Origin of the sequence: Paenibacillus sp. cl123, assembly GCF_900101595.1 — a bacterium.
Classification (GTDB): Bacteria; Bacillota; Bacilli; order Paenibacillales; family NBRC-103111; genus Paenibacillus_G.
This window is the reverse complement of record NZ_FMYY01000011.1, coordinates 10173-67843: the sequence shown is the minus strand read 5'-3', so window position 1 is coordinate 67843 and position 57671 is coordinate 10173. Positions and strand designations below refer to the sequence as shown.

The window sequence follows — 57671 nt, the reverse complement described above, 5'->3', positions numbered from 1 at the left end:
CTGCAGTATGAGAAGGACGGCTATATGACCGTGCAGCGGAAGAAGCAGGCGACGCCGGGGGATTACGAGCATCTGGAGGATGTGGTGCTGACGGCGTACGACAGCAAGGTGACGCAGGTGCAGCTGGAGAACAGCACGGAGATCCAGGTCGCGCAGGGAACGCCGGTGACGGACGAGGACGGAAGCCGCCAGTCGACGGTGCTGTTCCCGGCAGGGACGACGGCGACGATGAAGCTGCCGGACGGGACGGAGCAGCCGCTGCCGAGCATCAGCTTCCGCTCGACGGAATATACGGCAGGGCCGGAAGGACCGAAGGCGATGCCGGGCGAGCTGCCGCCGTATGTGGCGTACACGTATGCGGTGGAGCTGTCGGCGGACGAAGCGGTGCAGGCGGGGGCGACAGAGGTGACGTTCGACCGGGAGGTGTACCATTACCTGGATAACTTCATCGGCTTCCCGGCCGGGGAAACGGTGCCGAATGCGTACTACGACCGGGAGAAGGGACGCTGGATCGCGTCGCCGAACGGCAAGGTAATCGGGATCGTCTCGGAGACGAACGGTCTGGCCGCGATCGATGCGAACGGAGACGGAGCGGCGGACAGCGCGGAGCAGCTGGCGGAGCTGGGCGTTACGGAGGAAGAGCAGCGGAAGCTGGCGGAGCTGTATGAGCCTGGGAAGACGCTGTGGCGGGTGCCGATCACGCACTTCACGCCGTATGATCACAACTGGCCGTACGGTCCTCCCGGAGACGCCGAATCGCCGCCGGACCGGGAGCCTAGGGAGAAACGGAAGAAGGAAGACGATCCGTGCAAGAAGAAGGGCTCGATCATCGGCTGCCAGAATCAGACGCTAGGACAACAGATCCCGATCGCGGGAACGCCGTATATGCTGAACTACATGACCGAGCGGGAGGAAGGCTACAAAGCGAAGTCGACGCTGGAGATTCCGGTGAGCGACGACAAGCCGCTGCCGGCTTCGCTGCTAAGGATGAACGTGAGCATCCAGATCGGAGGCAAGCTGCACCGGGCGAGCTTCGCCCCGGCTTCGAACAAGACGTATACGTTCGAGTGGGACGGAAAGGACGCCTACGGCCGCGAGCTGATAGGCTCCCATCCGTATACGGTCAACGTGGACTACGTATACAAAGCGCAGTATTATCCGGCGTCCGCTGACTTCGAGAACAGCTTCGGCCGCATCTCGGCTGCCCCGTCCGTCGTGATCTCGGGTCTGCGGAGCACTTCCGAGATCCGTGTAGGCCAAAGCTGGAACGGCGTGCTGGAAAGTCCGCGCAACCCGTACGCGGCTGCCGGCGTTGCAGGCTGGAGCCTTGATCCGCATCATATCTACGATGACGGCACAAGAAGACTGCTGCTGGGAGACGGCACGACGCAAACCAAAAATATGTCACTGCGGGACGAAGTGGACTTCACCGGCAAGACGGGCGGGGGCAGCTTCTCGCTCGAAGAGTATACCATCGACTACCATACGATGACGACCGGCATGAATGGGTGGATCTATTATTCTGCAGTCAACTTCTTTAAGCAGAGCAGAGTGATTGCAGGACTCGACCCGAAAGGAAAAGTAGTCAAAGTGGCGGATGTTCCGCTGTCCAACGGGAACGTCATCGCGGTTGACGCCCAGGGAACGATCTATAGCTACGATTCGGGCAAATACCAGCTGCTTCGCAAAACGAAGGGGCAGACCAGCTGGGAGGTTATTGCAGGCACGGGGAGAGGGGGGCCGACGACCCCGCTGCCGGATGGAGCGGAGGCCAAGAGTGTAGCGCTGGCAGGTATCGACGAGCTGGCGGCAAGTCCAGACGGCTCTGTTTACTTCACGTCTACCCCTATCCGTCCGGGCGACCGTAATCTGGTTCCCAATCGGACCACCCTCTACAAAATTGGCCCGGACGGCATCCTTCAACAGCTTGGCGATCATATGGCTAAAGGCAAGGATAGCGGTCCCGGCGACAAAGCGGGCATCGGCGCGGTCGAGCAGATCCGGATGGGAAGCGACGGCTCTCTGTATATGTCCGATACGACGGCCGGCACACTTTGGTACGATTACCGCACTTACACGAGAGTGCGCAAGCTAAGCCCAGACGGCACCTTGTCCCGGGTGGCGGGCGTGCTGCTCGATGAGCCTGGAAGCAAGCCGGCCGCTCACGGTATGAAAGCAACGGAAGCTGAGTTCTACTTCGTTTCCAATACGGTGTTCAGCGGATTTAGCAGGTTTTTCCTGGACGCGCGGGACCGCGTCTATTTCAGGACCGGCGACCGGAGTGTTTACCGTGTAGCGCAAGACGGCCTTCTTGAGAAGCTGGAGAATCCGTCATGGGTCTCGGAACAGGCAACGTATAAGTTTGATCTGATTGCCGTTACCGCTGACGGCGGACATATTGTTGTAACAATGAATAATGAACATCATATCCACTATTTCTTGGTGAGCGAATCTCAAAGCTTGGTTGCGACTCCTGACGAAGGCGGCCAGGTGGTCTACGAGTTCAAGCCCGAAGATAGAGCACATGTCCAGACGACGGATGCTCTAACAGAGACTGTATTGACCAAGCTGAATTATGACGAAGAAGGCCGTCTGGTGCGGATTACCGACCGGAGTGCCAACAGCGTAAAGATTGAGCGGGATGACGCCGGCAAGCCGATGGCGATTGTCGGAGCAGGTGGCCAGCGAACGGTGCTGACGACGGATGAGCAGGGCCGTCTGATTGCGGTCACAAGTCCGGCCGGCGAGACATACCGGATGACATACGATGCCGGGGGACTGATGAAAACCTTCGTCAACCCGCTGAATCAGACCAGCCGTTACGATTACGACGAAGACGGCTTGCTGATCCGTGCCGAGAATGGGGCCGGAGGCCTGCAGACGCTGAGCCGCACAGATACGGCCGATGGGACGACGGTCACCTTTACCGATGCGGAAGGCCGTTCGACCGTGTACGAAACGAAACGGATCGAAGGTGGTGTGCAGCGCACGACGACCGACCCGGACGGCGCGCGTCTGGTGGCCACGGTGCGGCCGGGCAGCGAGCGGATCGAGCTTCCGGACGGAAGCGTCATGACGAAGACGATGACAGGCGATCCGCGCTGGGATATGGATGTGCCGGTCATGAAGGAGGCGACGCTGACACAGCCTAACGGCAAGAAAGCAACCTTCAACGAAACGCGCGCTGTGGAAATGCAAGAGGACGGCAGCTTGAAATCGTTGATGCATACGCACCAGACAGGTTATTCCGTCACCGAGATGAAATATGACGCCGAATCTCGGAAACTGACCGAGACGGGTCCTGACGGGTTGAAGCAGGTTTTCTCTTACAATGCGGAAGGCCGGGTGGTCCAGGTGGAATGGCCGGGCCAGCAGCTTGCTTCGATCGTATATACGTATGACGAGAAGGGAAGGCTCTCCCAAGCAACGCGCGGAGAACAGCTAGCCAAGTACACGTATGACGAGCGTAACAGGCTCACGGCATTGACGGACGCGGCTGGTCGTTCGCAGACATTCGCTTATGACGAAGCCGACCGGTTGATTTCCTCCACAACACCGGGCGGCAAAGTATACGGCAATTCCTATGACGAGCTTGGCCAGCTGGCCGGTCTGACTATGCCGGACGGTACGGCCTACAAGCAAAGCTATAATGACCTGGGCCAATTTGCCGGCTTTGGGGCAGCAGAGTCCCCGAGCTGGATCAGCCTGGAGCATGGCGACGGAGGCTTGTTGGAGCGGTCAACGCTGCGCAGCGGCCGCCAGATCGATTATGTGTACGATGCGGCCGGCGGCAAGCGGATCACAGGCATGAATGATGCGGATATTCGCCGCACGTTCGAATATGCGGACAATACGGACCGGGCCAAGAAGCTGGAGAGCGTCGGCGTGGCTCCCGGATCGCTGCCGCAAGTCAACGAGTATGCGTATGTCGGCGATCTGGCGAGCAAGCAGACGATCACGGGCAAGGCCAAAGGCGTCTATGATTATTCGTACGACGAATTGGCCAATCTGAAGAGAATCCAGACCGCCGTCACGAGAATGGTCTATGGCGTGTCGCAGACCGCTCACGTGACGACCGATCTGGACTGGGATGCCGCCAACCGGCTGGTCAAGTACGGACCGTTTACGTTCGACCGGAGCGGACCGAACGGAAGCGTGGCCGGGATGCAGGACGGCAAGCTGCAGGTGACGCAGACGTACGACGAGCTGGGCCGTCAGAAGGAACGGATCTATACGCTGGGCGGGCGGGAAGTATACCGCACCCGGCCCTTATACGACCTGAGCGGCAGCGTCACGAGCCTGACGGTCACGACGCCGGAAGGAACGGAGACGATCCTCTATACCTTCGATCTTGACGGACAGCTGACGCATGTGCAGCGCAGCGGTCCGGGAGGCGCGACGGAGGAAGCGTACGAATACGATGTGAACAAAAACCGGATTGCCCGGGAGGTCACGGGTTCGGAGCGAATGACGAGCAGCTACGGACCGCATGATATGCTGGCGGCTGTAGGCGGAACGGCGTACAGCTTCGACGAAGACGGTTATCTCCGTCAGCGCGGCGCGGATACGTTCCAGTACGGAGCTCGCGGGGAACTGCTGACGGCTACCGTATCCGGAGCTACCTACAAGTACGCGTATGACGCGCTGGGAAGACGAACGTACCGGGAGGACGGAGCCGGTAAGTTTATCCAGTATTTGTACGGTGACCCGACAGCGCTGCAGCTGGTGACAAGCACGGTGAACGAAAACGGGGAGCTGACGAATTACCTGTACGACCAAGACGGTCTGCTGCTCGGGCTGGAGCGCAACAACGTCCGTTATTATGTGATTACAGACGGCGTAGGGACGCCGCAGCAGGTGCTGGATGCTCAGGGGCAGGTCGTGAAACGGCTGACGTACGACAGCTACGGGGGCGTGCTGGCGGATTCGAATCCGGGATTCGCGCTGCCGATCGGGTATGCGGGCGGACTGGAGGACCGGGGAGCGGGACTCATAAGATTCGGCGCCCGGGATCTGGATACGCTGTCGGGCCGATGGACGGCGCGCGATCCGATCCTGTTCGAGAGCGGCCAGGCCAATCTGTACGCCTACGTCAACAATAACCCGGTGCAGTACCGCGACCCGTGCGGAACGCTGTGCGTCGGGGCCACCGCTTATAACGGATTAGGCGGAGGAGGCCGCGTCTGCATTACGGATGAAGGCTTTTCCTCCTGCCTGGAGGCGGGCTTCGGCATAGGGAAAAGCATAGAAATCACTCCAGTAGAAGGGCTCACCAGCGACGGGCTGTCGATTGAGGCGACCGCCAAAATTGTCAAAGGGCCCATATCTCTGACGGCAGGACTCAAGATAAAGGACCGGTGGGAAGGCGGCTGCTTAGAACTCTCGCCAATCGGCAAGCTGGACGTGGGTCCGTTCAGGGTGGATCTGACCGACCCGCTGGAAAAGTCGGGGCTGAAAGCCAATCCTGATAATATCGGCAGAGGCAAAAGTATTCTCGACCTCTTCAAGCCGAGTACCGCCGAGCTGGCCTTGAAGGCGAAGGGCTGCAAGTCTTATAAGTGGTAAACCGCTCGAACCCGCAGCCGAACTGCCGTGGACTTCAGTCCGTTTGAAGCTGGACTCGGCTGCCGGATTCGGCAACAAAAGGCCGCTTTTCTTCCCTGGACGGGGAGGAGGAGCGGCTTAGTCGTTTCGTACTGCTGCATATCCGGCAAAAGACGGGCATCGATCCCGGATCAGCCGGGTTTCATACAGCCTGAGGCGGGCGCTTGAGACGCATAGCCCTTCCGTATCGGCGTCTACCAGCCCGGCTTGGGGCATATACCTGAATGGTGGCGAAGATCATTCATGCGATCCGGTCGGTTAGTCGGACAAAGGAGGGCGCAGACGTTGAAGGGTAGCGCAACTATCACCGTATGGCAGGAGCATTTGTTTTGGCTGGAGATTCTGCAGGATCATGCGATTTTTGTCCGGGACCATCTGTCGGCCGAACGGGCCGATGAGGTGAAAGAGGCGGAGCGGTACGTGCAGCTGTTCGGAGGCTTGATCCGGGAGCTGGAGGGACTTGACCCTGCCGCAGGGCCGGGAGAAGCGGGGCTGATGAACTTCGCGCGCAGAGCTTGGCCGGTGGCGGTCGGCTATTATCGATTCGAGGGGACTATCCAGAGCCTTCGGGTGCAGAACGAGCTGATGATCGATCTCTCGCCGACTTATTTCAACGGGACACTCAATGAAAATGCAGAGTATCTGCGGCTGCTCTCCTCGTATGTCCGGGGAGAGCAGCCGGAGGAGCTGCCTCTATGGTCGCTGCTCGACCTATGGCTGGAGGATCAGCTTGGTCATGCCGTGCTGCTGCGCAATGTTCTGGACCCGATCGAGGTCGGGGTGATTCGCCAGACGGATGCGTACATTGCTATGTTCCAAGGCTTTATTCTTCAAAACCATCATATCCGGGGCTACTTGCGGTTCGCGCCTCCCGGCATTCCCCGCCAGCAGCAGCTTGCAAGCGAGGTGGGCCGCGTTTCTTTGGAGATGAATGCGTTCATCCGGGAGGTCATCGAGAAGTACAAAGGCAGGAAAGTCATGAACCGGACGACGCTTCGGTTCCTCCAGCATCATTTACCGGAGACCTGTTATTTCATCCGCAAGCTGAGCCATTATGCTCCCGAGCTGTCGGAATCCGCCGCCGCCTGTTCGATCAGACGCCTTCCGGCTTATGGGGACGTGTAACGCGCTCGATGCGCAGCTGAATCGACTTGTCCAGAAACTCCGGTTCGATGCCGGGATGTCCGGCATTGATGCGGGGGATGGCCATAGAGTCGCTGCTCCGGGTCGCCATGCCGCTGACAATCGTGAAGGCGTAGCGGAAGCCGGACTCGCGAATATAGGACTGGACGGCGGCGTTATGCAGCCCGTACGGATAGGCGTATGTCTGCGGGGCGACAGGGTCTCCATATAAGTCTTGTATCGTGCGGGCGCATGATTCGCTGTCCTGGCGGATGCGGGCCGCATAGTCCTGATCGGATTCGGCAGTTCCCGCCGAGGTCTGCAGCCGTCCGGACAAGGCGCTTTCATGTCCCGCTTTGTAATGCAGCTCGTGCGTATGGCACTGTATGTCGAACATGCCGGGGCGGTAAGCCAGCATCTCGCGGATTTGCTCCTTCTTGAGCGCGGGGATCGACGGCAGGTCGGGATTCTCGAGATCCTTGGTGATGGCAAAGTTGACGGCCGGCACATCCAGTTCCTTCAGGATCGGGTACGCGCCCGTATAGAAGCTGCGGTAGCCGTCGTCGAACGTGACGAACACCGCTTTCTCCGGGACGCTGTCCCCCTGATAATAGCGGATAAGCTCCTGCATCGTGATGAAATGATAGCCTTGCTGCTTCAAATAGGAAAGCTGCCTGCGGAACAGATCGGTGCTGACGGTGCTCGAGCTCTCGGCGTCATCCGCTACATGATGATACATCAATACGGCTACCTGATCTCGGTACGTTCCCGAGGAAGCCGGCAGCCAAGGCTGCAGCGTGCCGATCAGCATCAGCGCGGCAAGCAAGCCGAATAAAAGCGGACGGGTCATGGCATAATCTCCTTCGGGCCCGGCTGGGGCCTATAGACAGTTATAACGATTTTACACCGAAATTTCAAGATAGCCCGCCCCTATGCCGGATGAAGCTGGCATAAGAGCGGGCTTGTTGGTTTAGTCAAACGTTTCGGAAGGAACCGGTGTTAGTCGCGGATTTCTACGATAATCTCGATTTCCACCGGCGTATGGAACGGCAGATCGCTTGTTCCGATCGCGGAGCGGGCATGCCGGCCGTTTTCCCCGAACACATCGACCAGCAGGTTCGACGCGCCGTTCATGACATAAGGCTGATCGCCGAAGCCCGGGGCGCTGTTGACGAAGCCGAGCAGCTTGACGATTTTGACGACGCGGTCGAGGTCGCCGAGATATCCCTTGAGCACGGCGAGGCAGTTGATAATGACCTGGCGCGCCGCTTCCTGCCCCTGCTCGATCGTGAGGTCGCTGCCGACCTTGCCTTCATAGATCAATACGCCGTTGGCGTCACGGGCATCCTGGCCCGACAAATAGAGCAGGTTGCCTGTACGGTTGGCGGGAATATAGGTGAAGCGCGGCTCCGGTGAAGGAGGGAGAACGATACCGAGTTCTTCGAGACGTTTTTCAATAACAGCCATGCTTATCCAACCTCCAAGTTAAGTGAATGATATGCGCCTTGGCGCTTTAGTGATGATGACAGCAGGTTGACGCGCGTATCAGGCCGCCTTCGCGGGCGAGCGTATGGGCCGAATCGCTGAGCGTTTCTTTGCCCCCCACCCAGACATGGGAGATCCCTTCGGGATATTGGCGCGGCTCCTCGAAGGTGGCTTTGTCCTCGACCGTGTCCGGGTCAAACAGGGTAATATCCGCGATATAGCCGGGAACCAGCAGCCCCCGCTTGCCCAGCTTAAAACGCTGGACAGGGAAAGAGGTGACCTTGCGCACGGCCTGCTCCAGCGAGAGAACTCGCTGCTCCCGCACGTAGCGGGCGAATACGCGCGGGAAGGTGCCGTACAGGCGCGGATGCGGCTTGCCCGTCTCGCAGGTCAGACTGTCCGAGGCGATCAGCGACTTCTCATAGGCGACGACCTGTCTTACGTCCTCGTCGGACATATGGAAGTAGACGATCGAGATGCGGCCCTCTTCCTCCAGCAGCAGATCCATCATGCAGTCCACGGGATGCTGGCCGCGCAGCTCGGCAATCTCGGCGATCGAGCGGCCCTCCAGCGGACGGTTCGCTTCATTATGCATGGCGGCGATAACGACGCTCTGCCAGCCGGTGGAGAGAACCAGGTTATCCCACGCGGTCTGCTCGTGTCCGAGCTCTTCCTTGATCCGCTTGCGCTGGGCGGGGTCCCGGAACAGCGCAAGCGTGCTCGTAATCCCGCCCTCCAGCGTCCATGGCGGCAGCACGGTTGTCAGCGTGGTGGAGCCGGCATGATACGGATACACATCGCATGTCACATCCATGCCTCTGGCGCGCGCGTCCTCGATCAGCTCGAGTGCTTCCAGCACCTTGCCCCAGTTGGCTTTCCCGGCTGCCTTCAGATGGCTGATATGCAGGGAAACGCCGGCCTGCTCGGCTATCCAGATGACCTCCTTGACCGAAGGGATCAGATTGTTGCCTTCTCCGCGGATGTGGGTGGAGAGGAGACCGTCGTACTTCGGCAGCACGGAGCAGAGGTCGGCCAGCTCGTCGCGGGCCGTATAGCTGCCGGGCGCATACAGCAGGCCGATGGATAAGCCGATCGCTCCGGCCCGCATGCCTTCCTCCAGCACCTGCTTCATCCTCTCCCGCTCGGCCGGGGTGGCCGGACGATTCTCGAAGCCCATCACGGAGATGCGCAGCGCCCCGTGCGCTACATACGTAGCCAGGTTCTCGGAGGGACCGCTGGCCGCCAGCTTATCCATATACTGGGCGACGGTCTCCCAGGGCCATTCCCAGGATGTGCGGCCCAGCACAGGCTGGACGTAGGTTCGGAGCAGCTCCGCCCGATCCTGCACATAAGGGGCGGGGGCAAGCCCGCAGTTGCCGACCACTTCGGTCGTAACGCCCTGCCGCAGCTTGATCTCGCTGTGCGGATGGTCGAAGATCATCAGGTCCGAGTGGCAGTGGCCGTCGATGAAGCCCGGCGCGATCACTTTGCCATGGGCCTGCACCGTTCTGGCGGCCTCCTGATCGATCCGCCCAACGGCCGCGATGCGTCCGTCTTTGACGCCCACATCGCCGAAAAACCAGGGGTTTCCGGTTCCGTCCACGACGCGGCCGTTGCGAATAATGAGATCCAACATGTAATAGCCCTCCCGAGGCAATGTAAGTCATGAGCAAGCGGATGATGTGACCATCGTTTATAAAAGGGATCGGCGGGGGACAGCTGTTGGGTCACACGCCGATCGGCCGGTAGAAGGCACAGAGCAAGGCAATCCCTCAGCCCAATGAGGGCTACTCGAGCTTGCCGCGGCCCAGCACGGTCTCCGGTTCGTATTTCCCGTCCCTCAGCATATACACCTGGTTGTGCAGGTTGACTGTGCTGCAGATGTGATTGGGAATAATATGCAAAATATCGCCGACGGCAAGCGGCGAGTGCTGCGCTTCGGGGCCGAGCCGCAGCATGCCGTGCTCCTCGGACAATCGCTCCAGCACCGCGTCGGGCAGCTCGGCGATATGGCCGAACCCGCGCAGCTGCAGCGGGTCGGTATTCGGCTGCACGTCGGTGGCGAACGTTTTGCTGCCGCCGTCGATGACAGCCAGATCGACCGAGGGCCGGCTGATGACCGTGACCCGGACGCGGCCGGCGCAGTCTTCCAGGCCGCAGACGCCAAGGCGTGCCTGCATCCGGTCCTGGAACACATAGGTTCCGGGACGCACCTCGGTCACGCCGGGGACGGCTGCCGCAAAGGCTGCCGTAGGCGTCGAGCCGACGCTGACGGCATCGATAGGCAGGCCGATCCCGCGCATTTGCCCGGCTAGCTCGGCCATCAGCCGCCCTTCCTCTTCGCCGGCGGCCTGCAGATCGAGCGTCGGCTTGCCGCCCATCAGCGCCCCGCGGAACGTGTAGATGCCGGTCAGGCGCAGCATGGCCAGGCTGTTGATGAAGCGGCCAAGCTCGAGCGCCTTCTCGTAGAGAACGCCGGTGCGGCGCAGGCCGGTATCGATCTCCAGCCGGACCTCCAGCCTGGTCCGCGCTGCCGCCGCCGCTTGCGCCAGCCGCAGCGCTCCTTCCCGGCTGTCGACGCCGACGATCAGCCGGATCTGCGCCGACAGCTTCAGCGCCCGCTCGATTTTGTCCGGCGTAACAAGCGGATAGGCGATGAAGATATCCTTCACGCCATGGGCGGCCATCACTTCCGCCTCGGATACTTTGGCTACGGTAATGCCGGCTGCTCCGGCCTCGATCTGCCGCAGGGCGATCCAGGGCATCTTATGCGTCTTCGCATGCGGCCGCAGCTGGACGCCGGCTTTGCGGGCCACCTCCGCCATCGCTGCAATGTTGCGCTCCATGACGGCCGAATCGATGACAACGCCGGGCGTTGAGGGCAATTGGTTCATGCTTCGTTCATCCTCCCGATCGGAATCTTTTAAGCTCGTTCCAACTCAGTTCTGGCTCAGTTCTGGCTCAGTTCTGGACCAGTTCTGGCTCAGTCCTTGTTCAGCTCTTGCTTGCTCTCCTCCAGGTAGCTGTATAACGTGTACTTGGAGATGTTCAGATAGCTGCCTATTTTCTCGCCGCCCTTCTTGATCAGGAAGGCGCCTTTGCGGTCCAGCAGCCGGACCATGTTGACCTTGTCTTCCTTGCTCATCAGCGCAACCGGCTTGCCGACTTGCTCCTGCGCCTCCTGAATCAGCGCATCCAGCAGCTCGCCGACGCTGGTGACGAACGATTCCCGGACGTCGGTCTGCAGATTCGTCATCGTCATCCCGTGAAGCGTTTTCTCGGCCATCATCAGCGAGGTGATGTCGAAGTTGATGCAGAGAGCGCCGATCGTCCGGCCTTCCTTGTCCTTCATGTAGATAGAGGTGGAGCGCAGCAGGCGGCCGTCCTTGGTCTGGGTGACGTAATTAAATTTGTTGCCGTCAACCCGTTCGCCCCGCAGCAGCTCGAGCCCCAGATTGGTGCCGGGGTCGCCGACCTTGCGTCCGGTCACATGTCCGTGCTCGATCGCGACGATCGTGCTGTCATACGGGCGGGTCAGGTCATGCAGAACGACCTCGCAGCATTCGCCGAACTGGGCGGCGATCCCTTTGATCAGATCCGTCATGAAAGTCCATTCGGCTTGAACCGATTCCACCGGATGCCCAACCTCCTTTAGCGCTGTCCGTGTTACCAATCGACCTTTACTCGAGAAGAGCACATAGGGATGGCACCAAGCCTTACGGAAAAATCGTATCACATTTTGAATACAAATCAAACAAAAAGTTTGTTTGCATTAAAAAAAGTATGATGGGGATGGCGAATATGCTACTATACAACTATTAGCATGCTTTACTATGGGAGGCGTTCCATTGAGACGCTGGCTGAATAAATCGTTAAAGCGCAAGCTGTCCCTTCTGCTGCTTGTCGCCGTCGTGCTGCCGCTGCTGGCAACGGGAGCCGTATCCTACCGGATCGCGCTGTCGCTCACAGAGGAGAAGGAGAAGCAGTCGGGGATGAACACGCTCCGCCAGGTGGCGGACAAGCTGGACTTCATGATCCGGGATGTGGAGAATATGTCGGTGTTTATTATCGGCCAGAAGGATATTCAACAGTATCTGGACAATGAACGGGCGGATATTTCGCTGTATACGCAAAACATCGGCTTTTTGACCAATCTGGTGTTTTCCAAGCCTTACATCTCCAACATTACGGTCACCTCCGCGTTTGATTACCCGTCGTTGTCGAACACGACGCTGCTCCATTCGGGGCTGTCCGCACAGCTGGAGGGCAAGGAGGACTACATGCGTAACAATCTGAAGTGGTGGACATCCCTGTACGAGAATCAGACGACATCCGACGGCTTGAAGCGCGTCGTCTCCCTTGTCCGGCCGATCCGCAACACGAGCAAATTTCAGCCGGTCGGCGCGCTGTCGATCAGTCTGGATGAGGCGGAGATCCGTAAAATTCTGCAAGCGTCGGGTTGGGAGAAAAAGGGATTCGTCCTGCTGATCGATCAGCAGGGGCATATCCTGTCCGGCGATTCGCCGGCATGGCTGAACCGGCCGCTGACGGAGCGGCTGCCGAACCTGGATGAACTGTCCGGCCGGGACGGCGTGTTCACCTACAGCGGCGAGGGCAAGGAGGACAACACCGTGCTGTACCATACCTTGTCAAGCTTGAACTGGAAGCTGGTCGGCGTGATCCCGACCCAGGTGTACACCGCGCAGAATCAATATGTGCTGACCGTCACGGCGTATGCGATCGGCATCGCCCTGCTGCTCGCCATCGCGCTGGTGCTGTCCTTCATCCAGTGGGTGACGCGTCCGCTCACCGGGCTGGCCAGCACGATGAAGGACATCAATCCCGATGAGGCGATTCCGACCTATAAAGTGAAAAGCGAGGACGAGGTCGGCCTGCTGGTGCACAGCTACAACAAGCTGAGCGACCGGATTCAGCGGTTGAAGGAGCAGGTGCAGCAGAGCGAGGCCAAGAAGAAGGAAGCCGATATTTTGGCGCTGCAGGCGCAGATCAATCCTCATTTTCTATACAACACGCTGTCGTCGATCCATTGGATTGCGCTGATGAACAAAGACAAGCAGATCGCGGAGATGGTCGGCGCGCTCAGCGATTTCCTCCGCTTCAGTCTGAACAAGGGAGAGGAGTTCTGCCCGGTTCAACAGGAGGTCGCCCACGCCCAGAATTACGCCTATATCATGTCGATCCGTTTCCAGGACAAGTTCGAGACGGCCTTCTACGTCGACCCGCAGCTGAATTCGCTTCCGATGCTGAAGCTGCTGCTGCAGCCGCTGATCGAGAACAGCATCATGCACGGCTTGCAGAAAAAGAAGGGAAAAGGCCGGCTTTATGTGCACGGCGAACGGAGCGGAGAGACGATGACCTTCGTCGTCGAAGACACCGGCATAGGGATGGATGAGGACAAGCTGCGCGAAATTCGCAGAAGCTTCGGCGGACTTGGGAATCCGGCGCCAGAGCCGGAGCGGGGACGCTCGGGATACGGCCTGCGCAATGTGCATCAGCGCCTGCAGCTGCACTACGGCAGCGAGACAGGCCTGCGCATCGAGAGCGAGCCGGGAGCGGGCACGCGGATTTCATTTACGATACCGATACTGGAGGAGTCCCCATGAGGATTATGATTGTTGACGACGAGGTCATTATCCGTACGGGCTTGTGCACGGTGATCGACTGGAAGGAGCTCGGGCTCGATCTGCTGCCGCCGGCCGAGTCCGCCGAGGAAGCGCTGGGGCGCATCCCGCAGGAGAAGCCGCATATTGTGCTCACGGATATCCGGATGCCCGGGATGGACGGGATCGAGCTGTCCAAGGCGATCAAGAAGCTTCTTCCCGAGACGGAGATCGTCATCTTGACCGGCTACGACGACTTCGCCTATGCCCAACAGGCGCTGCGCGAAGGCGTGACCGACTACCTGCTGAAGACGAGCGGCCCCGAGGAGATTATTAAGGCGGCGATGAAGGCGAAGCAAAATATTGCCGGCAAATGGGAAACGCTGCGCCAGGAGCAGGTGCAGAACGCCGCGCTGCGCAGCCAGCAGCTGGAGAAGCTGCTGGGCGGAGCTTCCGAGGATGAGGCGGCCCTGCAGACGGTAAGCCGCTGGATGCAGGAGAAAGGCGTCATAGGCGGAGAGCGGGATACTGGAGCGGGTGCGGAGCTGCATGTGCTGCTGGTTCAGGCCGGCGGCTGGGGCGAGGGCCGCTTCGCCAAGCTGCTGCTGGGCGCCGCCGAGAATATGCTCTCCGAGCTGCTGCCCTGCATCTCCCTGCTGAAGCAGGACCGGCTGCTGCTTGTGCTCGGCGGGGGCCCCGGCTTCGCCTGGCGCCGCAGGCTGGAGCAGTCGCTGCAGCGGCTGCGCGACACGCTCAAGTGTACGGTGTTCGGCGCTTTGGGCGGACCGGCCGCTTCGCTTGCCGAGCTTCACCGCTCCTGCCTGGAGGCGGAGGATATCGGCTCTTACCGGCTGCTGCTTGGCGAGCAAGGGCTGTTCGACATGGAGGATATCCGGCGGCGCACCGGCGGACGAACGGTCTGCTCGCAGAAGGAAGAGAGCGAGCTGGCCGCCATACTGATGAGCAATAACCTGACGCAGCTGCGCTATTATGCCAATGAGATCGTCCGCAGCCAGATGGACGAGCAGACGGCTACGCCCGCTTCCCTGCAGGCGTTCCTGCAGTCGGTCGTGATCGCGGGTCACCGCTGGCTGGAGCGCGCCAGGGGAGGAGGCTCAGGCGGGGTGGCCCAGGCAGGGACCGGATTTGCCCTGAACGCCTCCTCAAGACCGGAGGACGAGCTGTTCAAGCTGCTGTCTTCGCTGATGGCCGCCTTCCACGAGTCGATCTGCGACTCCCGCTATTCTTATGTTCACCGGGCGGTCGCTTACATCCGCGAGCATCTGGACCACCACCTGTCGCTGCAGGAGGTGGCCCGCTTCGTGCATCTGAACCCGAATCACTTCAGCGAGGTGTTCAAGAAGGAGACCGGGCAGAGTTATATCGAATTTGTGACGCAGGAGCGGATGCGCAAGGCGGCGGATATTCTCCAGAGCACCCAGCTGAAGATCAGCGAGGTAGCGGGGATGGTCGGCTACGAGGATATCAAGTACTTCGGGCAGCAATTCAAGCGCCATACCGGGCGGACGCCGTCGGAATTCCGGCAATCCTAAAAGAGCGAGTCCGGTGAGCGGAGGCCGAAAAGCCGGATTCTCTCCCCGATCGGCCGCAGGCCGCGCATGATTTACCGGATTTCTAAGCCGCTCGTCAGCAAATTGAGACATAAAGAGGGCAAATAAGCGTATTATCAATGGCCTAAGACGTATGTTACGATTTGGCTGGAGGAGGGATATACTTATGAGTAAATTAAAAATCGCCGTGATCGGCGCGGGCTCTATCTCATCGGCCCATTTGAATGCATATGCGAAAAATCCGGAAGTGGAAGTAGTGGCGATCTGCGACCTGGTCGAGGAGCGCGCGAAAAGCGCGGCTGATAAATATGGGGCAAGCAAGGTGTTCACGGACTACCGCGAGCTGCTGGCCGATCCTGAGATTGAGGCTGTCAGCATCTGCACCTGGAATAACACCCATGTGGAAATCAGCATCGCGGCGCTCGACGCCGGCAAGCATGTGCTGGTGGAGAAGCCGATGAGCACCGATATCGGCAAGGCCGAGGAGCTGCAGAAGGCCGTCCAGCGTTCGGGCAAGCTGCTCCAGGTCGGTTTTGTCCGCAGATACGGCGGCAGCGCGAAGGTGCTGAAGCAATTTATCGATGCCGGCGATCTGGGCGATATTTACTATGCGAAGGCATCCATTCTCAGACGTCTCGGCAATCCGGGCGGCTGGTTCTCCGACCGCGACCGCTCCGGCGGCGGACCGCTGATGGATATCGGCGTACATATCATCGATCTGTGCTGGTATATGATGGGCCGTCCGAAGGTGAAGTCGGTCTCCGGCAATACGTACAACAAGCTGGGCAACCGCGCGCATATCGAGAACCTGAGCTTCTACCGGGCGGCGGACTACGACGCTTCCAAAAATACGGTCGAGGATCTGGCCAACGCCTTGATCCGCTTCGAGAACGGCGCTTCGCTGTTCGTGGACGTCAGCTTCACCCTGCATCAGAAAAACACGGTTTCGTCCGTTAATATTTATGGCGATAAAGGCGGCGCGGAGATCGAACCCGACTTCGTCATCGCAACCGAAAAGCATAACACGATTTTGAACATTCAGCCGCAAATCGACTATCCGGGCTTCCACTTTGAGGAAGGGTTCCAGAATGAAATCAATCACTTCGTGAACTGCTGCCTCGGCCGGGCCGAGCTGATCAGTCCGGTGGAGGACGGCCTCGAGATTACGAAGATCCTGTGCGGCATCTACGAGTCCAGCGTCAAGGGCGAAGAGATTCAATTCTAGAAGCGGAGGTTGCAGACATGAAACTCACGAATAAAATCGGCGTGATCGTGGACAGCTTCCAGGTCGGCGTCCGTGAAGGCTTGAAGAAAGCGAAGGAGGTCGGAGCGGACGGCGTGCAGATTTATGCAGTCAGCGGCGAGATGGACCCGGCCAATCTGTCGGCGGATGCCCGCAAGGAATTGCGCGCGTATATCTCGGACCTCGGGCTGGAAATTTCGGCGCTGTGCGGCGACCTGGGGGGCCACGGCTTCCAGGATAAGCTGGCGAATCCGGAGAAGGTGGAGAAGTCCAAGCGCATCCTCGACCTGGCGCTGGATCTCGGCACGAACATTGTGACGACGCATATCGGCATCGTGCCGGATGATAAAAACGGCGAGGTGTATCACTCCCTGCAGACGGCTTGCGAAGAGCTGGGCCAATATGCCAAGAGCGTAGGCGCCTACTTCGCGATCGAGACCGGGCCGGAGAGATCCGCGCATCTCAAAAGCTTCCTCGACACGCTGAGCACAAACGGCGTATCCGTCAACTTCGACCCGGCCAATATGGTGATGGTTACCGGCGATGATCCGGTCGAGGGCGTATATATTTTGAAGGATTACATCGTGCATACGCATGTGAAGGACGGCATCCGCTTCCGCGAGGTCGACCCTCGCGAGGTGTACGGCGCCCTCGGCTTCGAGCCGATGGACCACGGCAAGATCGCGCAGATGGTCACCTCCGGCGAGATTTTCAAGGAAGTGCCGCTTGGCGAAGGCAAGGTAGCGTTCGACGCGTATTTCGCCGCGCTGCAAGAGATCGGCTACAAGGGCTATTTAACGATCGAGCGCGAGGTTGGTCAGCAGCCTGAAGCGGATATCCGCAAGGCGGTTGAATTTATTAAGCGGTATAAGTAGGTATAGGGATGGCGGCCGGACCGCCGCCCGTTCGTCGAAGGCCGTCAGGAGTCAAGCCGCTCCTGGCGGCTTTGGCGTTGCTCCGGGGACCAGGCATGGAGTACGAGGGCTTGACCAACAGCCATCCGAGAAAGGCGGGGAAATGCATGCAGCAGCGCCAAGAGCAGCTGTACACAATAGGCCAGGCAGCGAAAATATGCCGGATTCCGATCCAGACGCTGCGTTATTACGATCAGATCGGCATCGTCGTGCCGGCCAGCGTCGATGAGCAGAACGGCTACCGTTATTACGGGAACCGCGAGCTGCTGCTGATCAAGATCGTGCAGGATTTGCGGAGCATGGAGTTTTCGCTGGAAGAGATCGCGGAGATCGCCCAGGCGGGGGATATCGGTTTTACGTTGGAGCGGATGAAGCGCAAGCAGGAAGAGGCAAAGGAGCGGATCCGGACGCTGACCGCGAGAGTTGAGGCGATGGACAAGCGGATCGAGCTGATGGAGGTCCAGCTGCACCTGCAGCAGAGCTTTGCCCAAGGGGAAGGTTATGTGGAGATGAAATACTTCGACGACCGGCATGTGCTGTCGGAGCGGAGCCGGGGACCTGCGGGCATGGAGCCCTATACCAAGCGGTTCGTGGAGCTGTTCCATCAGGCGGAGCGGCGGGGTCTGGAGCCGGAAGGTCTTATCATGACCGTTTATTATGACGACTGGCTGGAGGTCAATTATACGGATTCCGATACGGAGGTATGCATTCCTATTGCGGCGAACAGCTTGTCTTCGGCAGATCGCGGGGAGGGACTGCGCGTCATCCGGGAAGGCTGGCACTTGACCGGCAGCTATCGCGGCATCAGCGGACCCGAGGTATGCAAGCGGCTGTACGGCAGCATGCTGGCCTGGATGGAGGAGCAGGGCTACCGGCCTGACGGGCTCGTCATGGAGCAATATATCGTCGATCTGAGCCGGATGATCGATCCGGAGGAATTTATTATCGAGCTGCAAATCCCCATTGCGCGTCGCTGAGCGCGGGCATGAGGCCATTCTTTCAACAGGCATTGACCCTCTAGCGGCTAGAGGGTTTATTGTGGTTGCATGAGCGCAAGCAACATTGAAGGAGTGGGTTATTGTGGGGAAGCATGTCGTGCTGGGAACAGGTCCGACCGGTTGGTATACGATGGAGGAGCTTGTCGCAAGTGGTCATGAGGTGGTTATGGTGAACCGCTCGGGCCTAGGCAGCATGCCTGCGGGGGTGAGGCTTCAGCAAGCCGACCTGTACGAGCCTGGGGAAGCGGCCAAGGTGATGCAAGGAGCGGAAGCTGTGTATCAATGCGCCCAGCCGCCGTACCAGAGTTGGGCAGAGCGCTTTCCGCAGCTGCAGGAGCGCATCGTAGAAGGCGCATGCCGGACAGGGGCGAAGTTGATCGTCGCCGATAATCTGTATATGTACGGCGAGGTCGCGGGCCCGATTCATGAGGGATTGCCTTACCGTGCGGATACGAGGAAAGGCAGGCTGCGCGCCGAGCTGTCCGGCCGGCTGCATGAGGCGCAGCGCGCAGGCCGGCTGCGAGCCGCCCTCGTGCGGGGCTCGGACTATTATGGGCCGCGGGCGACGGGCTCCGTCTTCGGCGGCATGTTTTTCCGCCCGCTTGTCCAGGGCAAGCCGGCTCGGATGTTTGGCAGCCTGGATCAGCCGCATACCTTTACCTTCATCCGCGATTTCGGCAGAGCGATGGCCGCCGCAGGTAGGCATGACGAGGCGCTGGGCGAAGTCTGGCATGTGCCGAGCGCTGCTCCGGTGACGATCCGAAGATTCGCAGAGCTGGCCTATGCGGCGGCAGGCTTCCCGAATCGGGTGCGGTTCATGAACCGGTTCACGCTGCGGATCGGGGGGATTTTTGTGCCGGAGGCGAGAGAATCGCTTGAGATGCTCTACCAATGGGAGAAGCCGTTTGTGGTCGACAGCCGGAAGTGCACGGAACGGCTTGGGCTTCAGGCTACTCCGCTGGAGCAAGGAGTCCGGGAGACGGTGGAGTGGTATCGCGGCGGGGAAGTAGCCGGCGGTTAGAGGGTACCGGATTATGTTGATATAGCCGATGTTTAAATATGTATTTAAAATGTGTAACGCCGAGAGGACGAACAAGGATAACAAACGAGGCTGTCTCCTGTGCAGGGGACGGCCTCGTTTTACGAATCACAGGATGTTGATTCTCATGAGATATTAAATGGCCAAGCCGCCGACAACCCAAATAACGACCAGCAAATAAAGAATAATTTGCTTAACCGAGGTTACTTTTCCATGATGCGAGAGTACAAATCTTCCGTATGATTGATTTCAACATTCTGATTAAGCTCATCGTCGGAAGCGGAGAAGCGCCGCGCGATCATTAGTGATTTACAAGCTATTTCCGTTATGTTATGTTTTTAGTGAAACATCGGTTTCGTTTAATGAAACAAAGCGAGGGATATTATGAAATTACTTACTTTTTTCAAGGGAGTAAAGCTGCATTTTGGAGTCCATACGAGAGAAGGTGTGCTTGATGTGACGAGCGCACTCTCGACGGCTTCAGGGGATAACTCCGTCCCGCAGACGATAATGGAGGCGATCGCAGGCGGGGCGGAAGCGCTGGACAATCTCGATCAGCTTGTCGAGCGGATTGTTGCCGGTGCAGATCATTCCCCGTTGCTGCTGGATGAAGCTGAGTTGACGCTGGGACCGTGTGTGACGCATCCGAGCAAAATCATCTGCGTAGGTCTCAATTACCGGAAGCATGCGGAAGAATCGCAAATGGCGGTTCCCCAGTACCCGATCCTGTTCAACAAGTTCAACAACACCCTTGCCGGTCATGGGGCCGATGTCGCCTTGCCCAAAGTATCTTCAAAAGTGGATTACGAAGCGGAGCTCGCGATCGTCATCGGCAAAACAGCGAAATACGTACCGAAGGAAGCGGCGCTTGAGCATGTTTTCGGGTATTGCTGCGTCAACGATTTGTCCGCGCGCGACCTGCAAATGCGCACAAACCAGTGGCTGCTGGGGAAATCCTGCGACGGCTTCAGCCCCCTGGGGCCGTACCTTGTTACCGCCGATGAAGTTGGAAACCCGAATGATCTGTCGATCCGAAGCATCGTCAACGGCGAGCTGCGGCAAAACTCCAACACGTCCGATATGATCTTTTATTGTGACGAGATCGTTAGTTACATCTCTCAGCATATGACGCTTCTGCCTGGCGACATCATCCTCACCGGCACTCCGGAAGGCGTTGTGCTGGGCTATCCGGAAGAGAAGCAAGTGTGGCTGAAGGACGGGGATACGGTAACTGTCGAAATCGAGAAGCTGGGATCGCTGACGAACAGAATGGTTGCGGAAGCTTGAAGAGGAGCGGGGTGGAGATGGAAGGTGGTTAATCGTCTGGAGCTGCTTGCAGCAGGAAGGGCGACGCTCGGGGAAGGACCTTGCTGGGATGCCGACAATCAGGTGCTGTATTGGGTCGATGTCACGGCCAAAAAGCTGTTTACCTATCAGCCGGCTACGGGTGTTCATCAGAAAGCCGAATTTGACCGCATGATTGGGGCGGTTGTCCCGAGGAGCAGGGGCGGGCTGATGCTGGTCATGCAGGACGGCTTCCATGAATTCGATCCGGAAAGCGGCGCCCTGACGAAGCTGCGCGACCCCGAAGCCCATTTGCCGGACAATCGCTTCAATGACGGCAAATGTGATGCCCTCGGACGGCTGTGGGCTGGAACGATGAGTATGAAGGGCGACCGGGCAGCGGGAACTTTATATTGTCTGGACACGGATTTGAGCGTTCGGGCAGTCGTGACCCAAGTCGGCATTTCCAACGGGCTCGGCTGGAGCCCGGACAATACCCTCATGTATTATATCGATTCGGCAACGAAAGGGGTTTGGGCCTTCGATTTTGATTTGTCCGCAGGAACGGCAGGCAATCGGCGGACGATTGTGACGATACCGGAGGACGATGGACTCCCGGACGGTATGACCGTTGACAGGGAGGGGATGATCTGGGTCGCCCAGTGGGGAGGCGGCAAGGTTTCCAGGTGGAATCCTTATACGGGCGAGCTGATGGAAACCGTTCCTGTACCGGCATCCCTCGTTACCTCGTGCGCATTTGGCGGTGAGAAGCTGGATGAATTGTTTATCACGACGGCAAGAGAAGGGCTGGATGACCAGACCTTGCGCGGGCAACCGCATGCTGGAGGTCTGTTCAGGCTTAAAACACGCGTCACCGGATTGCCTGCCCACCGTTTCGGCGGGTAACCGCTGCTGATCGATCGGGAACTTATTGACATTTCTATTGGGAGTGGAGGGGCTATATTGTCATCGTTTCTAAAGGACCTCGAGACCCCGGCCGTTGTGATCGACTTGGACCGGCTGGAGGACAACCTCCGCAGAACAGCGGAAATAGCGGCGCAAGCCGGCGTGAAGCTGAGACCCCATATCAAGACGCATAAAAGCGTCTGGATTGCCAAACGGCAATTGGAGCTTGGCGCCTGCGGCATTACCGTGGCCAAGCTTGGCGAGGCGGAAGTGATGGCAGATGCGGGCATTCGCGATATTTTGGTCGCGTATCCGATTATCGGCAAGAGCAAGCTCGCGAGGCTGGGCTCGCTCCTGGAGAAAGCGAAGGTGATCGTCAGCGTGGATAGCGTAGAGGCGGCCGAGGGATTGTCCGGACTCGGGCAATCGCTGGGCGTGCGGATTCCGCTTTATCTCGATGTCAATTCCGGGCTGAACCGCTGCGGACGGGAGCCCGGCGCCGAGTCGGCTGAGCTTGGGCTGCGCATCGGTGAACTGCCCGGGATTGACCTTATCGGGCTGATGACACATGCCGGGCATGTGTACGGCAAGCCGGCGGCGGAAGGCTGCCGGGAGGTCGCGCTCACGGAAGCCCAGACGCTGCTTATGACGCAGGAGCAGCTCCGGCTGCAAGGGATGGACGTCAAGGAGATCAGCGTCGGCTCGACTCCGACCAGCAAGTTTGCCGCAGAGCTTCCAGGCATAACGGAAATTCGCCCAGGCGCTTATGTGTTCGGCGACGGGTCGCAGCTGTATCCCGGCACGATTACGGAAGCGGAATGCGCAATGCGCATCTATGCGACCGTTGTCAGCACACCGCGTCCCGGAACGGTCATCATCGACGCAGGCTCCAAGACGCTGACGACAGATGTCAGCGTGCATCGTCCCGGGTACGGCTATATGCCGGAGCATCCGTCCGCTGTCATTGAACGGATGAGCGAGGAACATGGCATCGTTCGGGTATCGGACGATTGCTCGCTGCGGATCGGTGATGTCGTCTCGATCATCCCGAATCATTGTTGTACGGTCACTAATTTGCATGACCAGCTGCTCGGTGTGCGAGGCGGAGGCGTTGAACGCCGGATATCCGTTGACGCGCGCGGCAAAGTCCAATAAGCGAAGGAGAAAACAGTTATGTCCCAATGGATTCATTCCGATCAAGCTCCCAATTTTCCACTTCCATTCTCGCAAGCCTTGCGTGCCGGCGATTTCGTCTATGTTTCGGGTCAAGTAGGTGTCGACCCGGAAACGCGCCAAGTGGTTGGCTCTACAATTGAAACGCAGACTCTGCAGTCTCTGCGCAACATCGAGACCATCCTGGCTGCGGCGGGCTTGACCCTCGATCATGTCGTCAAGGTGAACGCATACCTTTCGCGGCTGGAGGATTTTCCGGGCTATAACAAGGTGTATGAAAGCGTGATGAAGCGTCCGTTCCCGGCGCGCACCTCGGTGCAAAGCGGCATTGGCGACTATCTGGTGGAAATCGATGTCGTTGCGTACGTTCATACCGTGCGCGGTGAAACGAAAGGGTGAATCGCGTGGAGCTTGAAACGTTATCCCGACGTATCGGCCAGTGGGTTGCAACGAATCGCGAAGAAGCGATTGACCTTGCGCAATGCTTGGTCAGGATTGCAAGCGTGAATCATCCGCCGCTTGGAAACGAACGGGCCTTCCAGCACTGGGTGGCCGAATGGCTGAGGTCGGAAGGTGCGGAAGTGGAAGTTTACGACATCCTTTCGGTGCCGGGGCTCGAGGCTCATCCTGCCTATATGCAGGGCCGGGATTATACCGACAGACCTAACGTCGTCGGACGTTTCCGGGGCGAGGGCGGAGGCAGGTCGCTGATGTTTTCAAGCCACGCAGATACGGTGCACGAAGGCAGAAAACCTTGGCGGTTTCCTCCGTTCGATGGCGCGATCGAGGACGGCAAGCTGTATGGGCGCGGAGCTTACGATATGAAAGGCGGCTTGGCCGCCTCGCTCATGGCGATCCGTTGCTTGCGAGATTTGGGCGTTAAGCTGAAGGGCGACGTCATCGCCGAAAGCGTCGTCGATGAAGAGTACGGCGGCTCCAATGGGGCGCTGGCTGCCCGGTTGCACGGACCGGATGCGGATATGGCGATTATCCCGGAGCCAAGCAATTTGAAGCTGTACCCGGCCCACCTGGGAGGCGGTTCATGGAAAGCAGCGTTCACAGGCAAGAACGGCATCGTCTTCAACGGCGAACAGCTTGTAAACGCACTGGATGCTGCAGTTGACTTTGTCCGATTATTGCGGGAGTTTGGGGATCATTTGCGAAACCGCTACCCGGCGCCGGATTTGTGGCGCAGCAGCAAGGAGGCGGAGGTCTCCGCGTTTCAGATCGTGACCGGGGACCCGCATCGCGAAGTGACGGAAATGTCCGACGCCGGCGAGGTGCGATTCTGGGTCGAAGGCTATCCGGGGATGACCGGGGATGGGCTTATCGCGGAGCTGTGGGCATTTTACGAGTCCCGGCTTGACGCGTTCCCGATTCTTCGCGCGTGCCGGCCCGTTATTACGCCGATGATTCGTTACCTCGAAGCAAGCGCTTTGCCGGATGACGAGCGAAGCCGGACGTTTCTTGAAGTCGCCGCATCTGCGGGGGAACGCTCGCTCGGGAAGCCTTGCGGCGAACCGATGGGAGCGCCATTCACTTGCGACGCCTTTATGTTCAATCTGCATAGCGGCACACCTGCGCTTGTCCTCGGTCCGACAGGCGGCAACGCGCATGCGCCTGACGAGTATTTGGACATTGACAGCTACTTGAGCCTTATTGCATGGTATGCGGAGCTGACGGCGGAATGGTGCGGAATTTGCCCAGTGGATGATAGGGAGGTTAAGGCATGATTGCACAGGAATCGGTGCGGATCGCCGTCGCGGGCATTTTGCATGAAACCAATACGTTTGCGCCTGGGCTTACGGAATTGGCGAACTTCCGGGGAGAATGGGTCGCAGGGCGAGATGCCTTCTACGAACGCTACAGCGGCACCCGCACCTCCATGGGCGGTGTCATCGATGCGGCTGCGAGGCATGGCATCGAGCTGAAGCCGGGGTTATATGCGGCGGCTACGCCCAGCGGGATGGTGAGCAGCGAAGCGGCGGATGAGCTGATCGATGCGGTTGTGGCATCGATCGACCCGGAGGCTTCCGGCCTCCTACTCATTATGCACGGTGCGATGGCGTCCGAGCAGTATGGCGATCTGGAAGGCGAATGTCTGCGGAGAATCCGCGAAAAGCGCGGCGCCGCATTTCCGATCGCCATGACGATTGATCTTCACGGCAATGTCAGCCCCACGATGGTGCGTCTTGCTGACGTGATCATTGGCTACGATACGTATCCCCACATCGATATGCATGAGCGCGCAGAAGAGGCGTTCGATCTTCTGATGCGGCTCATTCGCCGGGAGATTTCACCTGTGCGTTCTTATTCGCATACGGGCATGTTGGTCGTTCCACAGGCGATGATGACCGAAGAGGGAAGCATGAAGCTGTTGATGGATCGGGCGTTTGACATGGAAACGAATCCCCGTGTACTGAATGTGACGGTTGTCGGCGGATTTCCTTATTGCGATGTAGCGGATGCGGGCATGTCGTTCATCGTCACGACGGATGGCGATCAGGAACTCGCTGAGCGTTACGCATCCGAGCTCGCACAGATGGCGATCGGGATGAAAGACCTGTTCGAGATCGACCAGATGCCGCCGGCCAGCGCGGTTTCTGCAGCGCTGGCCGAGCCTCTGGGCCCGGTTATTCTCGCCGAGGGTTCCGATAATGTCGGCGGCGGCGGCCCTGCCGATGCGACGCATGTGCTGGCTTGCTTGACGAACGTCCAGCAGAAGGCACTGATCGTCATCAGGGACAAGGAAGCCGTGCGCAGGGCGTTTGAGATCGGCGTTGGCGCCGCCTTCGAAGGTCAGGTCGGCGGCAAAAGCGATCGGCTGCATGGCGAACCGGTCATGGTGAGCGGCAAGGTGCGGCTTTTGTTCGACGGGAAATACCGACATATCGGTCCGTATATGACCGGCGGCCGGGCGGACATGGGAAATACGGCAGTCGTCGAGTGCGGACAATTGACGCTGGTGCTGACAGAGAAGCGGGCGGCGCCTTGGGACCTGGGCCATGTCCGGAGCGTCGGCCTATGGCCGGATGATTTCAAAATTATCGTCGTCAAATCGGCCATCGCCTGGCAAGCCGCGTTCGGCTCGTTCGCCAAACGCGTCATTCACGTCGATTCGCCTGGATGCTGCAGCGCGAATTTACGGCATTTCGAGTATCGCCAGGTGCGGAGACCGGCCTATCCGCTTGACGCAGAGCCAAATCTGATGCTTGATTGATCGAAGGAGGACAAGAAATGTCTAGAAATTATGAAACATCACAACGGCTGTTGGCCGAATCCAAACGCTATTTGTCTGGAGGCGTGGCCTCCTCGCTGCGCAGCGCGATGAAGCCGACGCCCCTGTTTGCGGCGTCCGGCAGCGGGCCGCGCGTTAGGGATGTGGACGGCCATGAATATATCGATTATCTGCTCGCTTACGGTCCGCTGATTCTCGGCCATGCGCATCCTTCCTTGATAGAGGGAGTAGGCGAAGCGCTGCGTAACAGCGTCACGTATGGCTTGCAGCATAAGGGCGAGATCGAGCTGGCCAAGCTGTTGACGGAATTGCTGCCCTGCGCTGAACGGGTCGCGCTCAGCGGCTCAGGAACCGAAGCCGTCATGCTGGCGCTCCGTCTTGCGCGGGCTTACACGGGCAAACGGAAGGTTGTCCGGTTTCACGGCCATTACCACGGCTGGTCGGATGCGATTTTCACCTCGTTTCCAAGCGCAGATATGCGGCAATCCGCGGCAGCCGGCGCAGCAGACAGCCATATCGTTCCCGGCACGGGGGGGCAAAGCGCGCTTAGTCTGCAGGATGTCATCCTGCTGCCTTGGAACGACGCTGAAGCGTTGGAAGCGGTGTTGCGGCAGGAAAAAGCTGATATTGCAGCGGTCATCACGGAACCCGTGATGTGCAACTCGGGCTGCATCCATCCGAAGCCTGGCTATCTGCAGCGGATGCGTGAGTTGACCGGCGAGCTCGGCATCGTCATGATTATGGATGAAGTGATCACCGGCTTCAGGCTCGGTCTCGGAGGGGCTCACGGCAAGTTTGGACTGATGCCGGATCTGGTTACGATCGGCAAGGCGATGGGGGGAGGCATCGCGATCAGCGGCGTGGCCGGCAAGGCGGACATTATGGCGCTGATCGAAGACGGAACCGTCAGCCATCTGGGCACGTTGAACGGCAATTGCGCGGCAACGGCGGCGGCGCTGGCAACACTGGGCGAACTGGGCAAAAACGGCGGTTCGGTATACCGGCAGATGGAGCAAACAGCCGACAAGCTGGTGCAGGGCATCCGATCGCTTCTGGTCAAGCGAGGCATTCCCGGCTTGATCAACCAGGCAGGCCCCGTGTTCCATATGATGTTTACGGATGAAACCAAAGTGGAGGATTTCGCCTCGTTCAACAAGCGGGATGCCTCCCGCTATGCCAGATTCGCCGAGCGGTTGCTTGAAGAGGGCGTGCTTGTCCGTGCAAGCGGCTTATGGTATGTTTCGGCGGCGCATGGCGAACCGGAAGTCGAGTCGACGCTCGAGTCGGTCCACCGGGCGTTGGCAGGCTTGTAATTCGCGGCTTTGCGGCAGGCCGGATGCAACCAACAAATAGAAGAGAGGGGTAACGAGATGAGACTAAGCGGCAAAATTGCTTTGATAACGGGAGGTTCTGCGGGAATCGGCAAAGCGATTGCTGCCCGCTTCGGAACTGAGGGAGCCCGCATCGCCATAACGGGGCGGGACAAGGAAACGCTGGAGCAGGCAGTTGCCGAAATCAAAGAGCAAGGCGGGGACGCCATTGCGATTTGCGGCGACGTGCAAAGGGCGGCCGATGTGGCGAACATGGTCCGGACGGTTCAGGATCAGTGGGGGACGATTGACGTGCTGGTCAACAATGCGGGAATCTGCCGACCCTCTCCTTTCCTGGACATTAGCGAAGAGGACTGGGAGCAGCACATGGCGATCAACTTGAAAGGCACGTTTCTTGTCGGTCAGGCTGTCGCGCGGGAGATGGTGAAGCGCGGGGAAGGCGGCTCAATTATCAACATGTCGAGCGTAAACGGTCTTGCGGCGGAAGCGGACCAGGCGCACTACAACGCAACCAAAGGCGGCATCAACTTGCTCACCATGTCGATGGCGCTCGAGCTGGCGCCGCTCGGTATTCGCGTCAATGCCTTGTGCCCGGGCATGATCGAGACGCGGCTGACCAAGCCGCTGATCGGTAACCCGGCTGCGCTCGGGCCGTACTTGCACACGATCCCGATGGGACGGGTCGGACAGCCGGATGAAATCGCCGATGCGGCGCTGTTTCTCGCCTCCGGCGATTCGCGCTATATGACGGGCCATTGTCTGGTGGTTGATGGAGGGCAGGTCATTAAGTTATCCTGATAATGGACGATCAGACTTATGCGTTAGACGGAGGAACGAGCAATGAATAAGGAAGAGGAAGAGAGACAGGGACGCTATACGATCCAATCGATCGACAAAGCGCTGGATCTGCTCGAACTGCTGGCCGATCGCGGGTCCCTCAGCTTGATCGAATTGAATGAGCTGCTGGAACAGCCCAAATCGTCGACATACCGGATTGTGCTTACGCTGGAGAATCGGGGATTCATCAGCCGCAGCGACGAGGATGGCAAGTATTGCCTGGGGTACAAGCAACTGATGCTGACGCGAAACTTGCTGGAGCGCAATACACTCCGCTCGGCTGCCTTGCAGGAAATGAAGCGGTTGTCCGAACGGTACGGCGACACGGTCAATTTGGGGGTTTTGGTGGGGGGCAGCGTTCTCTATGTGGAGATTATCGAAAGCACACATGCGCTGCGCATGACGGATGCTATCGGATCACGGTCGCCGTTTCACGCCACGGCAATTGGCAAGGCGATTGCGGCCTATTTGCCGCAGAGCGCCGTTCATGAGCTGGTAGCGTCATACGGACTGCCTGCCATAATGCCGAATACGATCGTGTCGGAAGATAAGCTGTTCGCGGAGCTGGAGCATATCCGCACGATGGGCTACGCGCTTGACGATCAGGAAATCGTCGAAGGTGCCCGCTGTCTGGCGGCTCCTGTGTTTGATCTGCATGGCCATCCGCTGGGAGCGATCAGCCTGTCCGGCGCTGCGCATCGCTTCGCAGCGGATAAGGTGCCTGAAATCGCCGTGCATTTACGGGAAGCGGCTGCAGTCGCTTCCCGCAAGCTTGGATATGTACAAGGGCCTTGACGGAATATGTAACGCGTAGAGCCGCTGTATACCGGTCTACGCGTTTTTACGTCGTTCTTATCGATCAAATTCCTTTTCGAAACTGTAAGGGTGTGTACCCATTTTTTTGTTTAAAAACTTTACTGAAATGCCCTACATCGTAAAATCCGATTAAAGCGGCAACCTCCGTAATACTAATGTTTGAATCCAAGAGCAGTTGTTTGGCACGGTGTAAGCGAACATCGGTAACCATTTGCATAGGCGTCATCCCGAACAGCTTCTTAAATTCACGTGAAAAATGAAAGGAACTCATATTGGACTGACTGCTAATTTCCTCTAAATTTATTTTATTCGCATACTGTTTTTCTATGTAATCCACTGCTGGCTTCAACTTTGCGTATTGTTCAATGTAGCGGACAGGACTTACATCTAAGCTAATTTCAATTGCATACATGCGCAAAATGGATACGATAAATGAATAGATTTCCGAAATAATTAACAATTCATAGCCAATAAGCTTTGATGTATGTTCTTCATTTACCGTGTTGAACCCTTCATTTAATTTTGGCCAAAGTTTATGGGCAGGTTTATAGTGGTTGCGGATTTTTCGATGTCCCAACAATAATGAAATCCATAGTTCTGTTTCCTGGTTTGCAACTGCACGGTACAGCAAAACTCGATCGAAGAGCATACCCTGGATCATAGGATCGACCTCTTCGTCTGTATTCATCACAGAATGAACCTGGCGACTGTTAAAAAAGAAAATATCGCCTTCTTCACCGACGTAAGTTAGCTCGTCGACTTTAACTTGAACGGTACCTGAAACCACTTGAATGATTTCCAGTTGTTCGTGCCAGTGCGGCAGGACGAGATAATTGTTATTCATTCGCTTGACTCGCGTTATTTTGAATGGGAATCGTTGGTTATAGTCTATCGTCTGCTGTTGTGTTTCCATGTGATGGCCCCTCCTCTTTGCAAGCGCTTCCTCGGATACTGTTCATTATACGCTATTTTTTATAAAGCCGATGATGAACAGCAAGAATATACAAAAAGATAGCAAGATGCTTCGTAGATTTTCTGTAACCCTCGATGGTAACTTTATAAGTAAGTTCGAGCAGAGAGTTCACATCAGACAAGTGGATGGGGAATTTACTATTTCGAAAGAAATCGATTTCTTTTTAAAAGGAGGAGAATTATGTTGAAGCAAAAGTGGATGTTGTGGATGTGGGTTGGAGCCTTGGTTTTCATTTCAATGGCCGGGTTGACCAACACTACCACTGCGCAAGCGCCGGATAGTCTGACGCTAAGCCAGATCAATCAGGTGCAAACGTTGCTAGATTCGTTGATCGGATCAGGTGATGTTCGGCACCCGCTGTCCAAGCAGCTCGATAACGCATTGCAACAAGCCAAGCATCAGTTAGGGAAAAGCACGATTGCGCAGGCACGCAAGAAGATGGAAGATTTCCTGAAGCATCTGACCAACAAGGGGATGCAGAAAAATATAACCGAAGCCGCAAAAACCGAGTTGGAGAAAGCGGTTACAGCGGCGCTGAAAGGAGAAGTACCTGCTTCAAATCCGCCGCTGTACATCGTCCATGGCGGTCAAGCTCATGCGGTTATTGTAAAACCTGAACAGAGCGGCGCAGAAATCAATGAAGCGGCGGACGCGATGTCGGATTACATAGAGCGCTCTACAGGAGTTAAACTCCCGATCTATACCGTTGGTCAGCTTGGGAGTCTAAATCTGGAGCCATCGACAATCCTGCTGCGTATCGGGGAAGGCTCTTATCCCGAGGATCAAGCACTTGCTTCAGAAGTGGCAGCCCTGCATGCGGATGGCTTCATCATCGCTCCATCCGGGACGCAATTAATCATTACGAGCCCGACCTCGGTCGGAACACGTAATGGCGTATATGCCTTTTTGGAGAAGTACGTAGGCGTTACATGGCTATTCCCAAGCGATGAGTGGACAGATGTACCGCATTTGAATGAACTTGTGATGCCGGCGGAACGCTGGAGGGACGAGCCAACTGCCTTCTCGTTGCGGCGATCCATGAATATGAGCGATGGCAGTTATGGCGATGTTCGTTATAAGTGGCAACGTGAAAATCGTACACTATCTACGTCAGAAATCAAACTTGGTCATAATATGTTTACCCTTTTCCCGGTTACCAAATATGGAGATACGACAGCTTATCCGAACTTCTATCCGAATAATCGACCACCAGCTCCCGGCGCGTACACAGGTTGGCAGCCTTGCTTTAGCAACCCTGCAACAGTCCAGGTCGCGATCGAAAATATTAAGGAGTACTTCCGTAACAATCCCAATGAAATTTCCTTTTCTCTTGTTGTGAATGATTCTAATGGATTTTGTGAGATGAATCCTGCACATCCCGGTTATCCTGCAAATCCTGCAAAAAACTCAGTTGGTCTGCCGCATATGTCCGAGATTTATTATACATGGGTGAATGATGTCGTTAGTGGCGTGATAGCGGACCCTCTGTATGCAAATAAATGGTTTTCGGTATACGCCTATGAAGCCGTAATCGATCCACCTGCATTTCCTCTACATCCACAAGTTATTCCGGTTGTGACGAAAGATCGTCTAGCTTGGGTAGATGAGGAAGTGGAACAGAAGGGGAAAGCCCAGTTCGATGCTTGGAAAGAGAAGGCGACAACGCTAGGCTGGTATGATTATATGGAAAGCTTTGCCTACCATGCTCCACGCGTTTATCCGCATCTGGTGAAAGACTTATATGATTACGCTGTCGATCATGATGTGAAATTGCATCATTGGGACATGCATCCTGTATTAGGGGATGGGCCTCAGCCATGGATTATTGCCAAGCTAGGCTGGAACGAGAATCAAGACGTAGACGTATTGCTCGATCACTGGTATCAAGCAGCGGTTGGTTCGAAGGCAGCTGCGGATTTAAAGGCATACTTCGAGATGTGGGAGACATTTTGGCGAACAGAGGCAAGAGCCTCCTCCTGGTTTCAATCCTCTAAGGATGATGTCTATCTGACGATGAGGAATAGTTCTTATTTATTACTCGCTCAAGATGAATTTGTACAGGGTCGGACTCTGCTTGAATCTGTATTAGCCAAGGCAGAGACGCCTGAGCAAAAGCTAAGGGCCGAACAGTTGTTACTTCAGTACGAATATTATGAGGCATCTGCTTATTCCTATCAAAGTCAGCGTCAAATCAATAAACCTGACAACGCTGTCGAGGCTTTAGCGATATTAAATGAGTTAGATAACACACTGGAAAGTCGCTTGTCTGCTTCCAAACGCAGAGCGGAGTTTATTCAAGAATTCAGCAAAAATCCAACGCTCAAATATCCAGTTAATCCTGTAACCTATAACGAGGTATGGACGGGGTGGAACGCAAATGAATTCTGGTACACAAAGGATTTTTTGAACTCATGTGTAACATGTGATGTTTATAGCGAAATCAAGCAAAAACTTCATGCCTTTCAACAAGATTTTGCTCGTCCGAATCTTCGTGAATTTGCAAATTTGCTGAATCGTATCGATCTTGAAAATTCCTTAGCCGACAATGCCTCTTTCGAAGATGGTACAGCCACATGGAATTTGTGGAAGCCTGATGGTACAGCAACGATCGCAGTCACCAATCAAAACGCAAACAGCGGGTTAAAGAGCTTAGTCTTCACAAATGCCAAACAAGCGGGTGTTTGGAAAAACATTGATGTCAAACCAGGATTGCTGGCAGGCTCTGTTAAATTTTTCACGCCTGCCGGTACAACAAGTCAAGGTACTGTGCAAATTGTGATTGAGCTCCATACGGAAAAAGGAAAGAGCACGTATTTCTCCAAAGCGATGACGTTAGCGGATTATGCAGGGAAATGGACAGAGGTCACCTTCTTCGATGAACTGCCTGCCCAGATTGATGGATACGACATCAAGAATATTTTAATTAATACGCAAATTAAAAATGCCGCAGAGGCAACCGTTTATTTGGATGATATTGGGGTCTATCAAGTGGAGTATGGTGCGGCATTCGGTTCATTCGACAAAATCATCCGAGCAACGCATCCCGGCACTTTAAATGTTCCTGTTACCATAACGAACAATAAACCGTATGCCTTATCTGTCGATGTCACAAGTACTGCAACAAATGGCTTGGCGCTGGTCTTTGAGAATCCTGTAACCGTGCCTGCTAATCAATCGGTTCGTGTAGATGGAGCATTGACGATTCCGAGTTCTTTAGCGGAAGGTCATTATGTTATCGATGTAAAGTTGCAAATAGGCGGACAGGATGTAGTGAGCACCTCCATTGAGATCTTTTACAGTAAAAACATACTACTCAATCCCGGGTTCGAGCAAGTGACGAATTCGATCGCTACGGGTTGGCAAGGGACATGGACGACCGGGGAAGCCGCCGTTGCTTCAGGCAACTCTCATTCAGGCAACCGTGCATTAAAGTTAACCAAGGAAAGCGGAAATACGCTGGTTAAACAACAAGTTAGTGTGATCGGCGGAGAAACCTACGATCTCTCAGCATGGTTAAAGAGTGAAGTTATTTCATCAGGCAAAACGCAAATAAAAGTGGAGCTTTATAAAGATGTTCTGGGAGCAGCTGGTTACGTTAGCGAATTCAATAGTCAGCCGTATTATAATGTTGCGGAGTGGCAAGAAGCGAAGATGCAGTTTAAAGTACCTGAGAATGCCAATATAGCCGTTATTTATTTACGTGTATTTGGCCCAGGTACGGCATATTTTGATGATGTGGTGTTGGAGAAAGTAGAGAGGCCCCAAATCGTTAACTTGTTGACGAATCCTGGGTTCGAGCAAGTGACGAATTTGATCGCTACGGGTTGGCAAGGGACATGGACGACTGGGGAAACATCCGTTACTTCAGGAAAATCCCATTCAGGCAATAACGCATTAAAGTTAATAAAAGCAGCAGCTAGCGGAGGTACTTTGGTTAAACAGCAGCTTCCTGTGAACGGCGGGGAAACCTATGATCTTTCAGCATGGCTACAGAGTGAAGTTACTTCAACAGGCAAAACGCAAATAAAAGTGGAGCTTTACAAGGATGTTCTTGGGGCAGCTGGTTACGTCAGCGAATTCAATAGTCAGCCGTATTATAACGTTGCAGAGTGGCAAGAGGCGAAGATGCAGTTTAAAGTACCTGAGAATGCCAATATAGCCGTTATTTACTTACGTGTATTTGGCCCGGGTACGGCATATTTTGATGATGTGGTGCTGGCAAAAATAAGCCCATGACTCCGGAATTCGAAGCATAGGTTAAAAATGCTTACCGCTGGATTTTCAGCGGCAAGCATTTTTGTGTTGTTTACAATTAAAGCGCTCCCGATACCCCGATCCCAACTTTTTTGGGTTGGGCAACCCGAATGATGATACCTGAACCGGGTGTTTGGAAGCTTCATGTAAAAATTGACGGTAAAGCACCGAAAGCAGCGAGCCGTACGCGGAGCTCTTCCTGGACCTGGCCCATGGCCAGTTTTTTTCTTAATGACTACTCAGCGAACCGGTCTGCGACGGAGCTGGCGCCGAAGCTGTCCGGTTTGATTCGGGTTTCATAACCGACGGAGGTCACCCAGCCGCAAATTTCCTGGATAAGCGCCTTGGTTTCGCCTTGCTGTCCGATATCGATATGGATTTCCAGCGGCCATTCGGCGAGCAGATCGCTCATGCCCTTGCGGTTAAGCAGATCGACCATACTTAGACTGAGCTCGGTTTCTCGATAGATGCGGGTACGAAGATCGAACAAGGGACGGCTGCTTGTTTTGCAATAGAAAAAACGGGCGCCTCGGCCAATGCGATGGATGATTAGGGCGGTAACTAGCGTAGTGGTGCGGCGGGTGGTATGAGAGTCGGTGCCGATGACGATCTTGTACGAGGAAGCCGGGTCTTCGCGCACGTAGGCGTGCAGATCCGATACCATATCTTCCAGGGTGACATGACCTTTGCTGGGGCTTACGAACATGAGTGATTCCACTCCTTTCGGCAGATGATAAGCCACATCTCTAGTTTACTCCAATTATTTTGAAAATAGTGTAAAGCTTCGCAATATTTACGGCAGAATTTCTTGGAAAATATAAAAAATTGGAGCCTGGGGCAGATAGCCGCAGGCTCTTGTTTTGGCAAGAAGTATGCATGGAAAGATACAAGCCGGTCTACAGCGCCCTCCGCAGCACCGGCTTCAGCTTGCGCAGCCAGCGGACGGGCTCGGGGTCGATGACAGGCCGCGTAACGGCGGCGAGCTGCCTGTTGGATAACAGCAGCGTCAGCAGAACGGCGCAGGCTGCAAGCGCCGTGACAGTGACAGCGCCGCTGGCGGGCAGGCTGTACAAACCGGCTGCCGCCAGCAGCTTCAAGCACAGACCGTGCAGCAGGAACACGTATAGGGTGCGTCCCCCAAGCTCGGTGATTTTGCCGGCGCGGTCGGATTGCAGCAGCAGGAAGGCCGCCGACGCCAAGAGCTGCAGGCCGTAGAGGCCCAGACGATATAGAGCCGCATACCATTCGGTGTGATGCAGGGCTTCGTAGGTGCGGGCGGCCGTCAGCCAGTCGAAGGGCAAGGCGAGCCTGCCGTTACAAAGCAGCGCAAGCGTCCCGATAAGCATCGAGGCGGCCAGCAGCTTCAAGCCGCGGATGTTTTTGATGCGCAGGAGCAGCTCGGGCTTCATATAATAACCCGCGAGGAAAAACGGGAAAAACACCAATGTACGGCTGAAGCTGAGCCACATGCCGTCTACGGGCAAATAACCGGCGGCGAGGCCGAGCAGCAAAGCGGCGGCGACCGGATGCTTCAGCCGGCAGAACCACAACAGCAGCAGCTTCCAGCACAGATGACTGAACAGAAACCATAACATCCAGTAGGGAGCCCAGAATGAATAGACGACGCCCTCCGTATGGAAAAACGTATAATCAAGCGCCGAATAAATGCTCTGGAACAGCACGTACTGGCAGGCGATCTTCATCATAACGGCTCCTGCCCGGGGATGCTCCTGAAAACCCTTGGAAAAGTAGCCGGTCACGAGCACAAATACGGGCATATGGAACAGGAATATGGCGGTGACGACGGCTTTCGCTTCCGAATGGCTGGCCAGCAGCGGAGTTAATATATTTCCAATGACGACGAGTACAATAAGCCAAAAACGGGTATTAAGAAAATAAGTATCTGCTTTCGCCGGCGGTTTATTCATTGCAATCCCAGCTTTCTTGAAATCTCAGAGAGTGTAAGCTCCCGGTGATTGTTCGATTTCTCGGTAAACGCATGCTTCTAAAGACACCGCAAGACGTTTATCCTTGTATGTCTCTTACACGGTCAGTATACGCTGTCGGACCCTGCTATGATGTGATTATATTCACAAAGTCGGAATTCAAAAAATTCTGAAAAATACAGTGCAATATATAGCGCTTTCATCATATAATAGGGAAAAGAGGCATCCAGACTGACGCCCGTTTTCCTTCACAGGACTGCTATGAAGCTCGTCCTTTGAAGAAATGCAGGAAAAAGGAGGCATGAAGCCATGGAAGGAAGATTGTCCGTCGGTTTATTTTTCGGAGTCATGCTAAGTATCCCCCTTTGGCTGTCTATGATCGGTTGGATGCGGTTAGTGGAATCGGCGTTCGGATATTTGTCCCGGCTATACTTGCTTTGACCCTTGCAGGCCGCTCTTAACGAGAGCGCTTACAGAAGCTCTGACCCGACACGCGGGAGAGCGACATATATGAACCGGAGAACTGCGGTTTCCTGTGCTGCTTGAGGCGGCGGGGGTCGGCGGTTCTTCGTGATTGTACCGGCGAGGCGGGGGAGATGGAGTTCCCTTTTAACCGGATAGCCTGTACAATATAAAGAAAGACATCAAGCGGACGCCGCAATTTTGCATGGTGTCCCAGGGCCAGGGGGGACCGGCATGCCGGGAGGCAGGACAAAAATGCTAACTTCATGGGCGGGCCTGAAAGCCCGGGTAGGCTTGGGCTGTTTGGCGCTGCTGCTGGTTCTGCCCGGATACGAGGCGCAGGCGGGGATTATTGATCGCGTGAAGGATATATACGGCATGCCCGAGCAGGTTGGGCAGCTGCAGGAGCAATATGAGGATACCAAGCGCCAGTTGGAGCAAAGCCGGCAGCAGATGGAAGAGGCGATGGCACGCTCGGAGGAAGCGGCCAGGAGCTTTCAGGAAACGCAGGACAAGCTGCTCCGCGAGAATGAAGAGTTGAAGATGCACAATACCCGGCTGGAGCAGACGCTTAGGCAGCTGGAGGAGGCGCGATACGCCCAGTCTGTACGCAACCGGCAGATTGCGTGGACAGCTCTGACTGCCGCGGGACTTGCTTTGCTTTATTTTGCGCTTACGCGCATGGTTAGATTCGCCTTATGGCGTCGGGGACGCGGCGGGATGCCGGGAGGACCGGAATGAACGCCCGGGTCGAAGGCTCGGCCGGCGACGGACAAGCGGCTGCAGTCGAACTGAGTCCCGGCGAGGTGGCGCATGTGCTGCAGCCCGCCCGCATCATCGCCTTCGAGGGACCGTCACGCGGCAGGGAGGACCGGCTGCTGAATCTGGCGGGATATTACCGCCGAAAACGCTGGGTGGAGTCAAGGATGGCGGGGCCGTCACGCTTCGTGCTGGGGGTGCCGGCCGGTTTTCAGTTCAAGGCGCTGGAGCTGCCGGACGGAAGCGATCTGCTCTTCGACATCCGTCATGTGCTGCTATATGACGGGCGGATGACGCTGGAGAGCCGCTTCCAACGGGTGAAGCAGGCGCTTGTCACCCGGGACTGGGTGCGGATGAAGTTCTCGGGAGGCGGTCTGCTTGGCCTGATCTCGGCAGGAACGCTGTGCGAGCTTGAGCTGGACCCGGAGCGGCCGGTCTATGTCGACACGGGCTGCCTCGTCGCATTCCCGGAGCAAGCCCAGATGCGCCTTGCCGTATACGGCAACCCGCTGGCCAGCCAGCAAATGAATTACCAGTGGGAGCTGAAGGGGACCGGCAAGGTGCTGCTGCAGCCTGCTCCGCGGGATCGCAGCTTCGAATCCGGACTGCGCCAGGATTCGCTTCTCCGCCGGGTGCTGAGGGAAGCGCTGCCCTTCGGCGGAGTTTTTATTAAGTAAACGTGCTGGGAGACTAGCCAATCGAGGTGAACGAATGGAATATCTGCATGGAACATACAGCTTTCCGCTTGTTGCACTGTCCGTATTGATTGCAGTCGTTTCATCTTACGCCGCATTAACGCTGAATGAACGGGTCCGCTTCTTTCAGGGAAGATCCCGGGCGGTCTGGATGCTTCTCGGCTCGTTGACGATGGGGATAGGCGTATGGTCCACGCACATCGTCGGCATGCTGGCGTTTCGTCTGCCGTTTCCGGTCTATTATGACCCGGCCTACATGGGATTAGCCTTGTTGCTTTCGGTCGGCGCTTCGGGCGGGGCTATTGCCGTTATGGCCGACAAATCCGTCTCGGGCGTCCGACTGGTGCTTGGCGGAGGGCTGACGGGTCTGGCGATTGCCTGCACGCATTACATAGGAGTGAGCGGGATGAGGCTGCCCGTCCAGCTGTCTTATAATCCTTATCTGGTTCTGCTGTCCGTAGTCATCGCCTGCGGAGTTTCGTTCGGGGCGTTATATATATCGGTCCGGCAGAGGAGCGCCGGGCGTCACTTGAGCCGCAAACACAAGCTGATGGGGGCTTTGGGGCTGGGAGCGGCCATTGCCGGCTTGCATTACACCGCTATGCTCGGCTCTCATTTCTCGGTGGCCGGGGAGCTTGGCAATTTCGAGCTGATTCGGGGACGGGACGAGATGCGTTTGGTTCGCTGGATAGGGGCTGCGGGGCTGATCAGTATGCTGCTGATCGCCTTCAGTCAATTTCTGGACCGCCGATTCGCTCTGAGCGTAGCGGAGAAAAACAAGCAGCGGTATGATTTGATATTCGAGCATAATCCGGATATGGTATGCCTGTTCGACTTAAAAGGAAGGCTGCTGAGAACGAACCCTGCGGCGGAGCGGATTATGGGTTATGATGCCGCCAGCTTCGAAGGACGGTCCTTCGCCCAGTTTGTCAGCCGGCGGGAGAGCTACAAAATTCGCAGTTGCTTCGCCAAGGTGCTTCAAGGGACTCCGCAGACGATCGAGTTCTCCATTAGGCACAGAGCGGGCCATGACGTCATCCTGAGCACGACGATCGTGCCGATGATCGAGGCGGGGAAAATCATCGATATTTATACGATATCCAAGGATATTACGGAGCAGAAAAAAACCGAGAGACAGCTGATCCAGGCCAAGCTGGAGGCGGAGCGGGCCGCCCGTATGAAAAGCGAGTTTCTGGCAATTATGAGCCATGAGATTCGGACTCCGCTTAACGGGGTGATCGGCATGAGCGAGCTTCTTCAGGAAACCCCGCTTAGCGAGGAGCAGCGAGAATATGTCGGCATCATAGTGAAAAGCGGCAGAAGCCTGATGAATGTCATCAACGAAGTGCTTGACTTCTCCAAGCTGGAGCACGATAAGGTAAATCTGCATCAAGACCCGTTTTATCTGCAGCGCATGATGGAAGATACGCTGCAGCTGTTCCACCCGAACATCCGGCAGCGCCGGCTGGAGATTCGCTGGCAGCTGGACCCGGATCTCCCTGAGCTGCTGGTCGGCGATGAAGGCAGAATACGCCAGATTTTGATTAACCTGGTCGGCAATGCCGTCAAATTTACCGAGGAGGGCGAGATAGCCATTCGGATTCGACAAAAGCAGCGGGAGGGGGAACGGTTACAGCTGGAGTTTACTGTCAAGGATACGGGGGTTGGGATTCCCCAGTCTTATATGCCGCATTTGTTCCAGCCCTTTCATCAAAATGATTCCTCGGCCCGCAAGCATGGCGGCACGGGGCTTGGGCTCGCCATCTGCAAACGGCTCGTCGAGCTGATGGACGGTACGATCCGTGTAGAGTCCAAGGAAGGACAGGGAACGAAGTTTACTTTCACGATTTATGTCAAGACGGCTGGAGATCGCTTGGCGGTATCGGTGTAGCCGGAGAGAACTGGGAGGAGCAAGCTTGGACACACTGACTCATACTTTTTTCGGCTTGGCTTTATACGGGGCTGTGAATAAGAAAAACATGACACGCGAGGAGAAGCAAGCGCTGCTGTTCACGGCCGTGGTTGGCTCGCAGATCCCGGACAGCGATGTGATTTCTTCCTGGTGGGATACGGCCGGACGCTATCAGATGTGGCATCGCGGGCTGACGCACTCGCTGTTTCTGGTTCCGGTATGGTCGGCGCTTATTGCGCTGATCGCACGCTGGATTTGGGGAGCGAAGGGGTGGCTGTTTTTCGGTCTCGGGACGCTTGCCGTGTTTATCCATGATACAAGCGATTTGTTTAACGCCTGGGGAACGGGGTATTTGGAGCCTGTATCGACGGTAAGAATAACGTTCGGCACGATTCCGATCGTGGATTTGGTGATGTGGGCCATTATGCTCGCCGGCTGGCTGTGGGCGCGCTTCCGTGTCCATCGCCGGGAACGCGGGCACGCTTTCCGGGTGTACCGCGTCGTATGGCTGCTGCTCGTTCTCCACGTGGCCATCCAATCGGCTCAAGGCTCCATGCTGTACAAGCAGGCTCACGCCGCCTATGAGCAGGTAGCCTTGTCGGCCGACTTCGTGCCGGGCGTGTTTACCGTGATCGGCAAAACTGGGGACCGCGTCGAGCTGACAAAAGGCAGCTTGTGGACGGGCCTTCGCCATGTGACCGATCTCGTCTCCAGTGAAGGAGCCGACCTGGAGCAGCTGTTCACAGTGAATCCCGCAGCGAGAACCTTGGTTGAATGGTCGCCGTTCGTTGTCATAGTCGACGATGACGAGCGGCTGGGCGTATACGATCCCAGGTTTTACCGCAATGGACAATCGTTTTTGTTCGAGTATATGGCGAAGCAGGGGCGGTAGAGGACGGGCGTACCGGAAGACGGGAGCGCGAAGCGCGGCAGAAGGGGAAAAATAAAAGAACCGCCAGGTTTGAATGAGCGCAATCCTGGTTATTAGATAGTAGGTCTAATAACCGGGGTGGCGGTTCAGCATACCTGGCGGTTCTTTGCTGTTTAACGAGCACAGCGCCGAAATCTCTTAAACGTCCGGAGAGCAAGAGGCCGAGAGCTGGTAACCCCAATTGGCCGCAGGGCCGCACGGTGTTCACCGGATGTCCAAGCTAAGGTGTATAAAAGTTTTGCGTATAGTAGATATGGTTTTTGCCGCCGAACGCTACGCCGACGCCGAGCCGTTTGGTTTCCCCAAGCAGATTGGCCCGATGTCCGGCCGAGTTCATCCAGCCGTGATGGGCGAATATGGCGCTGGACTGTCCTGCCGCGATGTTCTCGGCTGCCATGCGGTAAACGATGCCGTCCTGCTCCATCCGGTCGAACGGGCTTTGTCCCGCTTTGTTGACGTGATCGAAATACTCCTGCTCGGCCATGTCCCGGCTGTGGTTGCGGGAGGTGGCGGCCGCATCCTCGGCCCAGGCGAAGGCAGCGAGGCCCAGCTTGGCGCGGGAGCTGTTGGCGAGATCGAAGGCTTCCAGCTCGAAGGCTTGGCGCAACGCCTCGCTTTCTGCCGGATAGAAGGAGGCCAGCGCTTTCTCGGCAGCCTCTCCGATCACCTGGAGACCGGTCACGACATTGCCGCGGTGAATATCATAGAAAAAGGTTACATACGCGCCTTCTATAGCATAGGTGCCGTATTCGCCTTGGCCGTAATTGATCATGAAACGGGTATTGCCCTTCTGGATATAGCTCAGAGGCTGTCCATATTGCCGCTCTACGGTGCTCTTGGCGACGCCGTCCTGAACAGCTCTGTCCGTATGCCAGTTGTCCGAAGGCGAATATAAGGCGACGACACGGCCTCCGTCTATTCCGACTTGTGCGTAATTCATGTAATCCTGATTATAGATGTACCAGGTGAAGCCATACGGCGACTGATCCTGGCGGGCGGGCTGACCAAGCTTGGCGACGACCTGCTCGGCCGTATCCCCGAGCGAGATGCCGCGCACGGAGACAGGAACGGCGGCGGAAGCGTCCGCGGCTGGACTGTCTTGGCTGCCGGAGCTGCTCGGACCGGCCGGGGCCGCCTGCAGCTTGGTAATCTTGGCTTTCATATTCATCAGAAATTGCACGGCTTCGGCACGGGACAAGGCGTCAGACGCCTGGTAGCCTTCGACCGTAGGAGCTGTTTTTCCTTGTGACAGACCGCTGTTCAGCAAATACTTGATCGAGTCGTTCAGGTTCAAAGCCCCCTGCTGGGTGGACGCGATCAAACTGGCTACAGCGCCGCGATTATAGGCATCGGCTTCAATCCGGTTCTGTACCGTCCAGCGATTGGAGCCGGCAGTATCATAATAAGGCTTATACCAGGGCGAGGCGCCTGAGGCCGCTCCGTTCTGCGCCGGATAAGCCCGCAGCAGCATCGCCAGAAATTCCGGTTCAGAGACCCGCTGGTCTGGGCGGAACGTACCGTCCTCATAGCCGTCGACGATATGTTGTGTGACCGCCCACTCGATAGCCTTTCCACCCCAATGCCGGGCTGTGTCCTTGAAGCTTGGGGCGGCTGAAGCGGCGGAAGCAGACAACGGAGTGATGAGAGTTGACAAAGCGAGCAGTGAAGCCAATCCGAATGCCGTCCGGCGTTTACTCAAGCGAGATAACCTCCTTATCGTACAGAGACGATGGAATTATCCAAAATCGACGTCTCTATCATAATATTCGCTGCTCTTCTACTATATGAGGGCGCAGGCAGACTTGTCCATCATAACTTGTCTGCTTCGAGGGAATGCCTGCAAGCACGCGGTATTTGCCTGTCAAAGCTATATAGGAAAAGCAAGAAGCCCGGCGCCTGTTGGCCCGGGTTCTTCCGATTGGAGAGGATTAGCTGCGGTCCTGCTGCGTGTCGCAAGCTTCGTCTTGGCGTCCGGCATTCCGGGAGACTGTGTCGTCAGCCAGCTTGGCGCCATATTGATCCAGACGCGACGGACTGCTGGCCGGACCGTTATTCTTCGGCTTGCTGTTTCTTCCTGCCATCTTAAGCTCACCTCCCTCTGCTAGGTTGCGCCCGAAGCGGGGGGATTATGACTTTTCCGATAAGCCGGGGCAATCCCGGTCATTTCATGTGACAATATTCACATACGACTGGGGCCGATATGTGTAAAATGTAGTCATGACCAAGGCTGGAGGGATACAAATGAGCGACAATAAAAGCGGCACTAAGCTGATACTGGTCGGCAACGGGATGGCTGGAGTGAACGCGCTGGAGCAGCTGCTGAAGCTGAGCCGGAGCTTTGATATTACCTTGTATGGCGAAGAGCCTTACCCTAACTATAACCGCATCCAGCTCTCCTATGTGCTGGAGGGTAGCAAGTCCATCGACGAGATTGTACTTAACGACAGGGCTTGGTACGAAGAGCACGGCATTACCCTGCATACCGGGAAACGGATCGAATATATCGATACGGAAGCGAAGCGGGTGTACACGGAAGACGGGGAAGCGGATCATTATGACATGCTGATCCTGGCGACGGGCTCCAAACCCTTCATCCTGCCTGTTCCGGGCGCAGAACTCGAAGGCGTAGTTGGCTTCCGGGATATCGCCGACTGCGAGGCAATGATGGCCGCCTCGCAAAAGGTGCGCCGCGCTGCGGTAATCGGCGGCGGGCTGCTCGGGCTGGAAGCGGCCAAGGGACTGACGAAGCTCGGCATGGAGGTGACAGTCGTTCACCTCATGGACCGGCTGATGGAGCGTCAGCTTGACGAAACGGCCGCCGTGATGCTGAAGGCCGAGCTGGAGCGCCAGGGTATCGCCTTCCGCCTCAGCAGCCAGACCGTGGCTCTGCATGGCGCGGACGGCCGGGTAAGCGAGCTGGAGTTTGCGGACGGCGCCAGGCTGCCGGCCGAGCTGGTCGTGATGGCCGCGGGCATCAAGCCAAACGTCGCGCTGGCTCAGGCGAGCGATCTTCGCGTCAACCGCGGTATTTTGGTCGATGACTACATGCGCACGAGTGCGCCCGACGTGTATGCGGTCGGCGAATGCTGCGAGCACCGCGGCATATGCTACGGACTCGTAGCCCCGCTGTTCGAGCAGGCGCAGACGCTTGCGCGTACGCTGGCAGGCATCGAAACACCGCCTTATGAAGGGTCCACGGTCAGCACCAAGCTGAAGATATCGGGCGTAGACGTATTCTCCACCGGAGCGTTTCTGGAGGGGACGGAGCATCGCGTGCTGCGCATGCATAATGAGTGGAACGGCACGTATAAAAAAGTGCTGCTGCAGGAAGGACGTATGGTCGGGGCGATTTTGTACGGCGATGTAAGCGATTCGGCGCAGCTGACCAGATGGGTGAAAAACGGCGAACCGATGACCGATGAGATTTACGGGGAGCTGTTCGGAGGTTCGGGAGCCGGCGAAGGCTGCTGCGGCGGAGCAGGCAAAAAAAATGCCGCCGCGGCGATGGCCGACGACGAGATCGTCTGCGGCTGCAACGGGGTGACGAAGGGAACGATCGTGGGCGTCATCCGCGAGCGCGGGCTGACGACCGTCGACGAGATCAAAGCTTGCACGGGAGCGACCCGCTCTTGCGGCGGCTGCAAGCCGCTGGTGGAGCAACTGCTTCAGGCGGCGCTGGGAGCGGGCTACGCTCCGGCCGCCGCGGTCTCCGCCGGCATCTGCGGCTGCACGGAGCACAGCCGCGACGAGATCGTCGCCGCGATCCGCGATATGCATCTGACGCATGTGCAGGAAGTGATGCAGGTGCTCGGCTGGAAGCAGCAGGAGGGCTGCTCCAAGTGCCGTCCCGCAATCAACTATTATCTCGGCATGATCTATCCGACCGAGCATGAGGACGAGCGCGATTCGCGGTTCGTCAACGAAAGGCTGCATGCCAACATTCAGAAGGACGGCACCTTCAGCGTCATCCCGCGGATGTACGGAGGGTTGACGACGCCGGAGCAGCTGCGGAAAATAGCCGATGCGGCCGATAAATACCAGGTTCAGGCCGTCAAGATGACCGGCGGTCAACGGATCGACCTGCTGGGCGTACGCAAGGAGGATTTGCCGGGGATCTGGGCTGAGCTGGATATGCCATCCGGCTACGGGTATGCCAAGGCGCTGCGGACAGTCAAGACATGCGTCGGCTCCCGGTTCTGCCGTTTCGGCACCCAGGATTCGATGGGAATGGGCATCGAGCTGGAGCGCAAGTACGAGCGGCTGTGGATGCCGGCCAAATTCAAGATGGCGGTCAATGGCTGCCCGCGCAACTGCGCCGAGTCCGGCACGAAGGATCTGGGCATCGTCGGCAATGACGGAGGCTGGGAGATTTACGTCGGAGGCAACGGGGGCATTAAGCTGCGTGCGGCAGATCTGCTCTGCAAGGTGAAGACAGATGCGGAGCTTCATGAAATATGCGGCGCTTTTATTCAGCTGTACCGGGAGCAGGCGAACTATGCCGAACGCACCTCGGATTGGGTGGAGCGCTGCGGGCTGGATACGATCCGGCAAGCCGTCCTGGAGGATGTGGAGCAGCGCCGGGCATTGAATGAGCGGATCGAGCTTGCGCTTTCCATGGTCGAGGACCCATGGCAGAAAGCCGTTCAGGACAGCGGATTGCGCTCGGAGCTGTATGAACCAGTGGTTAAAGGATAACAACAGGTTCCTAACAAGCCAAGAGGAGGAGAACGCAAATGAGGCAAACGCAAGAAGCGGGCAATGAGGCGGCGGGCAACAGAACAACAGGCCAAGGGACAGCGGACAATGAAACGGCGGGCAATAGAACAACGGGTCAAGGAACAGCGGACAATGAAACGGCGGGCGATAGAACAACGGACCAAGGAACAGCGGGCAATGCGACGACAACGGCTGGCCATAAAGCAGCAGGTCATGAAGCGACAGACGGCACACCGCTTTTCGTCACCATCGGCTCCAGGCAGGATTTTCCGCTCCGGCTCGGCCGGGAAGTGCGTGTGCAAGGGCTCGATATCGCGGTGTTTCATACAACGGATGGAGAGCTGTACGCGCTGGACAATCGTACGCCTCATCCGAAGGGCGGACCGCTGACGGAAGGGCTGATAAGCGGAGCTTATGTTTATTGTCCGCTGCGCGATCTGAAGATCAGTCTCGAGAGCGGCCTGGTGCAAGCCCCGGATACCGGACAAGTGAGAACTTATCCGGTTCGCATCCAGGAAGACCTGGTTCAGATCGGACTGCCCCAAGGTATGGGCAGCTCTATTAACGAATAGAAAGCGGGATGGTGACCATGTTTACGGAATCGGTTGAAGCGATCATACAGGGCGCTGTGAGGAAAAAGGAGATGCTGGACCGCAGCCGGCTGAGATATCTGCTGTCGGCGGGGCTCGCCGGGGCTTATGTGGGGCTCGGGATCGTGCTTATTTTCTCGGTCGGAGCGCCGTTGTTCGCCATCAAGTCGCCAGTCGCTTCGATGGCGATGGGCGTATCGTTCGGAGTGGCGCTGACGCTCGTCATCTTCGCCGGTTCCGAGCTGTTCACCGGCAATAACATGTACTACACCGTCAGTACGCTGTCCGGGGCCACGACGTGGAAGGATACGCTGCGCAATTGGCTCTGGTGTTACGGCGGCAATTTGCTTGGGGCCATGGTGCTGGTCGGGCTCGTCGCCGGTTCCGGCGTGTTCGCCGGGATCGCGCCGGAGCATCTGCTGTTCGCCTCCGCGGCAAAGAAGATGTCCCTGCCGTTCAGCCAGCTGTTCTTCCGCGGAATCTTGTGCAACTGGTTCGTCTGTCTGGCCATCTGGACGTCGATGCGGGCGAAAAGCGACACCGCCAAGCTGATCCTGATCTGGTGGATGCTGTATGGATTCATCGCCTCGGGCTACGAGCATAGCATCGCTAATATGACCGTGCTCGGCCTGGCGCTCGTGCTGCCCCATCCGGACACTATCACCCTGGCGGGCTGGCTCCATAATATGATCCCGGTCACGCTCGGCAATATCGTAGGCGGAGCTTTCTTCGTGGGCGTCATCTACTGGCTGATCTCGCCGATCAAACGCAAGCAAGCGGACGCCGGCGTCAAACAGGCGCCGCCCGCCGGAATAAGCGGGCAGGCGGCCGTAAGCAAGCTGGAAGCGGCTCCTCCGAGGACGACCCGGGCTCATTAAACGGGGTTATTACGGACGCCGGGAGAGGGGAGGCGACCCGGCTCCGGATATCCTAAGATATTGCTCCGAGACATGCGTAAGATTGGACGGTTTGGGGTAAAAGAGAGGAGAACCCATCCGACCAATGAGGAGCGATGAATGATGAGCAAGCATGTACAAGCCTATTTTCATAATGAGAGCGAAGCAGAACATGTACGGGTGTTATTGCAGACGTATCCGATTCAGCATGTAGAGATCGGGGCGATCCAGGAAGCGCCCGATCGTAATTTCCTGCTGCTGCCGCTGGGGGCGACCGTAGGCTCGGGCGATGTGGCCGTAGGGGCGACGGGAGCCGCCTACGGTGCAGGCGGAGGAGCAGGCAGCCAAGCGGGCGCAGCCGCCGCTTTCGTCGGATTGAATGAAGCGGAGCGAATGGGTCATGATGACAACCGCGACGGTGTGGATGACCGTGAGCTCCAGTATGTGCTGAGCGCCCAGGTTCAAGCTGCGGACTACATGCAGATTGTCGAATTGATCCGAAGCAACGGCGGAGCCGTGCTTCAGGTGGATGAGACGCCTTAACCCTCGTTCGGAGCGGCTGCTCTGACTTCGCGCCCATGCATAAAACCCCGGATTTCCCCCCTAAAGCAGGGAAATCCGGGGTTTTGCTTTGCTTGCGCGGAAACGCGATCGGCGGTGCGAGGCTAGGTCCGGCGGCGGTTCAAGTGGATAAACGTTATGGCGAGCGCCAATACGAGCACGGTGCCTTTAACGATATCGAAAGCGTAATAAGGCAGATTAAGCATGGTAAGCCCATTGAGCAATACGCCGATCAGCACGGCTCCGAAGAAGGTGCCGATCACGTTCGGCTTCCCTGCGCCAAGGACCGAGTAGCCGACGAACACCGCGGCGACCGACTCCATCAACAGCGGAGCGCCTGCGTCGATTTGTCCGGAGCCGACGCGCGCTGCGAACAAAATGCCGCCGATAGCGGCGAACAGGCCGGAGAGCATATAGGCGACGGTCCGCACACGGTTCACGGAGATGCCGGACAGCCGGGCCGCCTCCTGGTTGCCGCCGGTGACGTACATTTGACGCCCCCACCGGGTATATGTGAGGAAGATGTGGACGAGAATAACGGCAATAATCATGATCAGGACGGGAACCGGCACGCCGAGCAGCTTGCCTTGTCCGATCCACAGATAAGAAGGGTCGAACTTGCCGGGTGCTTTGGTACCGTCGGTCATCTGCATGTTGTTGTAGATGGAAAAGCCCTTCGTATACGTCTTGTGCACGCCGCCGATAATATACATCACAGCCAGCGTGGCCAGCAGATCGGGAATGCGCACCTTCACGATCAGCAAGGCGTTGAGCAGACCGATTCCGATCCCGATGATCAGCGGCACCGTCAATACGACGACGAGCGGCAGCTGGTACCAGACCATCATGGTGGCGACGACGACGGTAGTAAGCGAGACGGTGGAGCCGACCGAGAGGTCGAAGCCGTCCACGATCTGAGAGAAGGTCACGCCGATCGCCACGAAGGTTACGATGGAGATGGAGCGGAGAATATCCGCCATGTTGTCGTAGGACAAGAAGTTTTCGTTGACCATGGAAAATACCGCGATGACGATGGCAATGACGGCAAGCGCTCCGTATTTATAGGAATAATCCAGTAATTTATCTTTCACCTTAGGTTAGGCCTCCCCGCTGCTGGCGTAATACAATATTTGTTCTTGCGTAGCTTCCTCGCGTGAGAGCTCCTTCACGATCCGGCCGTAGCTCATCACTAGAATCCGGTCGGCAATCCCCAGAATCTCGGCGATTTCGCAGGAAAAGTACAAAATGCCCTTGCCTTCCTCGGCCAGCTTGCCGATAAGGCGGAAGATATCGCTTTTGGCTCCGACATCGACGCCTTTGGTCGGCTCGTCGAACAGATAGATGTCGGCCTGGGTGGGCAGCCACTTGCCGACCGCAACTTTCTGCTGGTTGCCGCCGCTTAAATATTTGACAAGCTGGTGCTTGTTGGCGGGCTGTATGCCGAGCTCGGCGATGCGGGCGTCGGCATTGGCCGCTTCGCGTCCGCGTCCGACGAACCCGAGCCGGCTGAGCGGCTTCAGGATCGGCAGCGCCAGATTCGCCATTATCGGCAGCTCGACGAGCACGCCCTGCTTGCGCCGCTCCTCCGGCACGAGAGCGAGACCCGCTTGAACGGCGTCGGCCGGCCTTGCCAGCCGAAGACGCTTGCCTCGCAGCGCAATCTCGCCGGCATCGAGCGGGTCGGCGCCGAACAGCACGCGCGACAGCTCGGTTTTGCCGGCTCCGACGAGCCCGACGACGCCGACAATTTCCCCCTGGCGCACGCTTAGCGTTACGTCGCGAACCTTGGTGCCCGAGGTCAGGCCCTTCGCCTCCAGCAGCGTGCCGCCGATCTTCACCTGCGCCTTCGGAAACTCCTCCTCGAACTTCTTGCCGAGCATCTCTTCGACGACAAGACCGGCGTTAGTGTCGGCGGCAAGCTTCGTCGAGATGCGCTGCCCGTCCCGCATAACCGTTATGCGGTCGCTGATGCGGAACACCTCCGCCAGCCGGTGAGAGATGAAGATGCAGCCGACGCCATCCTTCTTCAGCCTGTCCATGATGCGGAACAACTGGTCGGCTTCTTCATTGCTGAGCGGAGCCGTCGGTTCGTCGAAAATAATAAACTTCGCCTTCTGGGCAAGCGCCCGTCCGATCAGCACAAGCTGCTTCTGCGCGATGGACAGCTCACCGGCCTGCCGGCGGACGTCAATCCCGGTCAAGCCGAGCTCCTGCAGCACCCGGGCGGCTTCCCGCTGCATCCCGCTCCAGTCGATCCATCGGCTGCCCGCCGTCAGCTTCTCCAGCATGATGTTCTCGGCGACTGTCAGCGACGGGATAAGAGCGGTGTCCACTTCCTGGTAGACGCATTGAATTCCGCTGCGGATCGCGTCAAGCGGCTGCGTGAACGTATAGGCGGTTCCGTCAATCATGACGGCTCCTTCATCGGCGGTATAGGCCCCGGACAGGACTTTCATTAATGTGCTTTTGCCCGCGCCGTTGGCGCCGAGCAGCGCGTGAATTTCGCCGCCGCGCACGTCGAAGTCGACCTGCTGCAGCGCACGCACGCCGGGGAACGACTTGACGATGCCTTTCATTTGCAACAGGCTGGCAGAACTGGACATCGGTTGTACTCACGCTCCTTCAATGGAAAATCCCATCGGACCGGACCGGTCGATGGGATTAACAGTATGCAATGCCGTATCTTACTTCACTTCGGCTTTTTTCATCCAATCGGTATAACCTTGTTCGCTGCCGCCCCAGCCCTTGACATGCTTGCTCAGATCGGCTGTCGAAATTTGCTCTTTGGGCAGCTGGTCACGGGAGACGAATACCGGCTCCAGCACAACCTTCTCCGGCGTTTCGTCGCCATGCATCTTCTGGTACAGGTAACGAACCTGAATGCGTCCGATGTCCTTCGGATCGACGGCTGCGGAAGCAACCCAGGAAGTTTTAGTATCCTGGATCATCTGCAGATCCTCATCGCTCATATCGATGCCATAAATTTTGATCTCGGTGCGTCCCGCTTGCTGGATAGCGCGGGCAGCGCCCTTGGCGAATTCGTCCCAAGCGGCCCATACAGCCGTGATATCGCCTTTGTTCGGGTATTTCTTCAGGATTGCTTCCATCTGCGCTTGTGTATCCAGCGCCGTGTTTTGGGTAGCTGCGCCGAACGCCGCAACTTCCTTGATGTCGGGATATTTGGCCTGGAACGCTTTGTAAGCGATCTGGCGGCGCTCCATCGGAGCGAAGCCTGCTACCCAGATCTTCACGATGTTGCCCTTGCCGCCGATATCCTTGGCGAGCTGCTCGAGCGTTTGCTCAGCCATCTTCTGATCGCCTTGCTCCAGAACGGTAACGCCCGGCACCTTCAGATCCGCGTCGAAAGCGACAACGGGAATTTTCTTCTCCAGCGCTCTCTTGACGCCGGCTTCAAGCGCTTCAGCCGTGCCGTGGTCGATCAGAATGCCGTCAACCTTCTGGTTGATCGCCGCATCCAGGTTGGAAGCCATCTTGGCGAGGTCGCCTTCGGCAGGATTCACCGTAACCGTACCGCCGAGCTTCTGTACTTGCTCCTTCACGCCCTCGATATATTGAGCCGAGAAGGTGCCCAGATTAATTTGCATGATAAGTGCGATCTTCTTGCCCGCGAGCGGATTATTCGCTGCGGCTTCCCCGCCGTTTGAAGCATCTGTACTCGGCTGAGTTTTCGCTCCGCAAGCGACCATAGCGATCGACAATACGAGAACCAGCACGAGCATAGCGCTTTTTTTCCATGTAGCCATTCTTTGTTTCTCTCCTATCTCTCTACAATTTAATCCCAACTAAATTACTAGGTGATAACAATGTATCATGATGAAAGAGGCTAGGTCAATATAAAAATGCTATTTTTTCTGTTGATATCGTCAATGTTTTACAAAAAACGACAAATGTCTCTTCCTACTAAATCTAGGAAAAGTCGTTTTGCCGCAAAAATTAACCGTACTGAATAGAACCGCCATGGAATAGCAGCTGATAAACAATCTTGCCTTTATGTACAATCTGCTCTTCGCCATGGAAGCGATGAATGTCACCGTGCCAGCTACAGACATATTTGAACTTATCGCTGTTGTGCTGTCGCGGTCCGCGGTACGGAGCCTCTTCCGGAACAAGCCTGAGCGCCTCGAATAAAAATTCGGGGAAGCCTTCCACAGGGTCCAGCGCCGTCCCGTAATAGTTCATCGCCCAGATCGGCCGGTCATGCTCCCACACGATCTCCTGTCCGGCGAAATCCAACTCTCCAACATAACTGTCCATATACTTGAAGTCGCCGCTCGCATAAGAATAATCCTTAGCGCCTGCCCGGCTGGCCGTCTCCCGAGTGCCCTCTCCCGCAGCATAAGTATTTGTTTTGGCTTTCAATATAAAACTTCTGAGTGTCCCGACGTTATCCGGCATATCGCTCACCCTTGACTGGTTTATTTTGTAAGATGATTCCAATTATAGGGAACAAATGTTCTGGTGTCAATCGTTTTTTGCTCACGGGGTCATAGGCCTATCCCGCTTCAGCAACAATAGAGGGGAAAGCTGCGTCTGAGAAGATACCGCAGCGTCTTGCAGACAAAGACAGCGGAGAATCGGGCGAAACCCGAAGCATACTTTCCAAGAGCAAAGGTGGAGATGAAAATGATAAGAATAAAGCTGAGGAAATGGACGACTGCCGCGGTAAGCGCGGCTTTGCTGGCGAGCTTGACGGCGGGTTCGGCGCTGGCGTTCAGCGACGTGGACGAAGAATTGCAGGCGCCTATAGCTGCGCTGCAAAGCAAGGGAATTGTCAGCGGCATAGATGAGAAGCATTTCGCCCCCCGGGCCCAAGCTACCTATGCGCAAAGCATTCATATGCTGGTGAAAGCCTTCGAGCTGAGCTTGGCTCACATCCAGTTCATCAAAGCGCCTGAGGCGTCGGATTATTATACCAAGGTGCCGAACGACGCATGGTATGCCGAATCGTTCATTATCGCCCAGCTCAATGGGCTCCCGATTCCGAAGGACGTGGACCCCAGAGCTGCGATCACGCGCGAGCAATTCGCGAATCTGCTCATTCATGCGATCGACACGAAAGGAAGCTTCCCGGTTATCGAAATGCTTGTGCAGTTCGCCGACCAGGATGAAATGGACCCGAATCTGAATGACAGCCTTCAGCGTATGGTGCTGCACGGCATTGTGAAGCTTGGCGAGGACCGCAAGTTTTATCCGAAGCGCGAGCTGACCCGCGGCGAAGCGGCGGCTTGGGTGCATAGCGCGCTGGCATTTGTGGAGCGGATGACGAAGCCGCAGCAGCCTCAGGAAGAGATCAAGATCAGCGTGGAGAAAATAAACGACGATGTCAACAAGGTGGTGCTGTCCCGGGGACAAAAGCCGACCGCCGGTTATGGGATCGACATCACGGGCATCCGTTTCGATGCGGACGGGCGGGCTGTGATCTCGTATACGTTGAGCGACCCCGCCCCGGACAGCATGACCGCTGCCGTCATCACCGAGCCAAAGGCCGTCACCTACGTGTCCTCCGCCTATAAAGCTGTTGCGGAGCAGGACTTCGCGCATTGACGCCAGGCCGGCTGCCGGTTTTCCGGCGCCGGTTGGAGCTATTGGAGTCGTCCCCTTGTCTTGTGACAAGAAACGGCTCTCCTTATCCCGGTACCCTCGTAGAGCATCCGTTTCGGCCACGCAGCCAAACCATGCTTCGCGGGGGTATTTGTTTAAGAGTAAAATAAGGAAATCAGCGACCCTAGGCGAGTGAAATCGGCGGAATTTCATTTGCAACGGAACCAGGAATTCCTTAAAACAGGAACCGGTCCATATTTGGTCAATTTCTCCATCTGGGGAGCGCTGGGTTCTGTAAAATAGCAAGATCTTAAGAAAAGCGGCTTTAAGAGCCGATGAGTTTCGTAACAGTTACCGCTTCGGGCATCATCCACCTCACGTCCGTCTGTGCGCCGGATGCCGCAAGGTACTATTGCCAAAGCCCGTAAGACGGTTTTCTTACGCAAACTGTGACGAACTTCTCATTAATTCGTATGTTCGGCAGGGGCAGCTTCGCGATATAATGGAAGAGGAGTTTATCTTGAGCTAGCTTTGGTAGTTGTATTTGTGAATAAGGGGGTTGGTGGAAATTTTGAAAGTGATACATAAACGCCGGTGGGGATGGCTGCTTGCTTCTTTGCTCGCATTGGGGGTTGCGATTCCGCCTCCGCCTGCCTCCGCCCAGGCCGTCGTTCCGGCCGTTTTGTCGGAGCCGCCCTCGGGCGGACAGGCTGAGGCAGGACCGCTGTCGGTGGTCAAAACATCAGCAGGCGAGAACTTTGCTCTCGCGCTGCGCTCGGATGGAACCGTCTTGTCATGGGGGGCGAACGCTTACGGGCAGCTCGGCGTGTACGGCAGCTTGAATGATCCGGCCAATCATCGCCCTCAGAAAGCGATGATGTTCGTGAAGGCTGCGGATATCTCCGCCGGCGAGAGGCATAGCGTAGCTTTGAGCGAAGAGGGTACCGTATACGTCTGGGGAGACAACGCCTACGGCCAGCTCGGAACCGGCGACAGCATCAATCGCTCCGTGCCCGTCGATCAGGTACGGGAGATCGGCTACGGCGAGCTGCCGGACGACTTCGCGGCTGTAGCGGCGGGAGGCCGATTTACGGCGGCGCTGCGCGAGGACGGGAAAGTTTGGACGTGGGGAGAGGGAAGCAGCGGACAACTTGGCAACGGTTCGGATGACATGTCGCGGCTGGCTGCGCCCGTCTCTATTCCTGTGAATGTAACGGCGATAGCGGCCGGAAGGAGCCATATGCTGGCCCTGGATGAGCTGGGCCGCGTCTGGGCATGGGGAGACAATACGTATGGGCAAGCGGGACAGGATCATACGGAGATCGCCAAAGTCAAGGAGCCGGCGCTGGTGCTGCAGGATAACATGTCTCCTTTGACCGGAGTTGTCCGCATCGCGGCGCTTTCCGGCTCCGACTCGAGCTTCGCCGTATTGGCCGACGGAACGGTGTATGCCTGGGGAGCGAATGCCTCGGGCCAATTGGGGCTGGGCACGGCGATAGGCGCCGGGGTGCAGCCGGATGTGATCGACGGGCCGAGCATCGTCAGCGGGCTGCACGGGGCTCAGGCGATTGCGCCCGGCAGTACGTTCGGACTTGCCGTGAACGGAGCGGGGCGGCTGCTGTCATGGGGCCGCGACTGGAACGGCGTGCTCGCAGATGGGATGGCAGGCGAGCTAAAGCTGCCGCCGGCCTTCGCGGAGCGTATGGAGACAAGAACGCTCGCTGCTGTTGCAGCCGGGACGGGTTTCGCCCACGCGGTGGACGCGGACGGCAAAGTATGGGCCTGGGGAGGCAATACGGACGGCAGCCTCGGTCTCGACACAAGCGGCGGCCCCGTGCTGGAGCCCGCAGAAGTGGAAGGGGTGCAGTATTACGACCCGAGCAGAGTAGGAGGAGAGGTCACAGATACGGATGGCAATCCGCTGGACAGCTACGATATTCGGCTGGAGCTGCAGCAGGAGGATGGCTCTTGGAAACTGGTGCAGGGGGAAACAAACCGGACGAATTCGAGCTTCTTTCTGGAGTTTGCCGGCAAGCGGCCGGAGGAGACCGTCCGTTTGACAATCAGCGCTCCCGGCTATCAGACGCTGGAGCAAATTTTTAAAGTGAAAACTATGGAATATATCTATAATGTGCCGGGGCGGCTGCTCTCTGCCGGGCAGACCGATTGGCTGACGTTCGAGATCGAGAACACCAAGTGGGGCGAAAGCATCGAGCTGCAGTTCTCGCATAAGGAAGGCGGAGCTTATGTGTACGAGAACTACGAGCTCCCGTATATCTCGCAGAACTTGACGACCAAAACCGTCCGTGTGCCGCCTCCGTCCGGTCTGGAGCCTGGCCGGACCTATCCGCTGCTGATCACTGGCTCCGGGGAGCGGAATTACGCGCTGCATCGCGTATTAACAGGTGCGGAGCTGCTCGATCAGCCACGGCATGTGTTTATTCTCGATGAGTCGGCTATGGCTCCGCTGGAGATCGAGCTGTCCGGCCTGGAGACCGAGCCTGACCCGATGGGCAGCGTCTGGTTCGGTCTGGAGGATGAATCGGGCTTGGCGATGCTGACGGGACAGGTCGATGAGGATGCGCTTCTGCAGCCGGGGCGGTATAATTTCCGGTTGACGGCCCGCGGAGGCGACGATCGGTTGTTTTATTTGCTGAAAAGCGATTATGCATATTCGCCCGCCGCACACCGGCTCGTATTCGAACAAGCGGACATGGCGCGCGTTTTGCCGGATATGCACAATGAAAGCGGAGTGGAAACGTATCTTATGGGTCTGCATCTGGAGGCGCCGGGGCATGCCGCGGCAAGCAACTATTTTGCCGAGATGCGTTTATACGAGCAGACGATATACGCGAGCAAACATCCTTACACGAAGCTCGCAACAGAATACATGGCGTTTCCTTCCTTTGAAGGAGAAGAGACGTTTCCCATCTTCGGGCCCATGTTTTACACCTTCGAGCATCCTAACCCGCAGCTGGATGGCGAGAGGATGCTTGGGGCGGATACGAATCTGACGGCAAGCATAGGCTTGAGCGAAAACGACGCCTATACGGCGGGCGCCCTGACAAGTCCGGGACTGCTGCAAGTGCTGGACGGACGCGGCAATACGGTGACAGCTATCACTTATTTTGACCCTGAGCGTGAGGGGGATGGCAAGCTTTCGGGCATGTTGACCTTTGCGGGCCCGCAAACTTATTCCATACCTGTCGACTTGGGTGCCGGGTCGTCATTCCATCTGCCGGAGCAGCCGGGCATCTACACAGTGAGCTATGCGGTGTATGACAGCCTGTTGCCTATTGCCCCGGCGGTGAAAACGATTCGAGTCGAGGAAAGACCTGTTATCGACGTATTCCGTATCAGCGGCCAGATTGTGCTGCAGGGGATTGCGGCGGACACGGTTACCGTCCGTTTGGAGGGTAACGGTTATGTGCAGGATGCTGTATACGGGGCAGCTGTCGGCACATCCGTGTATGGCCAGTATCACTTGTATGCTCAGACTCCGGACGGAGCGAGACTCGCCTATTACTTCGACGTGCCTGCCGGCAATTACAAAGTAACCGCACAGAGCGGGACTGCGACAAGCAGCGTCTATACGGCGACCGCCTTCCCGATGGCTCCCGAGCTGACCTTGACCGGAGGCCGTTCCCTGCTGTACGTGGAGTTGGAGGAGAGCGACTTGAGCCTGAGTCCGGGCGAGGAACGACAGCTGGTTCTGATCGCTCATTATTCGGACGGCAGCCGGGAGGATATATCGGGCAACCTGCTGTCTGTGCATTCTTCCAATGCTCTCGTGGTCAAAACGACTGCTGATGGTAAGCTCAGGGCGATCAAAAACGGTTCGGCGGCTTTTATAGTTGTATATATGGCTCCGGGCCTTTATGAAACGCAGGGGCTCAGCGGAAACGTCACGGTTCATTACAATCCCGCTTGGCTGACGGATCATCTGTCGCGGCTCTATCCGGGTACGCTCGGCATCGCAGAACTTTCCGACTTCCTGCGGCGGACGGATCAGGTGCTGGACGTGAATGGAGACGGCAGCTTCGACAGAGCGGATGTCGCCGACATCATCGGCCATGTTGCCCCTCTATACGAGCCGTATCCTGAAATTTAAGCCAGATTGGCGGTAAATGGGGCTTTGCGGCTGGAGGAATGCCGCATGCTGAGGGGCTGTTCCGCAAGCAGGGTTTCTCGTCCTTAGCCGTGACGAAACACCGATTAACCCGCTCCCGCTC

42 protein-coding genes (1 of these 42 only partly in view) are annotated in these 57671 nt (G+C 57.0%); 28 read left to right on the top strand and 14 right to left on the bottom strand.

The window, feature by feature from the left end:
- Together BLR08_RS17850 and BLR08_RS17845 are read left to right on the top strand one after the other, a co-directional pair.
- Positions 1–5565, top strand: the 3' portion of a protein-coding gene (locus tag BLR08_RS17850) for an S-layer homology domain-containing protein (RefSeq protein ID WP_090586311.1). Its footprint begins 2586 nt before the window's first position; the window shows 5565 of its 8151 coding nt (coding positions 2587–8151); its start codon lies beyond the left edge, outside the window; the stop codon is at positions 5563–5565.
- 324 nt (positions 5566–5889) lie between these two features.
- Positions 5890–6729 (top strand): DUF2935 domain-containing protein, encoded by an 840-nt coding sequence (locus BLR08_RS17845; protein ID WP_083537552.1) that lies wholly within the window; start codon positions 5890–5892, stop codon positions 6727–6729.
- Here BLR08_RS17845 and BLR08_RS17840 read toward each other — a convergent pair.
- The 5 genes from BLR08_RS17840 to BLR08_RS17820 all read right to left on the bottom strand — a co-directional run bounded on the left by BLR08_RS17840 (position 6698) and on the right by BLR08_RS17820 (position 11845).
- Positions 6698–7576, bottom strand: coding sequence for a polysaccharide deacetylase family protein (locus tag BLR08_RS17840; RefSeq protein ID WP_072337920.1), 879 nt, complete (start codon positions 7574–7576; stop codon positions 6698–6700). The two genes, BLR08_RS17845 and BLR08_RS17840, sit on opposite strands and share 32 nt — an antisense overlap.
- 149 nt (positions 7577–7725) lie before the next feature.
- Entirely contained in the window at positions 7726–8193 is a 468-nt protein-coding gene (locus BLR08_RS17835; RefSeq protein ID WP_072337919.1) for a RidA family protein, read from the bottom strand.
- A 46-nt stretch (positions 8194–8239) separates the two neighbouring features.
- A complete protein-coding gene (locus BLR08_RS17830; protein ID WP_072337918.1) occupies positions 8240–9847 on the bottom strand; it encodes an N-acyl-D-amino-acid deacylase family protein in 1608 nt (535 codons plus the stop codon).
- A gap of 151 nt (positions 9848–9998) precedes the next feature.
- A complete protein-coding gene (locus BLR08_RS17825) occupies positions 9999–11105 on the bottom strand; it encodes an alanine racemase (RefSeq protein WP_072337917.1) in 1107 nt (368 codons plus the stop codon).
- 89 nt (positions 11106–11194) lie between these two features.
- Positions 11195–11845 (bottom strand): helix-turn-helix transcriptional regulator, encoded by a 651-nt coding sequence (locus BLR08_RS17820; protein WP_072337916.1) that lies wholly within the window; start codon positions 11843–11845, stop codon positions 11195–11197.
- A gap of 214 nt (positions 11846–12059) precedes the next feature.
- Here BLR08_RS17820 and BLR08_RS17815 point away from each other — a divergent pair, with 214 nt between their 5' ends.
- The 15 genes from BLR08_RS17815 to BLR08_RS17745 all read left to right on the top strand — a co-directional run bounded on the left by BLR08_RS17815 (position 12060) and on the right by BLR08_RS17745 (position 29161).
- The gene (locus tag BLR08_RS17815) at positions 12060–13835 is read left to right on the top strand and encodes a sensor histidine kinase (RefSeq protein WP_072337915.1); all 1776 of its coding nucleotides are present in this window, start codon (positions 12060–12062) and stop codon (positions 13833–13835) included.
- Positions 13832–15385, top strand: a complete 1554-nt coding sequence (locus BLR08_RS17810) for a response regulator transcription factor (RefSeq protein ID WP_072337914.1) — start codon at positions 13832–13834, stop codon at positions 15383–15385. The genes BLR08_RS17815 and BLR08_RS17810 overlap by 4 nt, the downstream gene beginning before the upstream one ends.
- 184 nt (positions 15386–15569) lie before the next feature.
- Positions 15570–16628, top strand: a complete 1059-nt coding sequence (locus BLR08_RS17805; RefSeq protein WP_072337913.1) for a Gfo/Idh/MocA family protein — start codon at positions 15570–15572, stop codon at positions 16626–16628.
- Positions 16629–16645: 17 nt separating this feature from the next.
- Positions 16646–17521 (top strand): sugar phosphate isomerase/epimerase family protein, encoded by an 876-nt coding sequence (locus BLR08_RS17800; protein WP_072337912.1) that lies wholly within the window; start codon positions 16646–16648, stop codon positions 17519–17521.
- Between the two features lie 146 nt (positions 17522–17667).
- Entirely contained in the window at positions 17668–18537 is an 870-nt protein-coding gene (locus BLR08_RS17795) for a MerR family transcriptional regulator (protein ID WP_072337911.1), read from the top strand.
- A gap of 103 nt (positions 18538–18640) precedes the next feature.
- Entirely contained in the window at positions 18641–19579 is a 939-nt protein-coding gene (locus BLR08_RS17790) for an NAD-dependent epimerase/dehydratase family protein (RefSeq protein WP_072337910.1), read from the top strand.
- Between the two features lie 402 nt (positions 19580–19981).
- Entirely contained in the window at positions 19982–20884 is a 903-nt protein-coding gene (locus tag BLR08_RS17785; RefSeq protein WP_072337909.1) for a fumarylacetoacetate hydrolase family protein, read from the top strand.
- Positions 20885–20908: 24 nt separating this feature from the next.
- Entirely contained in the window at positions 20909–21787 is an 879-nt protein-coding gene (locus BLR08_RS17780; RefSeq protein WP_072337908.1) for an SMP-30/gluconolactonase/LRE family protein, read from the top strand.
- 57 nt (positions 21788–21844) lie between these two features.
- On the top strand, positions 21845–22942 hold the full coding sequence (locus BLR08_RS17775; protein ID WP_083537550.1) for an alanine racemase: 1098 nt from the start codon (positions 21845–21847) through the stop codon (positions 22940–22942).
- Positions 22943–22960: 18 nt separating this feature from the next.
- The gene (locus BLR08_RS17770) at positions 22961–23359 is read left to right on the top strand and encodes a RidA family protein (RefSeq protein ID WP_072337906.1); all 399 of its coding nucleotides are present in this window, start codon (positions 22961–22963) and stop codon (positions 23357–23359) included.
- Entirely contained in the window at positions 23356–24693 is a 1338-nt protein-coding gene (locus tag BLR08_RS17765; RefSeq protein ID WP_072337905.1) for a M20 family metallopeptidase, read from the top strand. Before BLR08_RS17770 ends, BLR08_RS17765 begins: the two co-directional genes overlap by 4 nt.
- Positions 24690–26180: a M81 family metallopeptidase gene (locus BLR08_RS17760; RefSeq protein WP_256257831.1), complete on the top strand. Its 1491-nt coding sequence runs from the start codon at positions 24690–24692 to the stop codon at positions 26178–26180. Before BLR08_RS17765 ends, BLR08_RS17760 begins: the two co-directional genes overlap by 4 nt.
- Before the next feature lie 17 nt (positions 26181–26197).
- Positions 26198–27511, top strand: coding sequence for an aspartate aminotransferase family protein (locus BLR08_RS17755; protein ID WP_072337904.1), 1314 nt, complete (start codon positions 26198–26200; stop codon positions 27509–27511).
- A 57-nt stretch (positions 27512–27568) separates the two neighbouring features.
- Entirely contained in the window at positions 27569–28327 is a 759-nt protein-coding gene (locus BLR08_RS17750; protein WP_072337903.1) for an SDR family NAD(P)-dependent oxidoreductase, read from the top strand.
- A 42-nt stretch (positions 28328–28369) separates the two neighbouring features.
- Positions 28370–29161, top strand: a complete 792-nt coding sequence (locus BLR08_RS17745; RefSeq protein WP_072337902.1) for an IclR family transcriptional regulator — start codon at positions 28370–28372, stop codon at positions 29159–29161.
- Between the two features lie 64 nt (positions 29162–29225).
- Here the strand turns inward: BLR08_RS17745 and BLR08_RS17740 are convergent, their stop codons facing one another.
- On the bottom strand, positions 29226–30095 hold the full coding sequence (locus BLR08_RS17740) for an AraC family transcriptional regulator (RefSeq protein WP_072337901.1): 870 nt from the start codon (positions 30093–30095) through the stop codon (positions 29226–29228).
- A 240-nt stretch (positions 30096–30335) separates the two neighbouring features.
- Between BLR08_RS17740 and BLR08_RS17735 the strand changes: the two genes are divergently transcribed.
- Entirely contained in the window at positions 30336–34391 is a 4056-nt protein-coding gene (locus BLR08_RS17735) for a DUF4838 domain-containing protein (protein WP_072337900.1), read from the top strand.
- 253 nt (positions 34392–34644) lie between these two features.
- Here the strand turns inward: BLR08_RS17735 and BLR08_RS17730 are convergent, their stop codons facing one another.
- Both BLR08_RS17730 and BLR08_RS17725 read right to left on the bottom strand, forming a co-directional pair.
- A complete protein-coding gene (locus BLR08_RS17730) occupies positions 34645–35115 on the bottom strand; it encodes a ribonuclease H-like YkuK family protein (protein ID WP_072337899.1) in 471 nt (156 codons plus the stop codon).
- 190 nt (positions 35116–35305) lie between these two features.
- Positions 35306–36337 (bottom strand): acyltransferase family protein, encoded by a 1032-nt coding sequence (locus tag BLR08_RS17725; RefSeq protein ID WP_072337898.1) that lies wholly within the window; start codon positions 36335–36337, stop codon positions 35306–35308.
- 735 nt (positions 36338–37072) lie between these two features.
- Between BLR08_RS17725 and BLR08_RS17720 the strand changes: the two genes are divergently transcribed.
- Genes BLR08_RS17720 through BLR08_RS17705 form a run of 4 tightly spaced genes read left to right on the top strand, consistent with a single transcriptional unit; the run spans position 37073 to position 41075 of the window.
- Positions 37073–37558 carry a hypothetical protein gene (locus BLR08_RS17720; RefSeq protein WP_256257829.1) on the top strand — a complete coding sequence of 162 codons (486 nt, stop codon included), beginning with the start codon at positions 37073–37075 and terminating at the stop codon, positions 37556–37558.
- Positions 37555–38253 (top strand): AIM24 family protein, encoded by a 699-nt coding sequence (locus BLR08_RS17715; protein WP_072337896.1) that lies wholly within the window; start codon positions 37555–37557, stop codon positions 38251–38253. The genes BLR08_RS17720 and BLR08_RS17715 overlap by 4 nt, the downstream gene beginning before the upstream one ends.
- A gap of 34 nt (positions 38254–38287) precedes the next feature.
- Positions 38288–40162, top strand: coding sequence for an MHYT domain-containing protein (locus BLR08_RS17710; protein WP_072337895.1), 1875 nt, complete (start codon positions 38288–38290; stop codon positions 40160–40162).
- Between the two features lie 25 nt (positions 40163–40187).
- Entirely contained in the window at positions 40188–41075 is an 888-nt protein-coding gene (locus BLR08_RS17705) for a metal-dependent hydrolase (protein ID WP_072337894.1), read from the top strand.
- 259 nt (positions 41076–41334) lie between these two features.
- Here the strand turns inward: BLR08_RS17705 and BLR08_RS17700 are convergent, their stop codons facing one another.
- Both BLR08_RS17700 and BLR08_RS31190 read right to left on the bottom strand, forming a co-directional pair.
- Entirely contained in the window at positions 41335–42813 is a 1479-nt protein-coding gene (locus BLR08_RS17700) for a CAP-associated domain-containing protein (protein WP_072337893.1), read from the bottom strand.
- 229 nt (positions 42814–43042) lie between these two features.
- Positions 43043–43195: a hypothetical protein gene (locus BLR08_RS31190; protein WP_176835547.1), complete on the bottom strand. Its 153-nt coding sequence runs from the start codon at positions 43193–43195 to the stop codon at positions 43043–43045.
- Between the two features lie 160 nt (positions 43196–43355).
- On the opposite strand from BLR08_RS31190, the gene nirB reads away from it, so the two are divergent.
- The 4 genes from nirB (at position 43356) to BLR08_RS17680 (ending at position 47859) form a co-directional block, all read left to right on the top strand.
- Positions 43356–45809 (top strand): nitrite reductase large subunit NirB, encoded by a 2454-nt coding sequence (gene nirB / locus BLR08_RS17695; RefSeq protein ID WP_072337892.1) that lies wholly within the window; start codon positions 43356–43358, stop codon positions 45807–45809.
- A 38-nt stretch (positions 45810–45847) separates the two neighbouring features.
- Positions 45848–46402, top strand: a complete 555-nt coding sequence (gene nirD / locus BLR08_RS32125; protein WP_083537549.1) for a nitrite reductase small subunit NirD — start codon at positions 45848–45850, stop codon at positions 46400–46402.
- Between the two features lie 17 nt (positions 46403–46419).
- Entirely contained in the window at positions 46420–47298 is an 879-nt protein-coding gene (locus BLR08_RS17685; protein ID WP_083537548.1) for a formate/nitrite transporter family protein, read from the top strand.
- Between the two features lie 141 nt (positions 47299–47439).
- On the top strand, positions 47440–47859 hold the full coding sequence (locus tag BLR08_RS17680; protein ID WP_072337891.1) for a hypothetical protein: 420 nt from the start codon (positions 47440–47442) through the stop codon (positions 47857–47859).
- 122 nt (positions 47860–47981) lie between these two features.
- Here BLR08_RS17680 and BLR08_RS17675 read toward each other — a convergent pair whose 3' ends face one another.
- The 4 genes from BLR08_RS17675 to BLR08_RS17660 all read right to left on the bottom strand — a co-directional run bounded on the left by BLR08_RS17675 (position 47982) and on the right by BLR08_RS17660 (position 52257).
- Positions 47982–48968, bottom strand: coding sequence for an ABC transporter permease (locus BLR08_RS17675; protein WP_072337890.1), 987 nt, complete (start codon positions 48966–48968; stop codon positions 47982–47984).
- A 6-nt stretch (positions 48969–48974) separates the two neighbouring features.
- Positions 48975–50480 carry a sugar ABC transporter ATP-binding protein gene (locus BLR08_RS17670; RefSeq protein WP_072337889.1) on the bottom strand — a complete coding sequence of 502 codons (1506 nt, stop codon included), beginning with the start codon at positions 50478–50480 and terminating at the stop codon, positions 48975–48977.
- 81 nt (positions 50481–50561) lie between these two features.
- The gene (locus tag BLR08_RS17665; RefSeq protein WP_072337888.1) at positions 50562–51641 is read right to left on the bottom strand and encodes a sugar ABC transporter substrate-binding protein; all 1080 of its coding nucleotides are present in this window, start codon (positions 51639–51641) and stop codon (positions 50562–50564) included.
- Between the two features lie 190 nt (positions 51642–51831).
- Positions 51832–52257, bottom strand: coding sequence for a DUF5680 domain-containing protein (locus BLR08_RS17660; RefSeq protein WP_143014398.1), 426 nt, complete (start codon positions 52255–52257; stop codon positions 51832–51834).
- Positions 52258–52521: 264 nt separating this feature from the next.
- Here BLR08_RS17660 and BLR08_RS17655 point away from each other — a divergent pair, with 264 nt between their 5' ends.
- Entirely contained in the window at positions 52522–53442 is a 921-nt protein-coding gene (locus tag BLR08_RS17655; RefSeq protein ID WP_072337886.1) for an S-layer homology domain-containing protein, read from the top strand.
- Between the two features lie 574 nt (positions 53443–54016).
- A complete protein-coding gene (locus BLR08_RS17650) occupies positions 54017–57550 on the top strand; it encodes an RCC1 domain-containing protein (protein ID WP_256257832.1) in 3534 nt (1177 codons plus the stop codon).
- Positions 57551–57671 lie beyond the last annotated feature (121 nt).

Bases quoted from the DNA above. Each gene is read 5' to 3' on its own strand.
- BLR08_RS17710 (WP_072337895.1), top strand. From the start codon at position 38,288: ATGGAATATCTGCATGGAACATACAGCTTTCCGCTTGTTGCACTGTCC.
- BLR08_RS31190 (WP_176835547.1), bottom strand. From the start codon at position 43,195: ATGGCAGGAAGAAACAGCAAGCCGAAGAATAACGGTCCGGCCAGCAGT.
- BLR08_RS17830 (WP_072337918.1), bottom strand. From the start codon at position 9,847: ATGTTGGATCTCATTATTCGCAACGGCCGCGTCGTGGACGGAACCGGA.
- BLR08_RS17750 (WP_072337903.1), top strand. From the start codon at position 27,569: ATGAGACTAAGCGGCAAAATTGCTTTGATAACGGGAGGTTCTGCGGGA.
- BLR08_RS17725 (WP_072337898.1), bottom strand. From the start codon at position 36,337: ATGAATAAACCGCCGGCGAAAGCAGATACTTATTTTCTTAATACCCGT.
- BLR08_RS17740 (WP_072337901.1), bottom strand. From the start codon at position 30,095: ATGGAAACACAACAGCAGACGATAGACTATAACCAACGATTCCCATTC.
- BLR08_RS17805 (WP_072337913.1), top strand. From the start codon at position 15,570: ATGAGTAAATTAAAAATCGCCGTGATCGGCGCGGGCTCTATCTCATCG.
- BLR08_RS17800 (WP_072337912.1), top strand. From the start codon at position 16,646: ATGAAACTCACGAATAAAATCGGCGTGATCGTGGACAGCTTCCAGGTC.
- BLR08_RS17835 (WP_072337919.1), bottom strand. From the start codon at position 8,193: ATGGCTGTTATTGAAAAACGTCTCGAAGAACTCGGTATCGTTCTCCCT.
- BLR08_RS17745 (WP_072337902.1), top strand. From the start codon at position 28,370: ATGAATAAGGAAGAGGAAGAGAGACAGGGACGCTATACGATCCAATCG.
- BLR08_RS17730 (WP_072337899.1), bottom strand. From the start codon at position 35,115: ATGTTCGTAAGCCCCAGCAAAGGTCATGTCACCCTGGAAGATATGGTA.
- BLR08_RS17785 (WP_072337909.1), top strand. From the start codon at position 19,982: ATGAAATTACTTACTTTTTTCAAGGGAGTAAAGCTGCATTTTGGAGTC.
- BLR08_RS17665 (WP_072337888.1), bottom strand. From the start codon at position 51,641: ATGGCTACATGGAAAAAAAGCGCTATGCTCGTGCTGGTTCTCGTATTG.
- BLR08_RS17825 (WP_072337917.1), bottom strand. From the start codon at position 11,105: ATGAACCAATTGCCCTCAACGCCCGGCGTTGTCATCGATTCGGCCGTC.
- BLR08_RS17770 (WP_072337906.1), top strand. From the start codon at position 22,961: ATGTCCCAATGGATTCATTCCGATCAAGCTCCCAATTTTCCACTTCCA.
- nirD (WP_083537549.1), top strand. From the start codon at position 45,848: ATGAGGCAAACGCAAGAAGCGGGCAATGAGGCGGCGGGCAACAGAACA.
- BLR08_RS17685 (WP_083537548.1), top strand. From the start codon at position 46,420: ATGTTTACGGAATCGGTTGAAGCGATCATACAGGGCGCTGTGAGGAAA.
- BLR08_RS17795 (WP_072337911.1), top strand. From the start codon at position 17,668: ATGCAGCAGCGCCAAGAGCAGCTGTACACAATAGGCCAGGCAGCGAAA.
- BLR08_RS17720 (WP_256257829.1), top strand. From the start codon at position 37,073: ATGCTAACTTCATGGGCGGGCCTGAAAGCCCGGGTAGGCTTGGGCTGT.
- BLR08_RS17715 (WP_072337896.1), top strand. From the start codon at position 37,555: ATGAACGCCCGGGTCGAAGGCTCGGCCGGCGACGGACAAGCGGCTGCA.
- BLR08_RS17655 (WP_072337886.1), top strand. From the start codon at position 52,522: ATGATAAGAATAAAGCTGAGGAAATGGACGACTGCCGCGGTAAGCGCG.
- BLR08_RS17840 (WP_072337920.1), bottom strand. From the start codon at position 7,576: ATGACCCGTCCGCTTTTATTCGGCTTGCTTGCCGCGCTGATGCTGATC.
- BLR08_RS17755 (WP_072337904.1), top strand. From the start codon at position 26,198: ATGTCTAGAAATTATGAAACATCACAACGGCTGTTGGCCGAATCCAAA.
- BLR08_RS17735 (WP_072337900.1), top strand. From the start codon at position 30,336: ATGTTGAAGCAAAAGTGGATGTTGTGGATGTGGGTTGGAGCCTTGGTT.
- BLR08_RS17680 (WP_072337891.1), top strand. From the start codon at position 47,440: ATGAGCAAGCATGTACAAGCCTATTTTCATAATGAGAGCGAAGCAGAA.
- BLR08_RS17810 (WP_072337914.1), top strand. From the start codon at position 13,832: ATGAGGATTATGATTGTTGACGACGAGGTCATTATCCGTACGGGCTTG.
- BLR08_RS17670 (WP_072337889.1), bottom strand. From the start codon at position 50,480: ATGTCCAGTTCTGCCAGCCTGTTGCAAATGAAAGGCATCGTCAAGTCG.
- BLR08_RS17760 (WP_256257831.1), top strand. From the start codon at position 24,690: ATGATTGCACAGGAATCGGTGCGGATCGCCGTCGCGGGCATTTTGCAT.
- nirB (WP_072337892.1), top strand. From the start codon at position 43,356: ATGAGCGACAATAAAAGCGGCACTAAGCTGATACTGGTCGGCAACGGG.